Annotated in this window: 53 protein-coding genes and 1 tRNA gene (2 of these 54 running past the window's edge); 33 read left to right on the top strand and 21 right to left on the bottom strand. The window is 73.4% G+C overall.

What is annotated here, in order from left to right; all coding sequences use genetic code 11:
* The 3 genes from ACZZ97_RS10115 to ACZZ97_RS10105 all read left to right on the top strand — a co-directional run.
* Window positions 1-471 carry the 3' end of a S8 family serine peptidase gene (locus ACZZ97_RS10115; RefSeq protein ID WP_463473061.1) on the top strand. The gene continues 804 nt to the left of window position 1, outside the view, so the window shows 471 of its 1,275 coding nt (coding positions 805-1,275); its start codon lies off the left edge, out of view; its stop codon occupies window positions 469-471.
* Between the two features lie 40 nt (window positions 472-511).
* Window positions 512-2,068 carry an FAD-dependent oxidoreductase gene (locus tag ACZZ97_RS10110; protein ID WP_463473790.1) on the top strand — a complete coding sequence of 519 codons (1,557 nt, stop codon included), beginning with the start codon at window positions 512-514 and terminating at the stop codon, window positions 2,066-2,068.
* 86 nt (window positions 2,069-2,154) lie between these two features.
* Window positions 2,155-2,228, top strand: a tRNA-Leu gene (locus ACZZ97_RS10105).
* A gap of 37 nt (window positions 2,229-2,265) precedes the next feature.
* Here the strand turns inward: ACZZ97_RS10105 and ACZZ97_RS10100 are convergent.
* Window positions 2,266-4,512, bottom strand: coding sequence for a hypothetical protein (locus ACZZ97_RS10100; RefSeq protein ID WP_463473060.1), 2,247 nt, complete (start codon window positions 4,510-4,512; stop codon window positions 2,266-2,268).
* Window positions 4,513-4,750: 238 nt separating this feature from the next.
* On the opposite strand from ACZZ97_RS10100, the gene ACZZ97_RS10095 reads away from it, so the two are divergent.
* A complete protein-coding gene (locus tag ACZZ97_RS10095; RefSeq protein WP_463473059.1) occupies window positions 4,751-5,332 on the top strand; it encodes a LemA family protein in 582 nt (193 codons plus the stop codon).
* Window positions 5,333-5,359: 27 nt separating this feature from the next.
* Window positions 5,360-6,265 (top strand): M48 family metalloprotease, encoded by a 906-nt coding sequence (locus tag ACZZ97_RS10090; RefSeq protein ID WP_463473058.1) that lies wholly within the window; start codon window positions 5,360-5,362, stop codon window positions 6,263-6,265.
* On the opposite strand, the gene ACZZ97_RS10085 is transcribed toward ACZZ97_RS10090, so the two are convergent.
* Window positions 6,262-7,530, bottom strand: coding sequence for a winged helix-turn-helix domain-containing protein (locus ACZZ97_RS10085; protein ID WP_463473057.1), 1,269 nt, complete (start codon window positions 7,528-7,530; stop codon window positions 6,262-6,264). The genes ACZZ97_RS10090 and ACZZ97_RS10085 overlap by 4 nt on opposite strands.
* A 128-nt stretch (window positions 7,531-7,658) precedes the next feature.
* Between ACZZ97_RS10085 and ACZZ97_RS10080 the strand changes: the two genes are divergently transcribed.
* Both ACZZ97_RS10080 and ilvA read left to right on the top strand, forming a co-directional pair.
* Window positions 7,659-8,837: an AI-2E family transporter gene (locus ACZZ97_RS10080; RefSeq protein WP_314103136.1), complete on the top strand. Its 1,179-nt coding sequence runs from the start codon at window positions 7,659-7,661 to the stop codon at window positions 8,835-8,837.
* Window positions 8,830-10,068, top strand: a complete 1,239-nt coding sequence (ilvA, locus tag ACZZ97_RS10075) for a threonine ammonia-lyase (protein WP_123548066.1) — start codon at window positions 8,830-8,832, stop codon at window positions 10,066-10,068. The genes ACZZ97_RS10080 and ilvA overlap by 8 nt, the downstream gene beginning before the upstream one ends.
* Before the next feature lie 110 nt (window positions 10,069-10,178).
* On the opposite strand, the gene greA is transcribed toward ilvA, so the two are convergent.
* Together greA and ACZZ97_RS10065 are read right to left on the bottom strand one after the other, a co-directional pair.
* Window positions 10,179-10,673, bottom strand: coding sequence for a transcription elongation factor GreA (gene greA, locus ACZZ97_RS10070; RefSeq protein ID WP_463473056.1), 495 nt, complete (start codon window positions 10,671-10,673; stop codon window positions 10,179-10,181).
* Window positions 10,674-10,809: 136 nt separating this feature from the next.
* The gene (locus ACZZ97_RS10065) at window positions 10,810-11,280 is read right to left on the bottom strand and encodes a DUF4307 domain-containing protein (RefSeq protein WP_463473055.1); all 471 of its coding nucleotides are present in this window, start codon (window positions 11,278-11,280) and stop codon (window positions 10,810-10,812) included.
* A gap of 78 nt (window positions 11,281-11,358) precedes the next feature.
* Between ACZZ97_RS10065 and mca the strand changes: the two genes are divergently transcribed.
* Window positions 11,359-12,252 carry a mycothiol conjugate amidase Mca gene (gene mca, locus ACZZ97_RS10060; protein ID WP_314103142.1) on the top strand — a complete coding sequence of 298 codons (894 nt, stop codon included), beginning with the start codon at window positions 11,359-11,361 and terminating at the stop codon, window positions 12,250-12,252.
* Window positions 12,249-12,605, top strand: coding sequence for a hypothetical protein (locus ACZZ97_RS10055; protein WP_463473054.1), 357 nt, complete (start codon window positions 12,249-12,251; stop codon window positions 12,603-12,605). The genes mca and ACZZ97_RS10055 overlap by 4 nt, the downstream gene beginning before the upstream one ends.
* On the opposite strand, the gene ACZZ97_RS10050 is transcribed toward ACZZ97_RS10055, so the two are convergent.
* Window positions 12,602-13,345, bottom strand: a complete 744-nt coding sequence (locus tag ACZZ97_RS10050; protein ID WP_463473053.1) for a DUF1275 family protein — start codon at window positions 13,343-13,345, stop codon at window positions 12,602-12,604. The two genes, ACZZ97_RS10055 and ACZZ97_RS10050, sit on opposite strands and share 4 nt — an antisense overlap.
* A gap of 98 nt (window positions 13,346-13,443) precedes the next feature.
* Window positions 13,444-14,181: a PAQR family membrane homeostasis protein TrhA gene (trhA, locus tag ACZZ97_RS10045; protein WP_463473052.1), complete on the bottom strand. Its 738-nt coding sequence runs from the start codon at window positions 14,179-14,181 to the stop codon at window positions 13,444-13,446.
* Window positions 14,182-14,247: 66 nt separating this feature from the next.
* Here trhA and ACZZ97_RS10040 point away from each other — a divergent pair, with 66 nt between their 5' ends.
* From ACZZ97_RS10040 to ACZZ97_RS10025, 4 genes are all read left to right on the top strand, one after another.
* Complete coding sequence (locus ACZZ97_RS10040; protein WP_314102113.1) at window positions 14,248-15,036, top strand: isoprenyl transferase; 789 nt, start codon at window positions 14,248-14,250, stop codon at window positions 15,034-15,036.
* Window positions 15,037-15,158: 122 nt separating this feature from the next.
* Window positions 15,159-16,286 (top strand): aminotransferase class V-fold PLP-dependent enzyme, encoded by a 1,128-nt coding sequence (locus ACZZ97_RS10035; protein ID WP_463473051.1) that lies wholly within the window; start codon window positions 15,159-15,161, stop codon window positions 16,284-16,286.
* Between the two features lie 240 nt (window positions 16,287-16,526).
* Window positions 16,527-17,891: a PhoH family protein gene (locus tag ACZZ97_RS10030; RefSeq protein ID WP_314102115.1), complete on the top strand. Its 1,365-nt coding sequence runs from the start codon at window positions 16,527-16,529 to the stop codon at window positions 17,889-17,891.
* 314 nt (window positions 17,892-18,205) lie between these two features.
* Window positions 18,206-18,952, top strand: coding sequence for a prepilin peptidase (locus ACZZ97_RS10025; protein ID WP_463473050.1), 747 nt, complete (start codon window positions 18,206-18,208; stop codon window positions 18,950-18,952).
* A gap of 89 nt (window positions 18,953-19,041) precedes the next feature.
* Here the strand turns inward: ACZZ97_RS10025 and ACZZ97_RS10020 are convergent, their stop codons facing one another.
* The 5 genes from ACZZ97_RS10020 to xseA all read right to left on the bottom strand — a co-directional run bounded on the left by ACZZ97_RS10020 (window position 19,042) and on the right by xseA (window position 23,448).
* Window positions 19,042-20,436, bottom strand: a complete 1,395-nt coding sequence (locus tag ACZZ97_RS10020; RefSeq protein ID WP_463473049.1) for a class II fumarate hydratase — start codon at window positions 20,434-20,436, stop codon at window positions 19,042-19,044.
* A 65-nt stretch (window positions 20,437-20,501) separates the two neighbouring features.
* Window positions 20,502-21,092, bottom strand: a complete 591-nt coding sequence (locus tag ACZZ97_RS10015; protein ID WP_133738733.1) for a carbonic anhydrase — start codon at window positions 21,090-21,092, stop codon at window positions 20,502-20,504.
* 125 nt (window positions 21,093-21,217) lie between these two features.
* A complete protein-coding gene (locus ACZZ97_RS10010) occupies window positions 21,218-21,907 on the bottom strand; it encodes a DUF4245 domain-containing protein (protein WP_463473048.1) in 690 nt (229 codons plus the stop codon).
* Window positions 21,904-22,149, bottom strand: coding sequence for an exodeoxyribonuclease VII small subunit (locus tag ACZZ97_RS10005; protein WP_314102119.1), 246 nt, complete (start codon window positions 22,147-22,149; stop codon window positions 21,904-21,906). The genes ACZZ97_RS10010 and ACZZ97_RS10005 overlap by 4 nt, the downstream gene beginning before the upstream one ends.
* Before the next feature lie 9 nt (window positions 22,150-22,158).
* Window positions 22,159-23,448: an exodeoxyribonuclease VII large subunit gene (gene xseA, locus ACZZ97_RS10000; RefSeq protein ID WP_463473047.1), complete on the bottom strand. Its 1,290-nt coding sequence runs from the start codon at window positions 23,446-23,448 to the stop codon at window positions 22,159-22,161.
* Between the two features lie 129 nt (window positions 23,449-23,577).
* On the opposite strand from xseA, the gene ACZZ97_RS09995 reads away from it, so the two are divergent.
* A complete protein-coding gene (locus ACZZ97_RS09995) occupies window positions 23,578-24,654 on the top strand; it encodes a 4-hydroxy-3-methylbut-2-enyl diphosphate reductase (RefSeq protein WP_192041097.1) in 1,077 nt (358 codons plus the stop codon).
* Window positions 24,651-25,316, top strand: a complete 666-nt coding sequence (locus ACZZ97_RS09990; RefSeq protein ID WP_463473046.1) for a DUF6264 family protein — start codon at window positions 24,651-24,653, stop codon at window positions 25,314-25,316. Before ACZZ97_RS09995 ends, ACZZ97_RS09990 begins: the two co-directional genes overlap by 4 nt.
* A 79-nt stretch (window positions 25,317-25,395) precedes the next feature.
* Here ACZZ97_RS09990 and fbaA read toward each other — a convergent pair whose 3' ends face one another.
* Window positions 25,396-26,424: a class II fructose-bisphosphate aldolase gene (fbaA, locus tag ACZZ97_RS09985; protein ID WP_463473045.1), complete on the bottom strand. Its 1,029-nt coding sequence runs from the start codon at window positions 26,422-26,424 to the stop codon at window positions 25,396-25,398.
* Between the two features lie 157 nt (window positions 26,425-26,581).
* On the opposite strand from fbaA, the gene glpX reads away from it, so the two are divergent.
* A complete protein-coding gene (gene glpX, locus ACZZ97_RS09980) occupies window positions 26,582-27,574 on the top strand; it encodes a class II fructose-bisphosphatase (protein WP_314102123.1) in 993 nt (330 codons plus the stop codon).
* A 6-nt stretch (window positions 27,575-27,580) separates the two neighbouring features.
* Here the strand turns inward: glpX and ACZZ97_RS09975 are convergent, their stop codons facing one another.
* A complete protein-coding gene (locus ACZZ97_RS09975; RefSeq protein WP_463473044.1) occupies window positions 27,581-28,909 on the bottom strand; it encodes a DNA recombination protein RmuC in 1,329 nt (442 codons plus the stop codon).
* A gap of 262 nt (window positions 28,910-29,171) precedes the next feature.
* Window positions 29,172-29,798, bottom strand: a complete 627-nt coding sequence (locus ACZZ97_RS09970) for an exonuclease domain-containing protein (RefSeq protein ID WP_463473043.1) — start codon at window positions 29,796-29,798, stop codon at window positions 29,172-29,174.
* A 108-nt stretch (window positions 29,799-29,906) separates the two neighbouring features.
* Between ACZZ97_RS09970 and ychF the strand changes: the two genes are divergently transcribed.
* From ychF to ACZZ97_RS09950, 4 genes are all read left to right on the top strand, one after another.
* Window positions 29,907-30,980 carry a redox-regulated ATPase YchF gene (ychF, locus tag ACZZ97_RS09965; RefSeq protein WP_314103816.1) on the top strand — a complete coding sequence of 358 codons (1,074 nt, stop codon included), beginning with the start codon at window positions 29,907-29,909 and terminating at the stop codon, window positions 30,978-30,980.
* Window positions 30,981-31,036: 56 nt separating this feature from the next.
* A complete protein-coding gene (locus ACZZ97_RS09960; RefSeq protein WP_463473042.1) occupies window positions 31,037-31,933 on the top strand; it encodes a hypothetical protein in 897 nt (298 codons plus the stop codon).
* A gap of 155 nt (window positions 31,934-32,088) precedes the next feature.
* Entirely contained in the window at window positions 32,089-33,000 is a 912-nt protein-coding gene (locus ACZZ97_RS09955; protein ID WP_463473041.1) for a patatin-like phospholipase family protein, read from the top strand.
* A gap of 313 nt (window positions 33,001-33,313) precedes the next feature.
* Window positions 33,314-33,880 carry a hypothetical protein gene (locus tag ACZZ97_RS09950; protein ID WP_463473040.1) on the top strand — a complete coding sequence of 189 codons (567 nt, stop codon included), beginning with the start codon at window positions 33,314-33,316 and terminating at the stop codon, window positions 33,878-33,880.
* Window positions 33,881-33,998: 118 nt separating this feature from the next.
* Here the strand turns inward: ACZZ97_RS09950 and ACZZ97_RS09945 are convergent, their stop codons facing one another.
* The 4 genes from ACZZ97_RS09945 to msrA form a co-directional block, all read right to left on the bottom strand.
* Window positions 33,999-35,207 carry a cysteine desulfurase-like protein gene (locus ACZZ97_RS09945; protein ID WP_463473039.1) on the bottom strand — a complete coding sequence of 403 codons (1,209 nt, stop codon included), beginning with the start codon at window positions 35,205-35,207 and terminating at the stop codon, window positions 33,999-34,001.
* A gap of 62 nt (window positions 35,208-35,269) precedes the next feature.
* Window positions 35,270-38,542 (bottom strand): fibronectin type III domain-containing protein, encoded by a 3,273-nt coding sequence (locus tag ACZZ97_RS09940; protein WP_463473789.1) that lies wholly within the window; start codon window positions 38,540-38,542, stop codon window positions 35,270-35,272.
* Window positions 38,425-38,910 carry a putative Ig domain-containing protein gene (locus tag ACZZ97_RS09935; protein ID WP_463473820.1) on the bottom strand — a complete coding sequence of 162 codons (486 nt, stop codon included), beginning with the start codon at window positions 38,908-38,910 and terminating at the stop codon, window positions 38,425-38,427. Before ACZZ97_RS09935 ends, ACZZ97_RS09940 begins: the two co-directional genes overlap by 118 nt.
* A 233-nt stretch (window positions 38,911-39,143) precedes the next feature.
* Window positions 39,144-39,701: a peptide-methionine (S)-S-oxide reductase MsrA gene (gene msrA, locus ACZZ97_RS09930; RefSeq protein ID WP_463473038.1), complete on the bottom strand. Its 558-nt coding sequence runs from the start codon at window positions 39,699-39,701 to the stop codon at window positions 39,144-39,146.
* 123 nt (window positions 39,702-39,824) lie between these two features.
* Here msrA and ACZZ97_RS09925 point away from each other — a divergent pair, with 123 nt between their 5' ends.
* From ACZZ97_RS09925 to ACZZ97_RS09910, 4 genes are all read left to right on the top strand, one after another.
* Entirely contained in the window at window positions 39,825-39,998 is a 174-nt protein-coding gene (locus ACZZ97_RS09925) for a hypothetical protein (RefSeq protein WP_314103986.1), read from the top strand.
* 366 nt (window positions 39,999-40,364) lie between these two features.
* Entirely contained in the window at window positions 40,365-41,990 is a 1,626-nt protein-coding gene (locus tag ACZZ97_RS09920) for an ABC-F family ATP-binding cassette domain-containing protein (RefSeq protein WP_314103985.1), read from the top strand.
* 134 nt (window positions 41,991-42,124) lie between these two features.
* Window positions 42,125-42,718 (top strand): MarR family winged helix-turn-helix transcriptional regulator, encoded by a 594-nt coding sequence (locus tag ACZZ97_RS09915; RefSeq protein ID WP_314103982.1) that lies wholly within the window; start codon window positions 42,125-42,127, stop codon window positions 42,716-42,718.
* Between the two features lie 225 nt (window positions 42,719-42,943).
* The gene (locus ACZZ97_RS09910) at window positions 42,944-43,186 is read left to right on the top strand and encodes a hypothetical protein (RefSeq protein WP_314103980.1); all 243 of its coding nucleotides are present in this window, start codon (window positions 42,944-42,946) and stop codon (window positions 43,184-43,186) included.
* A 430-nt stretch (window positions 43,187-43,616) separates the two neighbouring features.
* Here ACZZ97_RS09910 and ACZZ97_RS09905 read toward each other — a convergent pair whose 3' ends face one another.
* Complete coding sequence (locus ACZZ97_RS09905) at window positions 43,617-44,507, bottom strand: siderophore-interacting protein (RefSeq protein ID WP_463473037.1); 891 nt, start codon at window positions 44,505-44,507, stop codon at window positions 43,617-43,619.
* 14 nt (window positions 44,508-44,521) lie between these two features.
* Complete coding sequence (locus tag ACZZ97_RS09900) at window positions 44,522-45,520, bottom strand: iron-siderophore ABC transporter substrate-binding protein (protein WP_463473036.1); 999 nt, start codon at window positions 45,518-45,520, stop codon at window positions 44,522-44,524.
* An 82-nt stretch (window positions 45,521-45,602) separates the two neighbouring features.
* Here ACZZ97_RS09900 and ACZZ97_RS09895 point away from each other — a divergent pair, with 82 nt between their 5' ends.
* From ACZZ97_RS09895 to ACZZ97_RS09880, 4 genes are all read left to right on the top strand, one after another.
* The gene (locus tag ACZZ97_RS09895; protein ID WP_463473035.1) at window positions 45,603-46,676 is read left to right on the top strand and encodes a FecCD family ABC transporter permease; all 1,074 of its coding nucleotides are present in this window, start codon (window positions 45,603-45,605) and stop codon (window positions 46,674-46,676) included.
* A complete protein-coding gene (locus ACZZ97_RS09890; protein ID WP_463473034.1) occupies window positions 46,673-47,683 on the top strand; it encodes a FecCD family ABC transporter permease in 1,011 nt (336 codons plus the stop codon). The genes ACZZ97_RS09895 and ACZZ97_RS09890 overlap by 4 nt, the downstream gene beginning before the upstream one ends.
* On the top strand, window positions 47,680-48,564 hold the full coding sequence (locus ACZZ97_RS09885) for an ABC transporter ATP-binding protein (protein WP_463473033.1): 885 nt from the start codon (window positions 47,680-47,682) through the stop codon (window positions 48,562-48,564). The genes ACZZ97_RS09890 and ACZZ97_RS09885 overlap by 4 nt, the downstream gene beginning before the upstream one ends.
* 195 nt (window positions 48,565-48,759) lie before the next feature.
* Window positions 48,760-49,440 carry an SDR family NAD(P)-dependent oxidoreductase gene (locus tag ACZZ97_RS09880; RefSeq protein ID WP_463473032.1) on the top strand — a complete coding sequence of 227 codons (681 nt, stop codon included), beginning with the start codon at window positions 48,760-48,762 and terminating at the stop codon, window positions 49,438-49,440.
* Window positions 49,441-49,818: 378 nt separating this feature from the next.
* Here ACZZ97_RS09880 and ACZZ97_RS09875 read toward each other — a convergent pair whose 3' ends face one another.
* A complete protein-coding gene (locus tag ACZZ97_RS09875; protein ID WP_123548099.1) occupies window positions 49,819-50,310 on the bottom strand; it encodes a MarR family winged helix-turn-helix transcriptional regulator in 492 nt (163 codons plus the stop codon).
* Window positions 50,311-50,557: 247 nt separating this feature from the next.
* Here ACZZ97_RS09875 and ACZZ97_RS09870 point away from each other — a divergent pair, with 247 nt between their 5' ends.
* The 5 genes in view from ACZZ97_RS09870 to ACZZ97_RS09850 are tightly spaced (at most 5 nt apart) and all read left to right on the top strand, a layout consistent with a single transcriptional unit that may run on beyond the window.
* Window positions 50,558-52,225, top strand: a complete 1,668-nt coding sequence (locus ACZZ97_RS09870) for an ABC transporter substrate-binding protein (protein WP_463473031.1) — start codon at window positions 50,558-50,560, stop codon at window positions 52,223-52,225.
* Between the two features lie 3 nt (window positions 52,226-52,228).
* Entirely contained in the window at window positions 52,229-53,182 is a 954-nt protein-coding gene (locus ACZZ97_RS09865) for an ABC transporter permease (protein WP_314103780.1), read from the top strand.
* Window positions 53,182-54,060, top strand: a complete 879-nt coding sequence (locus ACZZ97_RS09860) for an ABC transporter permease (RefSeq protein WP_314103778.1) — start codon at window positions 53,182-53,184, stop codon at window positions 54,058-54,060. The genes ACZZ97_RS09865 and ACZZ97_RS09860 overlap by 1 nt, the downstream gene beginning before the upstream one ends.
* 5 nt (window positions 54,061-54,065) lie before the next feature.
* Entirely contained in the window at window positions 54,066-56,030 is a 1,965-nt protein-coding gene (locus ACZZ97_RS09855; protein WP_463473030.1) for a gamma-glutamyltransferase family protein, read from the top strand.
* Window positions 56,014-56,159 carry the start of a dipeptide ABC transporter ATP-binding protein gene (locus ACZZ97_RS09850; protein ID WP_463473029.1) on the top strand. 1,561 nt of this gene lie beyond the right edge of the window, so only the first 146 of its 1,707 coding nucleotides appear in the window; the start codon lies at window positions 56,014-56,016; its stop codon lies off the right edge, out of view. The genes ACZZ97_RS09855 and ACZZ97_RS09850 overlap by 17 nt, the downstream gene beginning before the upstream one ends.

Genomic DNA, 56,159 nt, shown 5'->3' with positions numbered 1-56,159 from the left:
AGCGGCGCGACGCCCCTCGTCGCCGGCATGGTCGCCCTCGTGCGGAGCGCACACCCCGAGCTCGGGGCGGCCGACGTGATCAACAGGGTCGTCTCGACGGCCGACCCGAGAGGCGCCTCGCAGCCCGACCCGCTCTACGGGTACGGCCTCGTCGACGCGGCCGCCGCCGTCCAGCGCACCGTCGCGCCCGTCGCGGCCAACCCGATGGGCGACCTCGCCGAGTGGATCCGGGTGCACCGACGCGCCGACGCCCCCGCGCCGAGCGCCGGTGCGGTCGCTCCCGTCGAGCCCGCGCCCGTGCCGACGCCGCAGAGCGACGGCGACCACCCCCTCCGTGCGCTGCTCCCGACGGTCGAGTCGATGCGCTCGACCGGGCTGCCGCTGATCGTCTTCGCGGTCTTCGGCGCGGCGCTCGTCGCCGTGGGGGCAGGCGCGGCCCGCCAGTTCAGGCGACGACACGAGCAGGAGTAAAGTCGTCGTGCCACCCCACCACCTCGAGGAGTTCACCCCTGTGCCCAAGATCCTGATCGTCGGCGGCGGCTACGCCGGTTTCTACACAGCCTGGAAGCTCGAGAAGTGGCTGCGCGCCGGGGAGGCGGAGGTCACCATCGTCGACCCGCTGCCGTACATGACGTACCAGCCGTTCCTGCCGGAGGTGGCAGCCGGCTCCATCGAGCCGCGTCACGCGGTCGTCTCGCTGCGTCGTCACCTGAAGAAGACGAACGTCGTCACGGCCAAGGTCACCAAGGTCGACCACGCCACGAAGACGGCGACCATCACGCCCGAGGTCGGCGACCCGTGGACGGTCGACTACGACCAGGTCGTCATGACCGCCGGCGCCGTGTCGCGCACGTTCCCGATCCCGGGCGTCGCCGACGAGGCGATCGGCCTCAAGACCATCGAGGAGGCGGCGGCGATCCGCGACAAGCTCCTCACCAACTTCGCGGCGGCCGCGAACCTGCCCGCCGGTGCGGCACGCGACCGTCTGCTGACCGTCACGGTCGTCGGCGGCGGCTTCGCCGGCATCGAGGTGTTCGCCGAGCTGCGCAGCTTCGCCAGCGACCTGCTCAAGAAGTACCCGCAGCTGACCATCGACGACACGCACTTCCACCTCGTGGAGGCCATGGGCCGCATCATGCCCGAGGTGTCGCTCGAGACCAGCCACTGGGTGCTCAAGAACCTCGCCGAGCGCGCCGCCACGGTGCACCTCGACACGCAGCTGAAGTCCGCCGTGGGCGGCGTCATCGAACTCTCGACGGGCGAGTCGTTCGAGTCCGACCTGATCGTCTGGACGGCCGGCGTCATGGCCAACCCGATGGTGCGCAGCACCGACCTGCCCCTCGAGGAGAGAGGTCGGATCACCGTCAAGGCCGACCTCCGGGTCGTCGACGGCGAGACCATCGTCCCCGACGCCTGGGCCTGCGGCGACGTCGCGGCCACGCCCGACCTGACCGGCAAGGGCGTCGGCGGCTTCTGCGTGCCCAACGCGCAGCACGCCGTCCGCATGGGCAAGCACCTCGCCAAGAACATCACCGCGTCGCTGCGCGGCGAGGGCGTCGCCGACTACCGTCACGACAACCTCGGCGCGGTCGCCGGGCTCGGCGTCGGCGTCGGCGTGTTCCAGAGCGGCAAGTTCGTGCTCAAGGGCCTGCCGGCGTGGGCCGCGCACCGCGTCTACCACGGCCTCGCGATGCCCTCGTTCGAGCGCAAGTTCCGCGTCGCCACCGGCTGGTGGAACAACTTCTGGCTCGGCCGCGACATCGTCTCGCTCGACAACCGCGAGCGTCCCCGCGCCGCCTTCGAGGAGTTCGCCTCGCGTCCGAAGACCGAGGTCGCCGCCCCGGCCGCTCCCGCGACGCCCGAGCTCGGCAAGGTCGCCGGCGAGCCCGGCCCGGCCTACGCCAACCCGGCCGACGAGAAGGGCGCGCCCGCCGAGGGCGAGACCGAGAAGCCGGCCCGCAAGGCTCCCGCACGCAAGCCGGCGGCCAAGAAGCCGACCGCGAAGGCCGACGCCGATGCTCCGGTGCCTGCCGACGTCGGGCGCGGCTCGCTGTCGACGAGCGACTGACTCGACCAGCCCCCACGACGCCCGCCCGCTGACCCCAGCGCGGCGGGCGTCGTCGTGTCGTCGCCTGGATCGTAGGCTGGGGGCACGCCCTCGTAGCCCAACGGTCAGAGGCAGGCGACTTAAAATCGCTTCAGTCAGGGTTCGAATCCCTGCGGGGGCACTCTTTCGTTCGCGGCAGGGTGAGCCGACTCGAGCGTCTAGAGCGCGCGGCGGGCCGGCTCCACGTAGGTCGCCCACAGCCAGGCCGCGACCGCGAGCAGGGCTGCGACGAGGCTCGCGACCAGCAGCGCCGGCAGGGGGAACGACGAGGAGGGGGCGCCCACGAACACGGCGGCCGCGACGGACACCCCCACCACGGCCAGGGCCGTGTAGACGCCCGCGGACCACGCCCACACGTGCCGACCCGGCATCGAGCCGAGCGGCAGCAGCTGGACGACGAGGGAGCCGAGGCCGGCGAGGCAGACCGTGGCGAGGGCCTCCCGGCCGAGCTGCGGCCAGGCGCCCGGTGCGTCGACGAGGCCGTGCAGCACCCAGGCCGCCGCAGGGACGACGACGGTCGCGGCGAGCTGCACCGCCGCGGCGATGCCGCGGTCACGTCCGTCCGGGCTGCGCCCTGCACCGACGGCCTGTGCGCCGTGGTGGCGGACGGCGCCCAGGGTCCCCACGAGCAGCACGCCGAGCACGAGCGCGGGATCGAGCGAGAAGACCCGCGTGGCACCGCAGGCGACCACCGCGGCGAGCAGCAGGCCGGGCGACATCCGGACACGGACGGCGAGGCCGAGGCGCCGGGCGACGAGCACCGCGGGGATGACGACCACGAGGCCGTTCAGCACGACGAGTCCCAGCACGATCGCCGCGAGCAGGCGCGCGTACTGCACCTGTCCGTCGACGCCCGCGGCGACGGCGATGGCGGCGGCGCCCCCTGCCAGGGCGAGGCCGGCGGCGGCGCGGGGGTCGACGGTGCCCCGGTTGAACGAGGTGGGCAGCTCGGACGACCGGTTGCGACCGGTCAGACGGGCTGCGCGGGGGCGGAGCCGGCCGCGGGCGGCTGCCGCCGCGAGCCGTGACGGTCCCGCGACGAGGACGAGGAACAGCAGCGCCACCGCCGCGCCCAGGGGCCAGACCGGGCCGCCGAGCGTCTGGGCGAGCGTGGGGAGGCCCGCGCCGAACGTCGTCGCGGTCGCCCAGGTGCCGGTCTGCGTTGCCTGGCCGGCGCCGGGGGGCGTGCCGGCGCCTCCTTCGCCGCCGGGTCCCGTCGGAGGAGGCGCGGTCGTCGGCCCCCCGTCGGACTGTCCGGGTGGAGTCGCCGACGGCGGCACCGCACCGGGGGAGGGCGTCGCCGTTGCGCCGGGTCGCGGCGTCGGGGCGGAACCCGGCGCGGCCGGGGCGGCTGCAGCAGCGCCCACCGTGACCCGCACGGCGGTGCTCGGCGGCCCGAAGTTCCCGGCCGGGTCGACGAGGGCGGCCTGGACCAGCCGGTCACCGTCGGCGAGCTCGCTGCCCCCGGCGCTGCACGACCAGGTCCCTCCGCCGGAGACGGTCGCCTGACAGACCGGCGTGCTGTCGACGTAGACCGTCGCGAGGGCCCCGGCCTCGCCCGTGCCGGAGACGGCGAGGGGCAGGGCGGCGACGCGTTGGCCGGATCCGGGGCTCGTCACGACCGGTGCGGCGGGGGCGTCGCGGTCGACGGTGACGCTCGACGGCCGCGAGGAGGCGGAGACGGGGACGGCGGGCACGGCGGACGACGACTGCACGGCCCGCACGTCGTGGCGGCCGGAGGGGAAGCTCGCCGCGGGCAGCACGGCGACCCAGCCGCCGTCGGCCGAGGCGGTCGCCGTGGCGGTGGCCCCCGAGCCCGAGGTCACGGTGACCACGGCACCGGGGAAGGCGGTGCCGGCGAGCTTGGCACCGACGAGCAGACCCGAGCCGACGGTCGGCGCGGCGAGGACCGAGAAGGGGGAGGACGTCACTGGATCGACGTCGGTGTGGTCGAGGTCGGTGACGACGACGGTCCAGCCCGCGCCGTCCGGGACGGTCGCCGTGCAGGTCCAGGAGCCGCTCGAGGTCGTCACCACGGACGCACAGAGGTCGCGGTAGGTGCCGTTGCCCGTGAGCGCGACCTTGACCCGGGCCCCGGGAGTCGCCTCGCCGGACGCCGTGACGGAGCCCGTCGGGCTGTCGGCCACCGGCCCGACCGTCGGGGCGACGAGCGTCGGGCCGGGAGACGGGGTCGGCGATCCGAGCTGGGGCGACGGTGCCTGCGTGGGGGCCCCCGCCGCCTCCACGGGGCCGACCGGCCCGCCCGTCACGGCGAGCCCGGCCAGCACGGTCCCCAGGACGAGCAGCCACGCGAGGCGAGCCCGGCGGGTGCGTCGGCGCACGCCGACCGCGCGTCCGGCGACGGAGGCGGGACGCGGCGAGGGAGAGGTCGTGGTGTCGAGCACTGCTCCCCATTCAGCACGGTGCGTGAGCACCTGTCAATCGGTCGTCGCGGACCAGTTCGCGACGACGGTCCGGCATCCGACAGGTGATGTCGAGAGTTCCCCCGAAGACGCCCTGTTGACGGGGAGCCCCCATCCAGCGCATTTATAGTGGCCCACGCATCGACGTGACCCTCGACCGGCATCCCGAGGACGACCGCGACGCGTCCGCCCGAGCCGCATCCCCAAGGAGTCACCACCCATGCAACCGGCCCTCATCGCCACCCTGGTCGCCGTCGGGATCATCGTCCTGCTCGTCGTGATCGCCGGCATCTACCTCTGGTCGACCTACAACAGCCTGGTCACGCTCAAGGTCCGCGTCGACGAGGCGTGGAGCGACATCACGATCCAGCTCAAGCGCCGGGCCGACCTGATCCCGAACATCATCGAGTCGGTCAAGGGCTACGCGTCGCACGAGGCCAAGGTGTTCCAGAACGTCACGGAGGCGCGGGCCGAGACCCTGGGGGCGCAGACGCCCGCAGAGGCGTCCGCCGCCGAGGGCCACATGCAGACGGCGCTCAAGAGCATCTTCGCCGTGTCGGAGGCCTACCCGCAGCTGCAGGCGAGCCAGAACTTCCTGCAGCTCCAGTCCGAGCTGGTCGACACCGAGGACAAGATCCAGGCCGCGCGCCGGTTCTACAACGGCGGCGTCCGCGAGTTCAACACCAAGACGCGCACGTTCCCGAACACCCTCTTCGTGAAGCGCCTCGGCTTCTCCGAGCGCGACTTCTTCGAGGTGGCCGAGCCCTCGGCCATCGCCGAGCCGCCGCGCGTCCAGTTCTAGCGCCGCGCCTCCGCCAGGGCTCCTGCCATGTACTCGGCCATCGCGCGGAACAAGCGCAACACGGTCTTCATCGTCCTGATCTTCCTGCTCATCGTGGGGGCGCTGGGGTTCGCCGCGTCCGCCCTCTGGAACAGCCCCTCCATCGGGTTCGTCGTGCTCGTCGGCGCCGCCGTCTACGCGCTGATCCAGTACTTCGCGGCCGGTCGCCAGGCGCTCTCGATGAGCGGCGCGCAAGAGGTCGACGCGACGACGGCACCGCGCCTCTGGCGCACGGTCGAGAACCTGTCGATCACCATGGGCATGCCGATGCCGAAGGTGTACGTCGTCGTCGACCCTGCCCCCAACGCATTCGCGACCGGGCGTGATCCCGAGCACGCGGTCGTCGCGGCGACCACGGGTCTGCTCGGCCTGATGGACGACGCCGAGCTGCAGGGCGTCATGGCCCACGAGATGGGCCACGTCAAGAACTACGACATCCGGGTCTCGACCATGGTCTTCGGCCTGGTCGTGGCCGTCGGGTTCCTGGCCGACGTCCTCATGCGCATGTCCTTCCTCAGCGCGCTCACCGGGGGCCGCAACAACAACAACGGGAACGGCGGCGGGGGCTCGAACCCCGTGTTCCTCGTCCTCGGGCTCGTCGCGATGATCATCGCGCCGCTCGCCGCCGCGGGCGTCCAGGCGGCGGTGTCCCGTCAACGCGAGTACCTCGCCGACGCCACCGGGGCGCTCACGACCCGCCACCCCGAGGGGCTGGCCAGCGCGCTCGAGAAGCTCGGGGCCTACGGTCGCCCCATGCAGAAGCAGAGCACCTCGATGTCGCACCTGTGGATCAGCGACCCGATGAAGCCGGGCGTGATGGACCGCCTGTTCAGCACGCACCCGCCGCTCGCCGACCGGGTGGCCCGGCTGCGGGAGAACGCGACGCGCTTCTAGCCCGGGACAGAACCCGAGGCGGCGCCTGGGGTCGCGCCGGGGATCGAGGCCCTGACGGCGGCCCCGAGCGCGGCGGCGAGGTCGCCCCGTGGCACGACCTCGACCCCGTCGAGCCCCTGCCAGGCGGCGGCCCGGCCGAGCAGCGCCGCGAGGCGCTCGACGTCGACGGGCAGGTCACGTTCGCGCCACGACGCCTGCACGCGCAGGACGCCCGCCTTGCGGTCGCTCTTGAGGTCGACACGGGCGACGAGCTGGTCGTCCTGCAGCACGGGCAGCACGTAGTAGCCGTGCACCCGCTTCGCCTGGGGCGTGTAGATCTCGATGCGGTAGCGGAACCCGAAGAGGCGCTCGGCCCGGGGGCGGTGCCACACGACGGGGTCGAACGGCGACAACAGGGCGTCGGCGTCGAGGCGCCGGGGCAGCCGTGCCTCGGCGTGCAGCCATGCGGGGGACGTCCACCCGTCGACCGTCACCGGCCGGACGACGCCGGCGTCGTGCAGCTCGCGAAGAGCCGGCCCCACGTCGGCCGCCTTCAGGCGCCAGTAGTCGGCGAGGTCGGAGGCGGTCGCGACGCCGGAGGCGCGGGCCGCGTGGCCGACCAGCTGACGGTGGGCGTCGGCACGGTCGACCTCGACGCCCAGGACGGCGTCGGGCAGGACCTGGTCGGGAAGCGCGTAGACGCGCTCGAAGCGGCGACGGCCGGCGCTCACGAGCGAGCCCACGCGGAAGAGCGCCTCGAGTCCGCGCTTGACGTCGCCCCAGCCCCACCACGGGCCGGTGCGGGTCGGCGACGGGAAGAGGTCGGCGTCGTGCTCGACCAGGCTCGCGGGCAGCGGGCCCTTCTCGCGGATCTCGTCGAGCAGCCAGCGGGCCATCTCCGGCTTCGTGGCGAGCCAGGAACCCTCGTCGGCCCGCCAGCGGCCGTCGTAGTCGCGCATCCGCCAGCGCATGAGCGGCCAGGTCGCGACCGGCAGGATGGCCGCCTCGTGCGCCCAGTACTCGACGAACCGACCGCGAGGCGAGAACACCAGCCGGTCGAGCTCATCGCGGTCGTACTGGCCCAGCCGGGCGAAGACGGGGAGGTGGTGGCTGCGCTCGAAGACGTTCACCGAGTCGATCTGCAGCAGGCCGAGCCGATCGACGAGGCCGGTGAGCCGGCGCGTGCCCACGGTCGTCGAGCCAGGGGCCGCGGTCGGCCGGCCGAGCCCCTGCGCCGCCAGGGCTGCACGGCGAGCGAGGGCAGGGGAGAGGCGGTCGTGGGGCACGGTGCGAGGCTAGCCGTGACCTCCGACACGAGACCGGCCCGACGCCTCCTGCTCGCCCCTCCGACGCATGCCGAGCAGGGCATGCAGAGCCGGGCGGATCACCACCGCGCCCGCCCTACACTGAGCGCATGATGCGCCGCAGCAGGCTCCCGCGGGGAGCGGTCGAGAAGGTGACCGACCCGAGCGCGCCCTCGGGGTGGGAGCCCGACCCGTCGGTGCCGCGCGGCATGGTCATCGCCGGCGCGTGGTCCTGGCGCGTCCTGCTCGTGGTGGCGGTCGTGGCCGTGTTCGTCTGGCTCGTCATCCAGCTCCGCATCATCGTCATCCCGTTCCTGGTCGCCCTGCTCGTGTCGGCCCTGCTCGTCCCCTTCTCGGGGTGGCTGCAGCGTCACCGCTGGCCGAAGTGGGTCGCGGTCGTCGTGAGCCTCGTCGGCTTCCTGGTCGTCGTCGCGGGGCTCTTCGCCCTCGTCGTGCTCCAGATCGTGGACGGCTGGCCGATGCTGCGCGACCGGTCCGTCGCCTCCTACGGCGAGCTCAAGGACTTCCTGCTCGCGTCGCCCCTGCACCTCACCGAGGGGCAGCTGAACGGCTACGTGGGCGACGCGGTCGCGGCGCTGCAGCAGGACAGCCAGCCCCTGCTGCGGGGCGCCCTGTCGATCGGCTCGACGGCGGGCCACGTCGGCGCGGGGCTCGTGCTCATGCTCTTCACGACGATCTTCCTGCTCGTCGGCGGCGGCGAGATATGGCGCTGGGTGGTCAGGCTGTTCCCGCGCGCCGCGCGCGAGGCCGTCGACGGCGCGGGCCGGGCCGGCTGGCTGACGCTGACGAACTTCGTCAAGGTGCAGATCTTCGTGGCCTTCGTCGACGCCGTCGGCATCGGGCTCGGCGCGCTGCTGCTCGGGCTGCCCCTGGTCGCGCCCATCGCGATCGCCGTGTTCCTCGGGTCGTTCGTGCCCGTCGTCGGCGCCGTCGCCACCGGGGCGATCGCGGTCGTGATCGCGCTCGTCTACAACGGCTGGGTCGTCGCGCTGCTGATGCTCGCCGTCGTGATCCTCGTCCAGCAGATCGAGGGGCACCTCCTGCAGCCCTTCGTCATGGGCAGCGCCGTCAAGGTGCACCCCCTCGCCGTCGTCTTCGCCGTGGCGGCCGGCGCCCTCCTCGCCGGCATCCCCGGAGCTCTCTTCGCGGTGCCCGTCATCGCCGTCCTCAACGTCATGATCGGCTACGTCGCGAGGGGCTCGTGGCGCACGACCCCCCGACCGACGTCCGCCGACGTCACCTCGCCCGGAAAGGCCACCGATGTCTGACCTCACGATCGCCGGTCCCACGCTGCTCGAGATCGAGGAGGCGCGCGAGCGCGTCTCGCGCGTCGCCCGCGTCACGCCGATGGAGAGCTCGCGGTTCCTGGCCGAGCTGCTCGGGTCGCCGGTGCACCTCAAGTGCGAGAACCTGCAGCGCACCGGCTCGTACAAGATCCGGGGCGCCTACAACCGCCTGACGCAGCTGACGGACGAGGAGAAGTCGCGGGGCGTCGTCGCGGCGTCGGCCGGCAACCACGCCCAGGGCGTCGCCTTCGCCGCCCGCGAGCTGGGCATCGCCGCGACGATCTTCATGCCCGTCGGGGTCGCCCTGCCCAAGCTGCAGGCGACGAGGGAGTACGGCGCCGACGTCGTGCTCAGCGGCCACGACGTCGAGCAGGCGCTTCGCGCGGCCGCCGAGTTCGCCGCGAGCACCGGTGCCGCCCTCATCCCGCCGTTCGACCACCCCGACGTCGTCGCGGGCCAGGGCACCCTCGGCCTCGAGATCCTCGAGCAGGTCCCCGACGTCGACACGATCATCGTCCCCATCGGCGGCGGCGGCCTGATCGCCGGCGTCGCGAGCGCGGTGGCGCAGCAGACGGCACGGACCGGCCGCTCGGTCCGCGTCATCGGCGTGCAGGCGGCCAACGCGGCTCCCTACGCCGTGTCGATGGCGAGCGGCGTCCGCACCGACATCACGGCCCTGCCGACCATCGCCGACGGCATCGCGGTCGCCCGTCCCGGAGTGCTCAACTTCGAGATCGTGCGCCAGACCGTCGACCAGGTCGTCACGGTCGGCGACGACGACACGGCCCGGGCGATGCTGGTGCTGCTCGAGCGGGCCAAGCTCGTCGTCGAGGCGGCCGGCGCCGTGGGCGTCGCCGCGGTGATGACCGAGCAGGTGCGCGACCTCGGCACGACCGTCATCGTCCTCAGCGGGGGCAACATCGACCCCCTCATGATGGAGCGGGTCATCAGCCGCGGGCTCGCCGCCGCCGAGCGCTACCTCAAGCTGCGCGTCGGGCTGCCCGACCGGCCCGGGCAGCTGACCCGGGTCTCGCAGATCCTGTCCGACGCCAACGCGAACGTCGTCGAGGTGCTGCACACGCGCCACCAGCGGGGCCTGCAGATCAGCGAGGTCGAGCTCGAGCTGAGCGTCGAGACCCGCGGACCGGACCACGTCGAGGACGTCCTGCGCCGCCTCCGCGAGGCCGGCTTCACGCCGAACGTCGACTTCTAGGCGGCTGCACGCCGCCCCGACGACGACGGAGGCCCCTGCTCGGATGAGCAGGGGCCTCCGTCGTGGTCGGTCCCGAGGTCAGGGACCGTGTCGCTCAGGGACCGCGTCGATCAGGGGACGTAGGTCTCGACCGCGGTGACCGAGACCGTGATCTCCTTGCCGTTCGGGGCGGTGTAGCTGGTCGTCGTGCCGACCTTGACCCCGTTGATGGCCTGGCCGAGCGGGCTCGTCTCGCTGTAGACCGAGAGGTCGCTGCCGGGCGCGATGATCTCGCGGTTGCCGAGCAGGAACGTGCTGGGGTCGCCGGCGATCGTCGCGGTCACGACGGTGCCGGGGCCGACGATTCCGTCGGCGGCGGTGGACTCGCCGACCGTCGCGTGCTTGAGCAGGTTGACGAGGGTGCGGATGCGCGCCTCGATCTTGCCCTGCTCGTCCTTCGCGGCGTGGTAGCCGCCGTTCTCCTTGAGGTCGCCCTCCTCACGGGCGGCCTCGATGCGGCCCACGATCTCGGCTCGGCCCTCGCCGCTCAGCGTCTCGAGCTCGGCCTGGAGGCGGTCGCGGGCGTCGGGCGTCAGCCAGGTGGTGGCGTCGTTGTCTTGGCTCATGGTGTCTCCGTCCGTGCGGCGGCCTGCCGGTGCGGCGGCCCTGTCCGCGGGAGCGGGAGCCGCGCGCCCGGGCGGGGCACGCCCACCGAAAAAAGGAGACCGGCCGAGTGGCCGGTCTCGTGGGTGTCCGCGCAGTCTACGGAAGCCAGCACTCGTAGATCAAGCCTGTCACGGCGCGTTCGCTGGTCGCGAGGGAGGTCGTGTAGGTGGTGGAGTACGTGCTCGAGGCCGGCAGGTGCACGACCTTCCAGCCCACGATGCTGAACTTCTGGTTCTGCGCCTGGACGGCGCAGCTGACCTCGGCACCCGGCGGCGTGCTGATCGTGTACTGCACGTCGACCGCCCGGTCGTCGAGCACGGTGTAGCCCACGTCGGTGCTCTCGAGCTTCGCGCCGTCGCCGTCGAACGCGGCGAAGACGACCCACGCGGCGAAGACCACGACGAAGGAGGCGGCGACCGCGACCGCGATCCAGCGCCCGCGACGACGGGTGCCGCTGCTGCGCCCGTAGCGGGCGTCGAGCCTGGCCGTCTCGCCGTCGGGCAGGCCGTCGGAGGCGCTGTCGACGGGCTGCTCGGGCGCAGCGGCCGGCGATGGTGCGGGGGGCATGGACGCCACGGGGACTCCGTCCGATTATCCTTGTCCCGAGGGTAGCAACGTCTGCCCTGCACGAATTGCGAGGAACCCGTGACCCTGCGCCTCTTGGCCGTCCACGCCCATCCCGACGACGAGTCCAGCAAGGGCTCGGCGACCTACGCCTACTACCGCAGCCTCGGCGCCGAGGTGCTCGTCGTCAGCTGCACCGGGGGCGAGCAGGGCTCGATCCTCAACGAGCAGCTCGAGGCGCGGGCCCACGCCGAACGCGACATCGCGGGCCTCCGGGTGCACGAGATGCGAGCCGCCCAGGAGGCGATGGGCATCGACCACGTCTGGCTCGGCTACGCCGACTCCGGGCTGCCCGCCGAGGGCGAGCCCGTCGCGGTCAACTCGTTCGCGACCATCCCGCTCGAGATCAGCGCCGAGCCCCTCGTCTCCGTCATCCGGCGCTTCCGGCCGCAGGTGCTCGTCACGTACGACGAGATCGGCGGCTACCCGCACCCGGACCACATCCGCACCCACGAGATCTCGATGGAGGCGTTCCGAGCCGCCTCCGACGCCTCGCGCTACCCGGCCGCGGGCGAGCCCTGGCAGATCGACAAGGTCTACTACGACCGCATGTTCAGCGCCGGCCGCGTCGGCGCGATGATCACGCACCTGAAGGCGGAAGATCCCGAGTCGCCGCTGATCGAGCGCCTCACCGAGATGCTCGAGCGCTTCAGCGACCGGCCCGACCTCGCCACGACTCACGTGCCGGTGTCGGACTTCTTCCCCGTCCGCGACGCGGCCCTCCGCGCGCACGCCAGCCAGGTGCCCCTCGACAGCGCCTTCTTCTTCTGGCCGCACGACCTCCAGGTCGCCGCCTGGCCCACCGAGGACTTCCAGCTGGTCGAGTCCCGCGTCGACTCGCCGGTGCCCGAGACCGACCTCTTCGCCGGCGTCGCCGACCCGGACACCGGCCTCGTGGGGGTGCAGGCCCGATGAGCGCCGCAGGTGACCTCGTGCTGACGGCTGCCGTGCGCCTCCTCGCGCAGCCGTCGACCCCGGACGCGACGCTGCCGCCGTCGACGGTGCCCGACGTCGACGTCACGCCCGGCGTCTGGGGCTTCGTCGCCATCGCGTTCGTGGCGATCGCGACGGTGCTGATCATCGTCGACATGACCAGGCGCGTGCGCCGCACCCGCTACCGCGGCGAGGTCCGCGAGCAGATCGAGGCCGAGCGCGCCGAGGCGGACGCCGCGGCTGCGGGGCTCGACGACGAGCCGCGTCCGCAGCTCGGCGACGACCCGCGTGGCGGTCTCGACGACGACGGCCGCGACGTCCCCGGGCGGCGCTAGGCGCCTGCGCCGGCCGTGGCGCCGGCGGCAGCTGTCGCGGCGGCCTCGCGAGCCTCGAGCTCGTGACGGCGCTCGCGCAGCAGGTGACCGGCCAGCGCGACGAGCAGCGTCAGCCCGCCCGCGGTGCCCATGCCGACGCCGATGTGCACCTGCAGCAGCAGGGCACCGACGCCCGCCCCCGCGAGGATGAGCAGGACGGCGAGCACGCGGCGCGGGAAGTTCTTGCCCGTGCCGCCCGCGAGCTTCGACTCGGACGCCATCCCGACGATCGTCGACGTGACGACCACGGTCGTGACGTCGGCCACGGCGATCTTGCGGGCGGCCGCGGCCTGGAGTCCCATCGCGGCGCCGAGCAGGCCGGTGATCGTGAACGCCCACGGGGTGTTCTCCTCCGGCACGACGGCGAAGGTCGAGATGCCGAGACCGAGCAGCACGCCGCCCGTCACGCCGAACGAGACGGTGCTGCGGCCCGACCAGCCGGCCCGGCCGCCGCGCAGCACCCGGCCGCCGATCGCGGCGCCGAGCAGGAAGGCGGCGAGGGCGACGATCGGCCCGACGATCGGCAGGCCGTCGGCCTGCGCGATCGCCATGCCGAGGATCACGACGTTGCCGGTCATGTTGGCCGTGAAGACGCGGTCGAGGCCCAGGTAGCCGACGGCGTCGATGATGCCCGTGGTGAACGTCAGGGTCAGCATCATCACGAGGTGCATGCGGGCCTGGTTGCGGCGGAATCGCTTCACGGGTGTCCTCCGGGGCGTCGCGCCGGGCGTGGCCGGGCGGGCGATCGCGGCGTCGTCGGCGCGGTGGTCTGCCGTCGATCGTATCGAGGCGGCGGCGCCTAGCGGAACGCCGGGGCGTTCAGCGCGAGGACCAGGATGCCCGTCCAGTGGCAGAGGTACGCGAGCACGGTGCAGGCGTGGAACAGTTCGTGGAACCCGAAGCGGCCGGGTGCCGGGTTCGGGCGCTTCAGCGCGTAGAAGACCGCGCCGACGATGTAGAGCAGACCGCCGACGAGCACGAGGACCGTCATCGGCACGGACGCCGCGAACAGGTCGGGCAGGAACCCGAGCGCGCCGACCCCCATGAGGATGTACAGCGGCACGTAGAGCCAGCGGGGCGCGTGGATGAAGAACACCCGGAACGCGATGCCGAAGGCAGCCGCCGTCCAGACGAGCGTCAGCAGCAGGGCCGACTTGCCGGGCGGGAGGGCGATCGCCGCGATCGGCGTGTACGTGCCGGCGATCAGCAGGAAGATGTTCGAGTGGTCCAGCCGCTTGAGGAACACCTTCGCACGCGGGCTCCACGGGAACCGGTGGTATGTCGCCGAGATGCCGAAGAGCAGCAGCGACGTCGTCATGAACACCGCGCAGGCCCAGGTCGCGGCGGCACCGTCGGCGAGCACGACCAGGACGATCCCCGTCGCGATCGCGACCGGGAACGTCCCCGCGTGGATCCAGCCGCGCCAGGTGGGCTTGCGCTCGATCGACGAGTAGTCGAGGGCGTCGTCGAGCAGGGGGACGTTCGGCAGCTCCGCACCGCCGTCGTCGGCGACCGGAGAGGGCGAGGAGGTGCTCATGAGGGCGAGCGTAGGGGAGGCGGCCCGGCGACCGCTGGGACCGCGCGGGTGGGTTAACCTGGGCACGTGAAGAGTCCCGGACGGCCTCCCGTGGCCGGCGGCCTGCTGTACGGCCTGTACCAGCGGCGTCTGCGTCGTGAGCTCGACGGGGCCGAGCTGCCCCACCACGTCGCCATGATCGTCGACGGCAACCGCCGCTGGGCCAAGGCCCGCATGCTCGAGACCGCCGCGCACGGGCACCGCGCCGGCGCCGCGAAGATCAGCGAGTTCCTCACCTGGTGCGACGACCTCGGCATCCGCGTCGTCACCCTCTACCTCCTGTCGGCCGACAACCTCGGCAACCGCGCCTCCGACGAGCTGACCGAGCTGTTCGGCATCATCGGGGACGTCGCCGACGAGCTCTCGCACCAGCGCGACTGGAAGGTGCAGCACGTCGGCGCGACCGACGACCTGCCCGCCGGTCTCTGCGCCTCCCTCACCGCCGCCGAGGAGCGCACGCGCGACCACGGCGGCCTGCACGTCAACCTCGCCGTCGGGTACGGCGGCCGCCGCGAGATCGCGGACGCCATGCGCAGCATCGTCCGGGCCCACGACGCGGCGGGCGGCACCCTCGACGCGCTCGCCGAGGTCCTCACCCCCGAGCTGATCGCCGAGCACCTCTACACCGGCGGCCAGCCCGACCCCGACCTCGTCATCCGCACGTCGGGCGAGCAGCGGCTCAGCGACTTCATGCTGTGGCAGAGCGCCCACAGCGAGTTCTACTTCGTCGAGGCGCTCTACCCCGACCTCCGCGAGGTCGACTTCCTCCGCGCCGTCCGCGACTTCGCCCTGCGGCACCGCCGCTTCGGCAGCTGACGTCGGCGGCTGTCGCCTCGGCGCCCGGCCCCGGCGCCCCATGCCCGGCGCCCGTCGGCCGCTCGGTCCCTCGACGCCTGAGGCCGGGTACGGTGGAGGACCCTGATCCGAGGAGCACCACCGTGACCACCATCGACGACTTCGCCGCCGGCTTCGCCGACGAGGCGGGCTGGTTCGACTTCGCCTCCTTCGGCCCGATGGGCACGGGCGTCGTGCAGGAGGCGCGGGCCCTGACCGAGCTCCAGTCGCGCTCACGGCACGGCTCGGTCGTCGCCCTCGACGAGCAGGCAGGGCGCGCGCGCCGGGCCGTCGCCGCGCTCACCGGGTTCCCGACCGACCACGTCGTGTTCCAGCCGAGCACGAGCCAGGGCATGCTGCACACGCTGTTCGGGCTGACGGGCGCCCTCGCGATGTCGCCGCGGGAGTACCCGACCACTCCGCTGACCGCGACCCGCGCCTCCTCGGCCCTGCGCGTGCTCGACACGGTCTGGCTCGACGTGCCGGACGACGCGGTCACTCCCGCGGTGCTCCGCGAGCACCTGACGCCGTCGGTGACCGCGGTCGCCGTCAGCGTCGTCGACTACCGCACGGGCTACCTGGCCGACCTCGAGGGCATCCGCCAGGTGATCGGCGACCGGCTGCTGATCGTCGACGGCATCCAGGGCTTCGGCGTCGTCGACGCGCCCTGGGCCGTCGCGGACGTGCTCGTCACCGGCGGGCAGAAGTGGCTGCGGGCGGGCTGGGGAACCGGCTTCATGGCGCTCAGCGACCGCGCGCTGACCGATCTCACGCCCGTGTTCAGCGGCGTGCACGGCTCAGAGATCACCCTCGGCGAATCGTACGAGCGCGGCGCCGAGCCGGCCCCGGGCGCCGCCGCGTTCCAGCTCTCCCGCCCCGACCCCATCGCGGAGGCGCGCCTCGCGACCTCGCTGGAGGAGATCGCGGCCGTCGGCATCCGTCCCGTCGCCGGGGCCGTCGCCGAGCGGGCGACCCGGCTCATCGACCTCGCCGACGAGTTCGCCGTGCCGGTGGCCTCGTCGCGCGTCGAGTCGGAGCGGGCCGGCATCGTCGTGCTCGAGCCGGAGCCGCAGCACCTGACGGCTCTGACCGCCTCGCTGCTGAACCACGGGGTCAGCGCGACGGTGCGGAGCACCAGCGTCCGTCTCAGCACCCACGTGTCGAACGGCGAGGACTCCTTCGGCCTGCTCCGCGAGGCGCTGATGTCGTACGGGAGCGCGATCTCGTACTGAGGGCCCGACTCGGCCTGGCCTGAGCCGGCCCGCAGACCCTCCATCAGCACCTGAGAGTCGTTCACCTGATCGTCACACGACACGGCGTGCCGTGCTGGACCCGTGTCGGAGGCACGACGTAGGTTCGGCTCATCGGGCAAGTAGCCCGGTCGAGACGGCCACGAAAGTTCGCCTCGCGATTGCTCCGCGGCCGTCCTGCCGAAGGTACCGAGTGCCTCGTCGCTCGGAGATGGAGTCGTCGTGACCGTCAACACCCGGGCCGACCAGCAGAGCACCTCAGCAGACCGTCGGGCGGGCTCGCCCCGCACCGCGGTCGACCAGCGCACCTACGTGCTCGACACGTCCGTGCTGCTGAGCGATCCGCAGGCGATCTTCCGGTTCGCCGAGCACGACGTGGTGCTGCCCGTCGTCGTCGTCAGCGAGCTCGAGGGCAAGCGCCACGATCCGGAGCTGGGCTACTTCGCGCGACAGGCGCTGCGCCTCCTCGACGGACTGCGCGTGGCGCACGACCGCCTCGACTTCCCGGTCGAGGTCGGGTCGGGCGGCTCGTTCCGGGTCGAGCTCAACCACTCGAACATGTCGGTGCTGCCCTCGGGCCTCCAGCTCGGCGACAACGACTCGCGCATCCTCGCGGTCGCGTCGAACCTGGCGAACGACGGGCTGGCCGTGACGGTCGTCTCGAAGGACCTCCCGCTGCGCGTCAAGGCGGCCTCCATCGGACTCGCGGCGGAGGAGTACCGCGCCGAGCAGGTCGTCGACAGCGGCTACACCGGCCTGAGCGAGCTCGACGTCTCGAGCGACCAGATGGCGTCGTTCTGGGAGAAGGAGACGATCAGCTCGCGGGCGCTCGCCGACGTCCCGGTGAACACCGGGCTCGTCGTGCACTCGGACCGTGGCTCGGCCCTCGGTCGGGTCACCGCCCGAGGCGAGGCCCGGCTGGTGCGCGGCGACCGCGACGTGTTCGGGCTGCACGGCCGCTCGGCGGAGCAGCGGCTCGCCATCGACCTGCTGCTCGACCCCGAGGTCGGCATCGTCTCGCTCGGCGGCAGCGCGGGCACGGGCAAGTCGGCGCTCGCCCTCTGCGCCGGGCTCGAGGCGGTGCTCGAGAAGCAGCAGCACAAGAAGATCATGGTGTTCCGGCCGCTGTACGCGGTCGGCGGGCAAGACCTGGGCTTCCTGCCCGGCGACGCCGCCGAGAAGATGAACCCCTGGGGCCAGGCCGTCTTCGACACCCTGGGCGCCATCGTGTCGCAGAACGTGCTCGACGAGGTCGTCGAGCGCGGTCTGCTCGAGGTCCTGCCGCTGACGCACATCCGCGGCCGGTCGCTGCACGACGCGTTCGTGATCGTCGACGAGGCGCAGTCGCTCGAGCGCAACGTGCTGCTCACGGTGCTCAGCCGCATCGGGCAGAACAGCCGGGTCGTCCTCACCCACGACGTGGCCCAGCGCGACAACCTGCGGGTCGGGCGCCACGACGGCGTCGCGTCCGTGATCGAGACGCTCAAGGGGCACCCGCTCTTCGGACACGTGACCCTGACACGCTCGGAGCGCTCGGCCATCGCGGCGCTCGTCACCGAGCTGCTCGAGTCGAACGAGCTCGCCTAGGGCTCGCCACGCACGGCGAGCCCTGCCGACTGCGGGCTCGCAGCGCTCGGCGGACGAGTCGCCCCGGGAGGTTCCCTCGGCATGACTGGGGCAGCATCCCGGGGCGACTCGCCACCGGTCCGGCGCCTGCTCTGACGAGGGGACGGCATGCGACGACGTGACACCCCTAGGGAGCGTCGCAGCGTCGAGCGATCGCGATCGCGATCGTGACGGACGTGGGGGTGCCTCCTGCACGGGCGCGGCCCAGGCGGGATCGTCCACAGGGGCGGGCCGTCTCGAGGAGGCGGCGCGGACTCGGTCTTCATGGTCGAGACATGACGACGACGGGACACGAGGGCGGCCGGGACGAGCGCAGCCGACACGAGGGCGGCCGGGACGGACTCGGCGCGGCCGAGCGCGAGCGGGACGAGCGCGGCCGAGAGGGAGACGAGGCCGGCGAGCCCGGCGAGTCCCGCGCCCGGGACGAGGACGAGCGCGGCGAGCAACACTCCGCCCTGCGCTCGTCACGGAGCAGCAGGCCGACGCGGATCGACGTCGTCGTGGGTCTCGCGCTGGTGGGCCTCGTGGCCGTGCTGGACCTGTCCTCGCCCGGGACGGTCGCGGCGTCGGCACTCGCCGTCGTGACCGGCGCACTCGTCCGAGTCGACATCGCGGAGCGGCGGCTCCCGAACGTGCTGGTCCTGGTGGTGCTGGTCGGCGCGGCTGCGGGTGTGGCGCTCGCCGTCGGCACCGGTGGCGGGGTCTCGGCGGCGTGGGCGTGCCTCCTCGGCCTGGTCGTGCTCGTCGCGTGCGTCCCGCTCGTGCACACCGGGGGGCTCGGCGCCGGCGACGCCAAGCTCGCGAGCGTCGGCGTCGTGGCTGCGGCGCTGGCATCACCGTCGGCACCGCTCGCTTGGCTCCTGGCCGTGGCGCTGCTCGGGGGGGTGCACGGCACCGCCGCGGTCGCCGTCCGACGACGGGACACCTCGCCGGCCAGGGTGGCCATCCCGTTCGGACCGGTGCTGCTCGCCGGCTGGTGGCTCGCGGTCGTCGCCACGTCGACGGTCCTCGGCTCGTCGTAGGCCGCACGACGCCGAGACGCCCCGTCCGCGGTGGATGCGGACGGGGCGTCGTCGGGATCGGCGGCGGCCGACGGTGCGGGAGGGGTCGCTCAGCCGGGGCGGGTCATGCTCAGCACGTCGAGCGCCGAGTCGAGCTGCTCCTCGGTGACCTCGCCGCGCTCGACGAAGCCGAGATCGACGACGGCCTCGCGCACGGTGATCTTCTGCGCCACGGCGTGCTTCGCGACCTTCGCCGCCGCCTCGTAGCCGATCACGCGGTTCAGCGGCGTGACGATGGACGGCGAGGACTCGGCCATGGCGCGGGCACGCTCGACGTCGGCCTCGAGGCCGTCGACGGTCTTGTCGGCGAGCACCCGGGTCGCGTTCGAGAGGAGGCGGATCGACTCGAGCAGCGCGGTGCCCATCACCGGGATGGCGACGTTGAGCTCGAACGAGCCGGAGGCTCCGGCCCAGGCGATCGTGGCGTCGTTGCCGATCACCCGTGCCGAGACCATCAGCACGGCCTCGGGCACGACGGGGTTGACCTTGCCGGGCATGATCGACGACCCGGGCTGCAGGTCGGGGACGTGCAGCTCGCCGAGGCCGGCGTTCGGGCCCGAGCCCATCCAGCGGATGTCGTTGTTGATCTTCGTCAGGCTGACCGCGAGCACGCGGAGCGCGCCCGACGCCTCGACGAGTCCGTCGCGGGCGCCCTGCGCCTCGAAGTGGTCGAGCGCCTCGGTCACGGGCAGGCCGCTGTCGTCGGCGAGCACGGAGATGACCTCCTGCGGGAAGCCGACGGGGGTGTTGATGCCCGTGCCCGTCGCGGTGCCTCCGAGCGGCACCTCGGCGACGCGGGGGAGGGTCGCCTGGACCCGCTCGACACCGAGACGGATCTGGCGGGCGTAGCCGCCGAACTCCTGGCCGAGCGTCACCGGGGTCGCGTCCATCAGGTGGGTGCGGCCCGCCTTGACGACGCCGGCCCACTCGGCGGCCTTGCGCTCGAGCGACTCGGCGAGGTGCCCGAGGGCCGGCACGAGGTCGTGCAGCAGGGCTCCGGTCACGGCGACGTGCACGGAGGTCGGGAACACGTCGTTCGAGGACTGCGACGCGTTGACGTGGTCGTTGGGGTGCACGTCGACCCCGTCGACGGTGCCGGCCAGGCTGGCCAGCACCTCGTTCATGTTCATGTTCGACGAGGTCCCGCTGCCGGTCTGGTAGACGTCGACGGGGAACTGGTCGTGGTGCTGGCCGCCGATGATCGTGTCGGCGGCGGCGACGATCGCGTCGGCCACGCCCGCGGGGACGATGCCCCGTCGGCCGTTCACGACGGCGGCCGCCCGCTTGATGCGTGCCAGGGCCACGATCTGCGCAGCCTCGAGGCCGGCTCCCGAGATGGGGAAGTTCTCGACGGCCCGCTGGGTCTGCGCCCGCCACAGGGCCGACGCGGGGACCCGCACCTCGCCCATCGTGTCGTGCTCGATGCGGTACTCGGTAGTGGTCACGACGTCATCGTCCTTCCTTCGGCCCTCGTGGGGCGGTGTCACGGGGGCCGGTCGCCCCCGCGGCGTCAGAGTCGACCGATGATGATCGACGGGTCGACGCGGCCGTCGGCGAGCGCGTAGTTCGCCCCGACCACGGTCAACCTACCCTCGGCCACGGCGGCCGAGATGAGCGCGCTCCGGCCCACCAGGGCCTCGACGGAGGCCTGGATGTGCAGCGCCCCGACCGCGCGCGGGTCGAGCACGGCGCCCGGCTCGAGAGCGATCGTCGCCCGCCGGACGCTGGGCACGATCATGTCGACGAGGTCGCCGAGGAACCGCGACCCGGGAGGCGCGTCGCTCGTGAGCGAGTCGATGGCGGTCGCGACCGCACCGCAGCTGTCGTGGCCGAGCACGACGATGAGCGGCACGCCGAGCACCGAGACCGCGTACTCGAGCGAGGCGATGACGGTGTCGCCGACGACCTGGCCGGCGTTGCGGACGACGAAGAGGTCGCCGAGGCCGACGTCGAAGATGATCTCGGCGGCGAGACGGGAGTCGGCGCAGCCGAACAGGGCCGCCACGGGCTCCTGCCCGCCGGCCAGCAGGGCACGCCGGTCGCTGTCCTGGTGGGGGTGCTGAGGAGCCCCGGTCACGAAGCGCTCGTTGCCGGCCTTCATGCGCTCCCACGCGCGCCCCGGGGTCAGCGGGTCGGCGGGAGGCGAGGGCACCGCCAGGTCGGCGACGGGCACGGCGGTCGTGCCGGGGACGCCGCCCTCGGTCGCGGTGTCGGTGCGGGGGTCGGTCACGACGCGTCTCCTGTCTGGTCGGCCAGCTGCTCGGCCAGCGCGGTCGCGAGCTGCTCGAACTCGACGTCGTCAGCCGTGCCGTGCAGCACGTACGAGCTGCGGTCGACCGTGGTCGTCATCGAGTAGGCGTAGTTGCCGGGGCTCTCGCCGTCCCGGCGGTCGTAGACCTGCCAGTCGAGGCCGGCGATCGTCGTCGCGCCCGTCGCCGGTCGCGCCTGCACCGCGTTGGCGACCCACGTCGCGTTGGCGTCGACGCCCTGCTCGAGCGCGATGAACTGCTCGGTCGGAGTGATGAGCCCGACGTACCAGGTGGCGACGCCGTCGGCGGAGCCCGTCGAGATGTCGGCACGGTTCGAGGTCCAGCCGTCGGGCAGGACGGGGGCGGCGAGCGGCACGTCGACGTTGCTCTCGGCGCTCTGCGCCACCGACCGGTAGTCGATCTCCTGGCGGTTGACCGTGCCGCCCGGGCGGACGACGACCAGCACCAGGAACAGGACGACGGCGAGCGACGCCACGATCGACAACGTGAGGTTGACGGCCGTCTGGTTGGCGTAGTGCTTGCGGGTGTTCTCGGCCTTGCGACGCGCGGTCTCGTCCGGCGTCTCGGGTCGGCCGAGCTCGGCGACGACGCGCGGCGGCTTCTGGCGGGGGCCGCGGCCGTTCCCGCGGGGGCCGGGGTCGGTCATTCGGCGGGCACCTGTCGTCGGGCGGCCTCGAGGCGCTCACGCGCGCCGAGCAACCACTCTTCGCAGCGGCGGGCGAGGGCCTCGCCTCGCTCCCACAGGGCGAGCGACCGCTCGAGGGTCGACGCCCCCTGCTCGAGCTCGGACACGACCGTCACGAGCTCGTCGCGTGCCTCTTCGTAGCTGAGCGACGCCACGTCGGCCGGGGCGGACGGGGAGGGTGCGGGGGAGGAGGACTGTGCCACGGGTCGATCCTAACGAGAGGTGCTGGCAGGGGAAGCGGCGTCGCTCGACGACGAGGAGGACGGGGAGGAGGCGGGACCTGGGGAGGAGGCGCCGGTGCTGACGGCCTGCAGCGCGCCTCCCTCGACGGTGAGCACGAGCGGCGTGGACTCGGGGGCGTCGGCAGGGTCGCGGAGCACCCCGCCGCCCGGCAGCTGGACGATCGAGTAGCCGCGCCGCAGTGTGCCCTGGGGCGAGAGCGCACGCAGCTGGGCGGTCAGCTCGGAGACCCGCGTGTGCGCCCGCTCGACGGCCCGGGCCACCAGCTCTTCGCCGCGCGCGACGGCCCGCACGACCTCGTCGGCGCGCACGTCGACGAGCGTCTGCGGCGAGGCCAGCACGGGGCGGCTGCGCACCTGCTCGAGCCGGTCGATCTCGGTCGAGACGATCTGGTTCAGCCGCACCCCGATGCGCGACCGGGCCTGCTGCACGCGCGACAGCTCTTCGTTGACGTCGGGCACCACGCGCTTGGCGGCGTCGGTCGGGGTCGAGGCCCGCAGGTCGGCGACGTCGTCGAGCAGGGGGCGGTCGGCCTCGTGCCCGATGGCGCTGACCACGGGCGTCGTGCACGCGGCCACCGCACGCACCAGCGACTCGTCGCTGAAGCCGAGCAGGTTCTGGAAGTCGCCGCCGCCCCGGGCCACGATGATGACGTCGACCTCGGGGTCGGCGTCGAGCTGCTGCACGGCGGCGGTGACCTCGCCCACCGAGCGGTCGCCCTGCACCGCCGCGTGCACGACGCGGAACGTGACCGACGGCCACCGCAGCTGCGCGTTGCGCAGCACGTCCTTCTCGGCGTCGCTGTCGCGACCCGTCACGAGACCGATGCACTGCGGCAGGAACGGGAGGCGCTTCTTGCGGTCGGGGGAGAAGAGGCCCTCGGCGGCGAGCTGGCCCCGCAGGCGCTCGAGGCGCTCGAGCAGGTCGCCCAGCCCGACGTGCCGCATCTCGAAGACCTGCATGGTCAGCGAGCCGCCCTTGACCCAGTAGTTCGGCTTGACGGCCGCGATCACGCGGTCGCCCTGCTTGAGGTCGGCGGGGACCCTCGACCGGACGCTCGACCAGATCGAGAACGACACCGTGACGTCCTGCTCGAGGTCGCGCAGCTTGCCGTAGACGTTGCCGCCCGAGACGTTCCATTGAGTGATCTGCCCCTCGACCCAGGCCGTGCCGAGCCGGTCGATCCAGTCGCGCACCTTGCCCGCGAGCAGGCCGACCGGCCAGGGCGCATCGGCGGTGGACGGCGGGGTGACGATCGTCATGCAGGGGTGTCCTCTGGGTCGGAGCGGACGGGGGAGCGGTCAGGGCAGGAGGCGTGGCAGGGGCGCGGGCGGGGCACGGAGGGCAGGGCCTCCCAGAACGCGACCAGTCGTCACGCCTATCATCGACGGGTGGCACACATCACGAACGGCGCCATCGCCGTCGACCTCCCGACCCCGCGCGTCCCTGCGCTGCGCAACAGGCTACGGGACACCCCCGTCAACGGGACGAAGCGGGTGTTGCTCGCTGCTCCCCGCGGTTACTGCGCCGGCGTCGACCGGGCGGTCATCGCCGTCGAGAAGGCCCTCGAGCACTACGGCTCGCCCGTCTACGTCCGCAAGCAGATCGTCCACAACGTCCACGTCGTGTCGACGCTCGAGCGTCAGGGCGCGATCTTCGTCGACGAGGTCGAGGAGGTCCCCGAGGGCTCGCACGTCGTCTTCAGCGCCCACGGAGTCTCGCCGGCCGTCGTGCAGGGCGCCGCCGACCGCGGCCTCCAGGCGATCGACGCGACCTGCCCCCTCGTGACGAAGGTGCACCGCGAGGCCGTGCGCTTCGGGTCGCAGGGCCGCCACATCATCCTCATCGGCCACGCCGGCCACGAAGAGGTCGAGGGGACGATGGGCCACGCCGCCGACCGCACCACCCTCGTGCAGAACCCGGCCGAGGTCGACGACCTCGTCATCGACGACCCCGACAACCTCGTCTGGCTGTCGCAGACGACGCTGAGCGTCGACGAGACCATGGAGACGGTCCGCCGCCTCCGCGAGCGCTTCCCGACCATCCAGAACCCCCCGAGCGACGACATCTGCTACGCCACGCAGAACCGTCAGGTGGCCATCAAGAAGGTCGCCGTCGACTCCGACCTCGTCATCGTCGTGGGCTCGGCCAACAGCTCGAACAGCGTGCGCCTCGTGGAGGTCGCCCTCGAGCACGGAGCCAAGGCCGCCTACCGCGTCGACTACTCGAGCGAGATCAAGCAGGAGTGGCTCGACGGCGTCGAGACCGTCGGCGTCACGTCCGGCGCCTCCGTGCCCGAGGTCCTCGTGAAGGAGGTCCTCGACGACCTCGCCGACGCCGGCTACGGCGACGTGTCCGAGGTCGTCACGGCCGAGGAGGACCTGATGTTCTCCCTCCCCAAGGAGCTCCGCAAGGACGCCCAGGGCCAGACCGACACCCGCGCGCTCGGCGGACGCACCGCCCGATGAGCGACGACCGCGACCAGCGCGACGGCCGCGACGGCGACTCGTCGGCAGGACGCGATCTGCGCCCTCGTCCCCGGTACGGCGAGTACGCGCCCGAGGGCTGGGTCAGCCCGGTCGCACCTGCCGAGTCCGCGCCTCCTGCGGGCCAGGGCGAGGCGCCGCCGGTCGGGCAGCTGCCCGGGCCACAGCCCACGTCGTGGTCGCAGCGCGGCCAGGGCCAGGGCGAAGGAGGCGCGCAGCCGTATCCGGGACCACCTCCGACGCCAGCCGCGCTGAGCACCGGACGCCGTGTCGACCGTGTCGCCACGTTCGTCCTGCTCGGCCTCGCGGGCTACAACGTCATCTCGAACCTCGTCCTCGTGTCGAGCTTCTCGCGGTCCGCGCTCGCGACGCTCGCCGCCGCGGGGTACCCGGTCGACGACTTCTCGCGTCGGGCCGAGCTGCAGCAGGCGGGCGGGGCGATCGCCATCGTGTCGCTCGTCGTCTTCGTGCCGATGCTCGTGTGGACCGTCCGGCGCCTCCGGGCGGGCGCGATCACCTTCTGGGTTCCCCTCACGGCCGGGATCGTCGTGACGATCGTGCAGATGCTGATCGTGCTGCCCGTGTTCCTGGGCGACCCGGCGTTCGTCCAGTCCGTCCTCGACATGTCGGGCTCCGCCTCCTAGGCCCTCTGCCCGTCGTCGTGACGAGAGGCCCCGCAGCTCGTCGCTGCGGGGCCTCTCGCGTCGGACCAGGAGGTGCGGACTAGCTGCCCGACTGGCCGAACGAGCCGAGCTGCTTGGTCGCCTCGACCACGCGGGCGGCCATCGCCGACTCGGCGACCTTGCCCCAGGCGCGGGGGTCGTACTGCTTCTTGTTGCCGACCTCGCCGTCGGCCTTGATGAAGCCGTCGTAGTTCTTCAGCACCGTGTCGGCGATCGACCGGCTGAAGGCGTACTGCGTGTCGGTGTCGAGGTTCATCTTCACGACGCCGTTCGAGACGGCCTCGCGGATCTCGGCGTCGGACGAGCCCGACCCGCCGTGGAACACGAGCTCGAGGGGCTTCTCGGCCGTGCCGAAGCGCTCCTGGATCCCCTGCTGGATCTCGCCGAGCAGCTCGGGGCGGAGCTTGACGTTGCCGGGCTTGTAGACGCCGTGGACGTTGCCGAAGGTGAGGGCGGCGATGTAGCGGCCGTTCTCGCCGAGGCCGAGCGTCTCGACGGCGCGGGTCACGTCGCCGACGGTCGTGTAGAGCGCCTCGTTGGAGCCCTCGTGCTGGACGCCGTCCTCCTCGCCGCCGACGACGCCGATCTCGACCTCGAGGATGGCGTTGATCGCGGCGGTGCGCTTGAGCATCTGCTGCGCGATCTCGAGGTTCTCGTCGAGGGGGACGGCCGAGCCGTCCCACATGTGCGACTGGAAGAGCGGGTTGCGACCGGCCTTGACCTCTTCCTCGCTGGCGGCGATGAGGGGCAGGACGAACCCGTCGAGGGCGTCCTTGGGGCAGTGGTCGGTGTGCAGCGCGACCGTGACGGGATAGTTCTTGGCGACCTCGGTGGCGAACTTCGCGAACGCGATGGCACCCGCGGCACGGTTCTTGACCGTCTGGCCCGCGAAGTAGTCGGCGCCGCCCGTCGTGACCTGGATGATGCCGTCGCTGCCGGCCTCGGTGAGGCCCTGGAGCACGGCGTTGATCGTCTGCGACGACGACACGTTGACGGCGGGGTAGGCGAACCCCTTGTTCTTCGCCTTGTCCAGCATCTCGGCGTACTGCTCGGGGGTTGCGACGGGCATCGGATCTCCTTCGATGATGGCGTGTGGGGTGCTCCTCCACCCTAGTCAGGGGCCCCAGGCGCGGACCGGGCAGCGACGGGTGAGGAGGGGTCGGGGACGGGCGTGCACGTCTGTGCAACGGCCGTCGGGGAGGCGCCTCCCGGGTAGGCTCCGGAGCATGGCTGACTCCGGAACCCTCTACTCGCACCCCGACCGCAACCTGGGCATGGAGCTGGTGAGGGCGACCGAGGCCGCCGCGATCCGCAGCGCCCCGTTCATCGGCAAGGGCGACAAGAACGCCGCCGACGGCGCCGCGGTCGACGCGATGCGCAAGTTCCTCGGCACCGTCGCCTTCGACGGCGTCGTCGTGATCGGCGAGGGCGAGAAGGACGAGGCGCCGATGCTCTTCAACGGCGAGCACGTGGGCAACGGCTTCGGCCCCGCCTGCGACATCGCCGTGGACCCGATCGACGGCACGAGCCTCACCGCCGCGGGCCGCATGAACGCCCTCTCCGTCATCGCGGTCAGCGACCGCGGCAGCATGTTCGACCCCAGCGCCGTCTTCTACATGGACAAGATCGTCACGGGCCCCGAGGGCATCGGCGTGATCGACCTCGACAAGCCGGTCGGCGAGAACATCCGCGCCCTGGCCGACGCCAAGGGGCTCGCCGTCGAGGACATCCAGGTCGCCGTGCTCGACCGTCCTCGTCACGCCGACCTGATCCAGCAGATCCACGCCGCGGGCGCGGGCACCCGCCTGCTGCTCGACGGCGACGTCGCCGGCGGCATCAACGCGGCCCGTCCCGACTCGCGCATCGACATGTGCGTCGGCATCGGCGGCACCCCCGAGGGCATCATCACGGCCTGCGCCGTGAAGGCGCTCGGCGGCCTCATCCTCACGCGCCTCGCCCCGAAGGACGACGCGGAGCGCCAGAAGGCGATCGACGCCGGCCACGACCTCGACCGCGTGCTCGACCAGGACGACCTCGTCAAGGGCGACAACGCCTACTTCGTCGCCACCGGCGTCACCGACGGCGCCCTCGTCGCGGGCGTCAAGCGCAAGCAGGGCATGATCCGCACGTCGAGCATCGTGCTCCGCTCGCACTCGGGCACCATCCGTCGCGTCGAGGCCGACCACCTCGTCTCGAAGTGGTACGGCGAGACCGCCTAGCTCGCGCTAGCTCGCCCGGCCGGTCCAGCTCGCCGGGCTCGCCTCACGCTCGTCAGCCGCCGCCCTCGACGCCTCGACCTCGCGGTCGGCGTCGAGGGCGGTCGTCAGTTCTGCCGCCGTGAGGTCTCGGGGCAGTTCTTCCACGACCGTCGGCGAGGTGAGGGTCTTCGTCTCGTCGAGCATGCTCAGGCGACGTGCCGACGGCAGCACCGTGCGCTCGAGGGAGCCCACGAAGCGGTTGTAGTCGTTCACCGAGCCGCGCAGCGACCGGCCCAGCTTGTCGACGTGGCCGGCCATGGTCGCGAGCCTGCCGTAGAGCTCGCGGCTGAGGTCGAAGAGGACCTTCGCCTCGTTGGTGACCACGTCCTGCTGCCAGCTGAAGGCGACGGTCTTGAGCACCGACCAGAGGGTGACGGGGGAGGCGAGGGCGACGCGCTTCTGGAACGCGTAGTCCATCAGCGAGGGGTCGGCCTCGAGAGCGCTCGACACGAGCGACTCGCTGGGGATGAACGCGATGACGAGCTCGGGCGACGACTCGAGCCCGGCCCAGTAGGTCTTGGCCGAGAGCGCGTCGACGTGGGCCCGCAGCGCCCTGACGTGCTGCCGAACGAGCACCTCTCGACGAGCCGCCTCTTCTCCGACGGCCGTCGCGGGGATGGCGCTCGCCTCGAGGAACGCCGCGAACGGCACCTTCGCGTCGACGGCGATGTTCTTGCCGCCGGGCAGGTGCACCACCATGTCGGGCCGGCCGGCGCCGGCGTCGCTCGAGATGCTGCTCTGCAGGTCGAAGTCGACCCGCTCGACGAGCCCCGCGGCCTGGACGACGTTGCGCAGCTGCGTCTCGCCCCAGACCCCGCGGGTGCTGTTCGAGCGGAGGGCGGAGGCCAGCGACTCGGCCGTGCTGCGCAGCCGTTCTTCCGACGCGACGGCGCTGCGCAGCTGCTCGCTGAGCGTGCCGTACTGGTGCGCGCGTTGTTCTTCCAGCTCGGCGACCTTCGCCTGGACCGCGGCGAGGCTCTGGGCCACCGGGCTGAGGGCCGTCATGACCTGGCCCTCGGAGCGGACCCGCTCGGCCTCGGCGATGCGGGAGTCGCGCAGCCTGTCCTGGAACTCGCGCAGCCGCTCCTCTTGCCCGGCGACCTCGCGCCGGTGCTGCTCGTCGAGGTCGATCAGTCGCTCGCGGTAGCCCTCGACGGTCGCGCGGGCGGCGGCGGCGTCGGCCGAGAGCCGTGCCGTGGCCTCGGCGGCCCGGGACCGGGACAGCAGCACGCCGAGGGTCGTGCCGACCCCGAGCGCGACGACGACGAGGGCCACGAGGAGGAGCGGTGAGGTCATGCAGGGAGTGTCGCAGCAGCCGCCGACACCGGCCGCGAGCGCGCGCCGCGAGCGGCGCGCCCGGCGGTCGCGGCGCGCGCGGCGAGCACTGCGCGCTGCGCGCTGCGCGCTGCGCGCCTGCAGCCGCAGTCGCAGCCGCGGCGGCCGCCCCGGCGAGGTCCCGACGCGAAAGCGACAAAGCGACGCGGGGCCCCGAGTCGTTTCGTCGCTTTCGCGTCGGTTCGTCGCCTTGAGCCCGGCCGGGCGGCCGGGTGAAAGGCCCCTAGCGGAAGACGACGCGGTGACGCGGGGCCGGGGCCGCCGCGTCGGCGGGCGGTGCCGCGGGCGTGAGCCGCTTCATGCCGACGCGCGCGGTGTCGGCGAGCTGCCGCAGGTCGTCGGCCCCGTGGAACTGCGCCGCGTGGACGACGATGGCGGCGCAGGCCTCGGCGTCGGCCAGGGCGTCGTGGTGCGAGAAGCCGGTGAACCCCGCGGCGGCGGCGGCGAGCGGCAGCCGGTACGAGTCGAGGGCGTAGGTCTTACGGGCGACCTGGAGGCTGCAGAGGTAGGCCCACGACGGGGGAGTGACCCCGGTCGCCGCGCACGCGCCCTTGATGACGCCCATGTCGAAGCCGGCGTTGTGGGCGACGAAGACGTCGATGCCCGCGAACTCGGCGATGAGGTCGAACTGCTCGTGCCACTCGAAGGCGTCGACGACGTCGTCGGCCCGGATGCCGTGGATGCGGGTGTTCCACTCGAGGAACGTGTCGTGCCCCGCCGGCGGCTTGATCAGCCAGCCGACCTTGTCGACGACGACGCCGTCGCGGACCTTGACGAGGCCGACGGAGCAGGCGGAGGCGCTGCTCGAGTTCGCGGTCTCGAAGTCGATCGCGGTGAAGTCGATGGGCATCGCACCATGGTGTCACGCGCCGCGGACACTGCCGGGTCGACCCGCGCCTCCTGCGCTCGAGGGCCGTCCGGAGGCCGCCCCCGTCGCGCGCCGGTACGATGGCTGACCGTGGCTCTCACTATCGCGATCGTCGGACTGCCCAACGTCGGCAAGTCCACCCTGTTCAACGCCCTGACCAAGAACCAGGTGCTGGCGGCGAACTACCCGTTCGCGACCATCGAGCCGAACGTCGGCATCGTCAACCTGCCCGACCCCCGCCTCGACGTGCTCGCGGGCCTGTTCGGCTCGGAGAAGACCCTGCCCGCGCCGGTGTCGTTCGTCGACATCGCCGGCATCGTCAAGGGCGCGAGCGAGGGCGAGGGCCTCGGCAACAAGTTCCTCGCGAACATCCGCGAGGCCGACGCCATCGCCGAGGTCGTCCGCGGCTTCGTCGACCCCGACGTGGTGCACGTCGACGGCAAGGTCGACCCCGAGGGCGACATGGGCACGATCAACACCGAGCTGATCCTCGCCGACCTCGAGACCGTCGAGAAGGCGCTGGTCCGCTACGAGAAAGAACTTCGCCTCAAGCGCGTCGAGCCGCTCACCCACGAGACGGCCGTGGCCGCCAAGGAGGCGCTGCAGCGCGGCGAGGCCCTCTCGGCCTCCGGCATCGACCTCGAGCCCATCCGCGAGCTCGGGCTGCTCACCGCCAAGCCCTTCATCTACGTCTTCAACGTCGACGAGTCGATCCTCACCGACGACGCGAAGAAGGCCGAGTTGTCGGCCCTCGTCGCCCCGGCCGAGGCCGTGTTCCTCGACGCGAAGATCGAGTCCGAGCTGATCGACCTCGACCCCGAGGACGCCGCCGAGCTGCTCTCGTCGACCGGCCAGGACGAGTCCGGCCTCGACCAGCTCGCCCGCATCGGCTTCGAGACCCTCGGCCTGCAGACCTACCTCACGGCAGGCCCGAAGGAGACCCGGGCCTGGACCATCGGCAAGGGCTGGAAGGCCCCGCAGGCCGCCGGCGTCATCCACACCGACTTCGAGAAGGGCTTCATCAAGGCCGAGGTCATCTCGTACGCCGACCTCGTCGAGACCGGCTCCATCGCCGAGGCGCGCTCGGCCGGCAAGGCCCGCATCGAGGGCAAGGAGTACGTCATGCAGGACGGCGACGTGGTGGAGTTCCGCTTCAACAACTAGTCGGTCGGGCGGGGGTGCCCTATGTTCCTCCTATGGAACGAACGAGGACATCCCGGGTGACCACGTCGAGACGTCGACCAGCTCTCCTGGGCGCCAGCGCGGCACTGGCCCTGGCGGCGGCGTTCTTGGTGTCTCCCGCCCTCGGGGGCGTCGTCCCGGAGACAGCGACGGCCGTGGTGAAGCCGGTCCCCGCGGCGGTGGGCTACGACTACAGCCCCGGTGAGCCGTCCATCTGGGAGGTCGCCCCGTTCGCGAACGAGCCCGACGCCCTCGACAAGGTCTGCACCGGCGGGTACGCCATCGCCGGCGACTCGGGGTTCTTCCTGACGGCGTCGAAATTGTGCACCCGTGGTTTCGAACTCAGCCCCGAAGAGGTGCGCGGCGACGCGGGCGTCTACGGGACCTGGTTCTGGAAGAACTTCTCCGACCCGTCGGTGCTGGTCCGGATGACCGCCGGGAACGACGCACACCAGATGGTCGTCGACCCCATCACGGAAGCCATGCCGGGCGACGGGCGGATCATGGGCTGGATGCCGACGGCGCAGCAGCGCTACGGGATGCTCGTCGGCAAGATGGGCGCCGGGACGGGATGGACGGAGGGTCGCATCCTCGGGGCCTACTACGCGTCGTACCCGTACGTGCTGCTCTGCACGGACGTCCCGGCCTCGGCTGCCGACATCGGGGGCCCCGTCTGGCGGAGCGACGAGGCAGGGCTGAGGGCCCTGGGCACGGTCGCGGCCATCTCCGACACGGGTTCGGCGTGCTACCGCCCGATCCAGGAGACGTTGTTCGAGTACGGCGCGTCGCTGCCCACTTTCGGCGCGGACCAGGGGCGACCCAGCTGGGGCACCGTGGCGCCGGGGCTCTTCCCGTATCGGGGCTCAGCCAGCGAGAACACGTTCCAGTTGCGGACCGTCATCGACCGCGGCGACGACTGGCGGCCCGGGTCCTGACCGCGGGGCCTCGTCGCCGCGAGCGGAGCGGGTCCGCACGGCACCGCGACGACGCGCTCGTGAGTCGCTCGCCCCGGCGAGGCGGCACCTGAGAGGACCGGCCGGCCCCGGGTCGTAGCGTGGGCCGGTTCCCACGACGCTCACCAGGAGGTCCCATGACCGACACCGCCCCCACCACCTCCCCGGCCCCGGCCGGACCCCGCACCGCCGTCGTCCTCGGCGGCGGCGGCATCACCGGCATCGCGTGGGAGCTCGGCGTGCTCGCCCGCCTGCTCGAGGCGGGCATCCCCCTCGGCGACGCCGACCTCGTGGTCGGCACCTCCGCGGGCTCGGTCGTCGGCACCACCCTGCGGCTCGGCGCGAGCGGCATCGCCGACGCGTACGCCGAGCAGCTCGTGCCCGCGACGGCGACCCCCGAGGCCGCGCTCGACGGCGAGGACTTCATGCAGCGCATCGGCCAGGCGATCCAGGGCGCGACGAACGCCGAGGAGGCGCGGGCCCGCCTGGGCGCGCTCGCCCGGCAGGTGCCCGTCACCGGCAGCGAGCCCGAGCTCGTCACCGCGATGCGCGAGCGCTTCGGCGCGGAGGCCACCTGGCCCGAGGGGCAGCTCGCGATCTGCACCGTCGACGCGACCGACGGCGAGTTCCGGGTGCTGACCGCCGCCTCCGGCGTGCCCCTGCACGTGGCCGTCGCGGCCAGCTGCTCTGTCCCGCTCATCTGGCCGACCGTCGAGGTCGACGGACGCCCGACCATGGACGGCGGCATCCGCTCGGGCACCAACGCCGACGTGGCCGACGCGGCCGAGCGCGTGCTCGTCCTCTCGTGCGGGCCGGAGCTCGCGCAGTCCCCGCTCGGACCGACCCTGCCCGGCGTCGTCTCGACGCGGATGGGCGCCGACCGGCCCGTCTTCGTCATCGAGGCGGACGCCGAGAGCCTCGCCGCGTTCGGCGCGAACTCGCTCTCGAGCGCGAACCGCGGCCCGGCTGCCGAGGCTGGCCGTCGTCAGGCCGAGGGCGTCGTCGAGGCCGTCCGCGAGTTCTGGGCCGGCACAGGCACCGGCGCCTGAGCATCGGGCGTCGAACCGAGACAGATACGTGTCCGCCGTGCCGCCTCTGGCCGGTGCGGCGATCGGGTCGGCAGGATCCCTCTCAAATTACGGGCAGGGCAGGGCAGGGCAGGGCAGGGCAGGGCAGGGCGGGTCGCGCGGCGCGGCAGCAGCCCCGAACAGCCCGCAGTGGACCATGCACCCCGTCGTTCCGAGGTGTCCGGTCCACTCCGGGGTGCGTCGCGCTGACTGGGAGACGCCTCCGAGCGGGCTGCTGCCCGCCTGGACCAGTGCCAGGCTGAGGGCGACCCCGCACCCGATCCGAGGAGGCCCCGTGGCCAGCACGAAGAAGCTCCAGAAGGCCGCGACCGCGGCGCTCGACTCCGCCCTCGACTCCGTCGTCGACGCACGCAAGGGCGTCAAGGCGCTCGCCAAGGCCGACGGCGCCAAGAAGACCAAGAAGGCCCGCGGCTCGGCCGAGGACGCCCTCGACACCGCGGCGAAGAAGATCAAGGACGCCGAGAAGGCGACGAAGAAGGCCGTGAAGAGCGCGACGAAGAGCGTGTCGGGGGGCTCCTCGAAGGAGGCGCCGACCGCCTCCCCGGAGACGCCTGCCGTCCCCGCACCCCAGCCCACGAAGTCGCACGAGCAGGTCGAGGCCGAGGTCGCGCAGAAGTCCGTCGTCCCCACGACGAGCGCCCCCAAGGGCCCCGGCGCTGCCTACACGCCCCCGCTGCCGCACGCCGACGAGACGACGGTCACGGCGCACGACGGCTCCGAGGCGCACGTCGACCTGCACGCGCAGACCCTCGTCTCGCTGCGTCAGCTCGCCACCGACAAGGGCGTCACCGGCGTCTCGCGCCTGACCAAGGCCCAGCTGATCGAGAAGCTCCAGGCCTAGCCGACGCGAATCACGTCACGTCCTGTTCCGAGCATCCCGTCGCACCGCGACGAGACGGGACGCTCGGAACAGGACGGGACGGTCGTCGGAGCCTGGCGGCCGGCAGCGACGAGGCGGCTCAGCCGGCGACGAACTCCTCGATGCCGGCGACGAGACGGTCGACGTCGGCGTCGTCCGTGTACGGCGCGAGGCCGATGCGGAGCCCGGTCGTGGCGTCGTCGAGGCCCATCGCCTGCCACGCCTCGATCGCGTAGAAGTGGCCCGCCGGCGCGAGCACGTCCCGCGTCGCGAGGTGCGCGGCGAGTTCGCGCATGCTCCGCCCCTCGACCGTCACGTAGAGCGTCGGCGTCCGCCGGGCCGCCCGCGAGCGGACCGTCAGGCCGGGCACCCGCGCGAGCCGCTCCTCCAGCGCGACGCGCAGGGCCGTCTCGTGTTCGTGGACGGCGGCGAAGGAGGCGACCAGCGCCTCCCTGCGGCCGGTCGCGTCGCCGGGGGCGATCGCGGCGAGGAAGTCGACGGCGGCCGTCGCCCCCGCGAGCTGCTCGTAGGGGAGCGTGCCGAACTCGAAGCGCTCGGGCACCACGTCGGTCGAGGGCAGCAGCTTCGCCGGCCGGATGCTCTCGAGCAGCTCGGGGTCGGCACCCAGCACGCCGCAGTGCGGTCCGGCGAACTTGTAGGGCGAGCAGACGACGAAGTCGGCTCCGAGCGCGACCCGGTCGACGAGCTCGTGCGCGGCGAAGTGGACCGCGTCGACCCAGACCAGGGCGCCGACGGCGTGTGCCCGGTCGGCGATCGCGGCCACGGGCGGCTGCGTGCCGAGCAGGTTGGAGGCGGCGGTCACGGCGACGAGACGGGTGCGGCCGGTGATCGCCGCGGCGACCGACTCGAGGTCGATCTCACCCGTCGCGGGTTCGAGCTCGATCCAGCGAACGGTCGCGCCGACGGCCTCGGCCGCCTGGACCCACGGCCGGATGTTCGCGTCGTGGTCGAGCCGGCTGACGACGACCTCGTCGCCGGGGCCCCAGGACGCCGACAGGTGGCGCGCGAAGTCGTACGTGAGCTGGGTGGCGCTCCGGCCGTGGACGACGCCCTCGGGCGGGACGCCGAGGAAGTCCGCGTAGGCGGCCCGGAAGGCCTGCACGGTCGCCTCGCTGTTGCGCTCGGAGGCGGTGCTCGTCCCGCGGATCGACGTGGGGCCCGTCATCGCGGCGAGGATCGCCTCGCCGACGACGCGCGGCGTCTGGGTGCCGCCCGGTCCGTCGAAGTGGGCGATGCCCGAGGAGAGGGACGGGTAGGCAGAGCGGAGGGCGGCGACGTCGAGGGGCATGCACCCTGCTTACCAGGTGCCGGTGCCCTCGCCGTCGCCGCCCTCCCGCGCGGCGACGCGGCCTAGCCCCGCGGGCGGCCCCGCCTCGACGAGCGGACACGCAGCAGCGTGCCCAGCGCGCCGAGCAGCACCCCGCCGGCCACGGCGGCCAGTGCGCCGTCGTCGCCGGTCGTCGCGAGGGCTCGACGCGACGCGGTCGGCACGGGTGCGAGCCCGGCACGAGCCGGCACGACGGCCGTGTGGCCGGCGACCGTCACGGGGAGTCCGCCAGCGGCAGGCAGCCCGCCGAGGCCGGGCCGACCTGCGCCAGGGTCCACGACGGGGTCGATGCGGACGGAGACGCTCACCGGCGCGATGGTGGTGCCTGCCCCGTCGAGCACCGCGACCAGGTGGTGCTCGCCGGCCTCCGCCTCCTCGGGGATGCGCCCCTCGAGACGGATCGTCCCGTCGGTGCCGACGATGCCGGCGGCGAGCACGCGGACCACCGAGTGCAGCTCGAGCGAGACCGCGGCACCGACCGGGAGGTGGTCGGCCGTGAACACGATCGGGTCGCCCGCCGAGACGGTGCGCCCCTCGAGGCTGGTGCCGTCGGGCCGAGCGATGGTCGGGGCGAAGACGAAGGGCGTGGAGCTGACGACGGTGCTCCAGGCGCCGGCGCCGGCCGCGTTGACGGCGCGGACGCGGACGTCGACCGGCGTGCCGTTGCGGAGACCGTCCAGCACGGCGGCGAGGCGCGTCGAGCCGGCCGCCACGAGGGTGCCGTCCGGCGCCGCGGCCTCGACCTCGTACCGGGCGACGGCGGCGCCGCCGTCCCACGCCGGGGCGGACCAGGTCGCGCCGAGCGTGCCGTCCCCGGGCGAGAGCGCGAGGCCGGCGGGGGCCTCCGGCACCGTCCGGGGCGTCGCCGCAGCGACGGTCGACGCGGCTCCCGGGCCCGCCGCGTTCACGGCCCGCACGCGGAGCTCCTGCTCGGTGCCGTTGCGCAGCCCCGTGAGGGTCGTCGCCGTCGTCTCCGCGTCCGTGCCGCGAACGGTCGCCCAGCCGCCGTCGACGCGCTGTTCGACGAGGTAGCCCGTGACGGCGTCGCCGCCGTCGTCGACCGGGGCGCTCCACGTCAGCGTGACGACCTGGACGCCGGCGGTCGCCGCCGCGCTCGCAGGTGCGCCGGGCGTCGTCCGGGGAGTGGCCGACACGACGTCCGAGGCGCTGCCCGGTCCGGCCTCGGTGACCGCGGTGACCCTGAAGGAGGCGGCCGTGCCGTTGACGAGACCCGAGACCGTCCGCCTGGTGCCCGTCCCCGAGATCTCCGCCGGGGCCCAGTCGCCGTTGCCCGTCGAGGTCTCGACGAGCCACGACGTGACGGGCGAGCCGCCGTCGTCGACCGGGGCGGCCCAGCTCAGCAGCGCGCCGCGATCCTGCGGGAGGGCCGTCAGGGCCAGCGGGGCGGAGGGCGCCGATCGCGGCGTGGCCACGACGGTCTCGCTGACCTCGGAGTCGCCGGCGGCGTTCACCGCGGTCACGCGGAAGGAGGTGCGCACGCCGTCGACGAGGTCGTGGACGACGGTGCCGGGCACGAGCGACGTGCCGACGCGGGCCCAGCTCGGGCCGGTGGACGCCTCGACCACCCATTCCTGGACGGGGGAGCCGCCGTCGGAGGGGACGGTCCACGTGAGGGCGACCGAGTGCGGGCCGGGCTCCGCCGTCAGGTCGGCGGGTGCCGACGGGACGGTGCGGGGGGTCGTCGGGACGGAGGCGGACGCGGCCGACCGGCCGCGCTCGTTCAGCGCGGCGACCGTGACGTCGTAGGTCGTGCCGTTGGACAGGCCGGTGATCGTCGTCCGGGTCGACGACGCCGGGAAGACCGACAGGGTCCCGTCCGTGCCGGTCACGACGACCTCGTAGCCGAGCAGGGCCGACCCGCCGTCGGCCGGCGCGCTCCAGCGGAGGGCGACGCTCCGGTCGAGGGGCGCGGCGACCACGTCGTCGGGCGCCGCGGGCACGCCGAACGGCACGACGGCCACGGTCGCGCTCGTGGCCCCGTCGCCCGCGGCGTTGCGGGCCGTGACCCGCACCAGGGTCTGCTCGCCGTTGGCGAGTCCGGTGAGGACCGACGTCGTGACGGAGGCGCCGAGCTGCTGCTGCGTCCAGCTCGTGCCGCCGTCGGTGCTGTGCTCGAGCAGCCAGCCGGTCAGCGGTGAGCCGCCGTCGAGTTCCGGGGCCGTCCACGAGGCCGTCGCCGTGCCGTCGCCGGCCGTCGCGACGACCGACCGCGGCGCGTCCGGGGCGCGTCGGGGAGTCCCGGTCGCCGCGGACCGCGGGCCCTCGCCCGCGAGGTTCTGGGCGGAGACCCCGAGCCGGTACGGACTGCCGTTGCGCAGCCCGTCGAGCACGACGGAGGTGCCGGTCACGACGACCGTCCGCTCCGGTCCGCCGTCGGACCACGACACGACGTAGCGGGTCACGGCCGAGCCGTTGTCCGCCGCCGGCGCCCAGGAGAGGGAGAGGGACCCGTCGCCGGGGACGACGACGGGCGAGCCGGGGGCTGAGGGGAGGGTGTACGGGACCGCCGTGGCGGTGCCCGGCGCGCTCAGGCCGAGGGCGTTGCGCGCCTGGACCAGGAACGAGTACGAGGTGCCCGGCCGGAGCCCGGCGACGGTGCTCGTCGTGCCCTCGACGGCCTCCTGGTGCTGGACGACCGCGCCGGACGTCGTCTCGGACACCACGAGCTGCCACGAGACCACGGGCGAGCCGCCGTCGGAGGCGGGGGCCGCCCACTCCACGACGACGTCCGACGTGGGCCGAGGGGTCGCCGTCACCGTCGGGGCACCGGGCACCGAGACGGGCCGGGCGGCGGCGGTGCCGCTCGCCGGGCTCGTGCCGGCCGCGGAGGTCGCCGAGACGCGGAACGCGTACGTCGTGCCGTTGGTCAGCCCCGTCACGGCTGCCGTCGTGCCCGTGACGCGGGCGGGCGCCGCGGGTCCCCAGGCGCCTCCTGCGGGCTGCTGCTCGACGAGGTAGCCGGTGACGGGCGTGCCGTTCGTGGTCGACGGTGCCCACGAGAGCGAGGCGGACGACGCGGCGGCAGAGGCCGTGAGGCCCGTCGGGGCGGCCGGGGGAGCGGCGGGCGTCGTCGGCGCGGACGAGGCCGACGGGCCGGTGCCGGCCGCGCTGAGGGCAGCGACGGTGACGACGTAGCTGCGGCCCGTGGTCAGGCCCGTCACGTCGAGCTGGGTTCCCGGTGCGGCGACGTCGGCGCTGCCGCCGTCCCAGGTGACCCGGTAGGAGGTGAGCGCCGGGCCGCCGAGGTCGGCCGGCGGCGACCACGTGACGCCGATGCTCCCGGCGCCGGTGGCCGTCGCGACGACGGACCGGGGGCGCTCGCGGGGCGAGCGGCGAAGTCGAACGAGATGAGGTACTGGATGACCTGGCCGTAGGTCGGGTCCGTGGCGGCGGCGGAGAACTGCGCGTAGCCCACGTTCTGCGGGACGCCCGTGATGCGGCCCGTCGACGAGAGGCTCAGGCCCGGCGGCGGGGCGTCCACGGCGGCCCAGGCGGAGTTCGAGCTGCTGGCCGAGGCCGGGATCTGGTGATCGTAGGGCTGTCCCACCGTGCCGGGCGCGGCCGTCAGGTAGCCGTAGTTGGCGCCGCCGCCACCACCGCCGCCGCCGCACGCGCAACTCGGATCGGAGATGCCGAGGGCCACGCTCGGCACCACGAGACCGCTGAAGACCGTCAGAGCAACGAGCGCGAGGGCCAGACGATGCAGTCGTCCGCGTCGGCGACCGTGACCCGAGGTGCTCAGGGGGCAGGCGTGGTCAGATCGTTCATCCGTCGGTCTCCGTCGTGAGGGTGCCCGCCGCTCAGGGAGGCGGCGGGCACGCTCACGATAGATCGCTGGATACCACTGGGTATGCACCCCGTTCGGGGCTGCGGCGACTAGCTCGCGACGGACTCCTGCTCGCGCTTCGGCAGGACCCAGCCCGGGCGCACGAAGTGGCAGGTGTAGCCGTTGGGGAGCTTCTCCAGGTAGTCCTGGTGCTCCTCCTCCGCCTCCCAGAAGTCGCCGACGGCCTCGACCTCGGTGACGACCTTGCCCGGCCACAGGCCGGAGGCGTCGACGTCGGAGATGGTGTCGAGCGCGGTCGCGCGCTGCTCGTCGGACGTGTAGAAGATCGCCGAGCGGTAGCTGTCGCCGACGTCGTTGCCCTGGCGGTCCTTCGTCGACGGGTCGTGGATCTGGAAGAAGAACTCGAGCAGCTCGCGGTAGCTGATCACCGAGGGGTCGAAGACGACCTCGACGGCCTCGGCGTGGCCGGCGTGGTTGCGGTAGGTGGCGTTCGGGGTGTGGCCGCCCGAGTAGCCGACACGGCTCGAGACGATGCCGGGTCGACGACGGAGCAGCTGCTGCGCGCCCCAGAAGCAGCCGCCGGCGAGGACCGCTCGCTCGGTCGTGGTGCCGGTGGAGGGGGAGGCGTCGGGTGCGATGTCGTTCATGCTGGGGAATCTACGCCCGACGTCCGACAGTGCCGTGTGGCCGGGCCGAGTGCCGGCTGTGCGCGCCGTGCACCTTGTGCCCCGGAGGTTGCGTCTCCGTGGCCGCCCCGCGAGGATCGACGCATGGAGACCTTCATCATCGCCCTCATCGTCCTCGGCGCCGTCGTGGTGATCGTGGGGATCCTCATCGCCCTCGTCACGCCCGTGCTGTCGGCCGCGCTCGAGCGCCGCGCCGCGTCGAAGGGCCGCCTCGCGGCCGAGTCGCCGTACCGCACGCCCCGCGCACCTCGCCGCTGAGGGCCGCGCGGCCGCACGCGTCGCCTGCGCCGCCGCCGTCGACCGGGTGGACGCGGGAGTGGTGCCTCGGGAGCGCAGCCCTGCCGTGAAGCTCATCGACGCTCCGCGAGGCACCTGACCGGGGGTTCACGACGTCCCGGCCTGGGATCACGGTACGACGGCCCCCGCGAGATCACCAATCGCAAAACCCCTGGTCAGAGCCCTGGAAATCCCTAGACGTCCTAGCGACGCGTCGCGACCAGGCATTTCCCGCCGACACGCCCGGGCCGGGCTCTGTCCGTTTCGCGCAGTCCTGAGGCGTCCTCGTCGACGCGACGGCCGCCTCCTCGGCTCGTTGGTCCTGTCCCGCCCTGGGATGATCGTCGGATGAGCCTCATCCGACTGCACGACGTGTCCGTCCGCTTCGAGAACGCCCCCGTGCTGCGCGAGGCCTTCTTCCGGCTCGAGCAGGGCGACCGGGTCGGCCTGATCGGCCGCAACGGCTCCGGCAAGTCGACGCTGCTCAAGCTCGTGCTCGAGCAGGTGCAGCCCGACGCCGGCACGGTGACGGTCGAGCCGGGCACGCGCATCGGGTACTTCTCGCAGTTCAGCGAGCTGGACGGCACGTCCACCGTCACCGAGGTGCTGCAGGGCCTCTTCGAGGGCGTGCGTGCCATGGAGGCCGAGCTGGCCGAGATCGACTCCGCCATCGCGGTGGCGGCCACGGACCCCGACCAGGGCGACGAGCTGACCCGGCTGATCGACCGCCAGGCCGAGCTCTTCGCCGAGATGGACCGCCAGGACGGCTGGGACTACCCGCGCCACATCGACACGGCCCTCACGACGCTCGGCTTCACCGAGGAGCACCGCTCGCTGCCCATCGACGACCTGTCGGGAGGCTGGCGCAACCGGGCGGCGCTCGCGAAGATCCTGCTCGAGCAGCCCGACGTGCTCCTGCTCGACGAGCCCACGAACTTCCTCGACGTGGCCGGCGTCGAGTGGCTCGAGCAGTGGTTCCGCGACTTCCGCGGCGCCGCCGTCGTCGTCTCGCACGACCGGCAGTTCCTCGACGCGGTCGTCACCCGCATCGTCGAGGTCGAGGCGTTCCACCTGCACGAGTACCCCGGCGACTTCGGCGAGTACGTGGTGCAGAAGCAGTTCCGGCTGAAGACCATCGAGCAGCAGTTCGCGCACGAGTCCGAGCTCCTCGCCTTCGAGTCCGAGGGCATCGCCGACCGGCGCGAGGCGGTCAAGGTCGCCAAGGCCGCGAAGGCGGGAGGTGCGGGCGGCCTCACGAAGGAGCTCGCGAAGATCAAGAAACAGCGCGCCCCTCGCCCGGTCGACCAGATCATCACCGAGATCTACGGCGGGCTGCACGTCAAGGACGTGCTCTGCCGCGTCGAGGGGCTCGGCAAGTCGTACGGCGACCGCGTGCTCTTCGACGACGTCTCGTTCGAGCTCCGTCGCCGCGACCGGATGGTCGTCTCGGGCTCGAACGGCAGCGGCAAGAGCACGCTGCTCCGCGTGCTGGCGGGGGAGGAGCGGGCCGACCGGGGGCGCGTCGACTGGGCCGGCGGCGCGCGGGTCGTCTCGTACGACCAGGTGCTCGCCGACCTCGACGACCAGGACACGGTGACCCACGCGGTCAACGCCATGCCGGACAGCCTCGCCCTCACGGCGACGCGCAAGTCGGTCGGCCGGTTCCTCACGATGTTCCAGTTCTCCGAGGCCGACGTGAAGCAGCGGATCGGCGCGCTCAGCGGCGGCCAGCGGGCTCGGGTGGCGATGGCCCAGTGCCTGCTGTCGGGCGCCTCCGTCCTGTTGCTCGACGAGCCGACGAACCACCTCGACCTCGCGAGCACGCAGGTGATGGAGCGGGCGCTCGTGCACTTCCCGGGCGCGGTCGTCGTCGTCAGCCACGACCGCTTCTTCAGCGAGAAGGTCGGCAACCGCCGCGTCGTCTTCGGGGCGGAGGGCGCGGCGGTCGGCGAGCTCGAGGTCGGCGCGGCCTGAGCCAGGCGCGGTGCGCGTGGCCGGTGCTGTCCGCGCCCGCAGCCCCGGGGGTGTTGACTGGGGACGCTGCGCCAGTCAGGTCTGTCGTGGAGACTCCTCTCCCGCGAGCACCGACACCCAGAAGCGAGGCCGTCATGGCCACCCCTGCACCGCACGCACCCGACACCCTCCACCCCGAGGACCCTGCCTCGCAGGAGGGGCCGGTCGACTCCCAGCCCGCCCTGCGGAACGCCCAGGTGGTCGGCACCGGCATGCCCCTGCTCGAGGAGCGGGCGCCCTCCGACGCCGCGAGCGAGATCCTGGCGCGGATGCGTCGGGTCCGCGACGCGGACATCGCGTTCGCGCTCCAGCTCCGTCAGCAGCTCGACCTGAGCGGCAACGACCTCGCGGCCGTGACGCTCATCCAGCACTGCGAGGCCCGGGGCACGAACGCGCACGCGAAGGACATCGCCCACCAGCTCGGGGTGACGAGCGCGGCGGCGACGATCATCGTCGACCGGCTCGTGGCGCTCGGCCACGTGCTTCGCACGGACGACCCGAACGACGGGCGTCAGCGCATCCTCAGCCTCACGCCCAGTACGTGCGAGCTCCTCGAGAACGCCACCCGGGATGCGGACCGGGCGCTGGCCGAGCTGGCCGCGACCCTCTCGACCAGGGAGCGGACGCGGCTGACGACGCTGCTCGACGCGGTCGCGGAGATCCTCGACGCCGGGCCCGCCGCCTCCTAGGGGCGCTCTGCGGGCCGTTCACGACCTATCCGCTTTGCGAAGTCCCTCGAACGGTTAGCTTCGTGCATTAGGTAGACCCCGTGCCGGGGCATAGCTTCGGGGTACCGGATCTTCCCCTCCGGCGCCCTCCGCCGATACGCCGCCAACATCCTGGTGGTCCTTCGCCGGGCGCTGTGCACCCGGTTGACGCGAGGCCAGCTACGCCTCAGATCACGGCCGTGTCCCATGACGACGATCGATCCTGTCCGAACTGCCGCCCGCCCGCTCCTCCACGTCCGTGAGGTGCCCGCGCCGGCCACCCGCCCCCCGCTCGCACCCCGTGGCGCGAGCAGCTACACCACCGCTCCCGGCGCCGTGCCCGTGCGCATCGGCTCCTACCGTCGCGGCGCTCGTGCGTCGCGCTCCGCAGCCCCGGTCGTCTCGGCCGAGCTGACCTACGGCGACTTCTTCGCCACGCCCGGCGCCTAGCGCCGCGGCGTCGCCCTCCCGCGACGCCACCTCCTCCGGCACCGTCCGGCAGTCGGCACCCCGACGCACCCGATCCGTCCCGTCCCGCACCCCGGGACAGGTCGTCCCCTCAGCTCCCCTCACCCGAGAGGCACCACCGTGACCCAGACCCCGTTCACCCCCGCCCCCGCCGTCGACCACCTGTCCGTCGCGACCGAGGCCATCGACGTCATCTCGCTGATCTCCGCCCAGGACGCCGCGTGACCGCCGCCGAGCTGGCGGCGCTGCCGCCCGAGGCGCTCGTCGACCTCGTCCGTCGCGTGCTGCGCGAGCCCACCGCGCGCTAGGGCCCTGCCCCGCGGGCGGCCGTCAGGTCGAGACCCCGAGAACCGCCGAGACCCTCCTGCGCGCAGGAGGGTCTCGGCGGTTCCGCGCGGTGTCGACGCCGACGTCAGTCGGCGAAGAGCGCCCCGACGGGCTCGCGCTTCTCGGCCTGGAACGCGTCCTCGACGCGACCGAGCGCCCAGTAGGCGCTGAGCGACAGCGACGACCGCTCGAGGCCCCAGGTGTCGTGCAGGACGACCCGCGCCTCCTTCATGGCACCTCGCTCGCCGTGGGCGAAGACGCGCACCGGCGACGTGGGCGGCTCGAGGCCGCGGAGCGCCGTCAGCAGCGCGCTGCCCGGACGCGCCCCGGCACGGTGCAGCCAGCGGAGCTCGACCCCGTCGGGCCGTGCCAGCACGAGCTCGTCGTCGGGCCCCTCGACCTCGATCAGGGCCAGCCCGCGGGCATCGGGCGCCATCGACTCGAGCGCGGAGGCGATGGCCGGCACCGCCGAGTCGTCGCCGAGCAGCAGGTCGGGCACGGCGGGGTCGTCGGACGGCGACCAGAGTCCGCCGGGGCTCGACATCTGCAGCCGGTCGCCCGGCCGGGCCGCCAGCGCCCACGGCCCCGCGACGCCCTCGTCGCCGTGCACGACGAAGTCGACGGCGATCGTCCGCGCGGCGGCGTCCACCGAGCGGATCGTGTAGGTCCGTCGCACCGGCAGCTCGTCCGGCCCGAGGCGGCCGCGCAGCTCGTCGAGGTCGAACGGCGGCTGCAGCCCTCGATCGGGGCGCGGGGGCAGCAGCAGCTTGACGTAGCGGTCGGTGGCCGCCAGCTGCTCGGCCCCGGCCTCGACGAACCCGTCGAACGCCTCGCCGCCGAGGTGCACCCGGACGAGGTGCGGCGACAGGCGCTCGGTCCGCTCGACCACGAAGACGTGCTGGGCACGCACCGGCCGGGCGGTCCAGGCGAGAGGCGCGACGGCGGCGGGTGCCGAGGAGGCGGCGGCGTCGGTCACGAGGGACTCCCCGGTCAGTCCTGGGTCGCCGTCTCGAGCAGCGGCACGAGCTGGTCGAGGGCGTACTGACGCGAGAGCGCGCTGCTCAGCGAGTACGCGGCCGAGACGTCGCCGTCGATCACGAGGTCGTGACCGGCCTGCACGGCGGGCACGGCCTTCCACTGCGGGTCGTCGGTGATCTCGGTCGTGTCGATGTAGATCGGGAACGCGACGACCACGTCCGCGTCGATCACGTCGAGCTGCTCGGACGAGATCGTCACCGAGAACCCGCCCGAGTTCGGCGTGAGGGCCGCGATCGCGGGGTTCTGCTCGAAGCCGAGCTCCTCGAGCAGGTCGACGCGCTCGCTGCCCTCGACGTAGGCGCCCCAGCCCTCGCTGGTCTTCGTGGCGGCGGTCACGGTGAGGCCGTCCCACTCGGGGTGCGCCTGGGCGATGGCCTCGACGGCCGACTCGCTCTCGTCGACGAGGCGGTCGCCCTCGTCCTCGAGGCCGAGGGCGGTCGAGACGAGGTCCAGCTGGTCCTCGAAGTCGGTCAGGTAGTTGTCGCCGCCCTCGGGCACGCCCACGGTCGGCGCGATGCTCGAGAGGCGGTCGTACCGGTCCTGGTCGCCGGAGCCCTTGGTGTCGAGGATGAGGTCGGGCTCGAGTGCCGCGATGGCCTCGTAGGAGGGCTCGAGGGTGCCGATGATCTCGGGCGACTGGTCGTAGAGGCCCTGGGCCCAGGGGCCGACGCCGTCGGCCTCGTCGCCGAACGCGAGCCAGTCGGAGGCGCCGACCGGCTGCACGCCGAGGGCGAGCGCCGTCTCGGCGTCGCCCCAGCCGAGGGCGACGACCCGCTTCGGCTGCTGGTCGATCGTGACCTCGCCGAACTTGGTGTCGACGCTCGCCGGGAACGTGCCCGCGGCGACGCTCGGGCCGCTGGTGGCCGCGTCGTCGGAGGCGCCGGCGGAGCAGCCGACGAGGGCGAGGGAGGAGGCGGCCAGGACGGCGACGAGGGTGACGGGGGAGCGCATGGGGGTGTCCTCGGGATTCGGGGGCGGGGTGCTGGCTCGCATCAGGGCGAGACCCAGGTGAGGTTAGCCTAAGCTCATCTGCATGGCGACCACCACCACGCCCGGATCCGTCCGGGCCCCGAGGGCCGCCGCCCGGACCCGCCGGAGGGTCGCGTGCCTCGTCGTCGCGGTCGTCCTGCTCGCGGTCGCCCTCCTCCTCAGCCTCGCGGTCGGGGCCCGGCCCGTCGCGCTCGTCGACGTCGTCCAGGTCCTGCGCGGGCTGCTGCCCGGTGCCGCCGCCCCGGCAGGCGTCGAGCCCGCCGACGTCGCCGCCGTGCTCGACCTCCGACTGCCGCGCACCGCCGCCGCGCTCGTGGCCGGGGCCGGCCTCGGGGTCGCGGGCGCCGTCGTGCAGGCCGTCACCCGCAACCCCCTCGCCGACCCCGGCATCCTCGGCGTCACGGCGGGCAGCGCGTTCGCGGTGTCGATCGCCGTCGGCTTCGCCGGGGTCACGGCCGCGAGCGGCTGGATCTGGTTCTCCTTCGTCGGCGCGGCCCTCGCCGCGGTCACGGTCTCGCTGGTCGGGGGAGCCGGCAGGTCCGGCGGCAGCCCCGCGCGGCTGACGCTCTCGGGCATCGCCCTGGGGGCCGTGCTGAGCGGGATCACCTCCTCCATCGTCCTCGCCGACCCGCGTCGCTTCGACGCCGTCCGCGCCTGGGAGGTCGGCTCGCTGGCCGACCGCGGCTGGGGGCCGGTCGCGACCGTCGCCCCCTTCGTCGTGGTCGGCGTCGTCCTCGCGCTGCTGGTCTCGCGTCCGCTCGACGCGGTGGCCCTCGGCGACGACCACGCCTCGTCCGTGGGCGTCTCGGTGCCCCTCGTGCGCGTGGCCGCCCTCGTCGTCGTGACCCTCCTGGCAGGAGGCGCGACGGCCGTGGTCGGGCCGATCGCGTTCCTGGGGCTGATGGTCGCGCACGCCGCCCGCGGCGTCGTCGGCGCCAGCCAGCCGTGGACGATCGGGCTCAGCGCCCTGCTGGGGCCCGTGCTGCTGCTGCTCGCCGACGTGCTGGGGCGGGTCGTCGCGCCTCCCGGCGAGCTCGCCGCCGGCCTCGTGACCGCGGCTATCGGCGCACCCGTGCTGATCGTCGTCGCCCGCCGCCTCACGGGCGGTGCGCGATGAGCGGCCTCCGTCGCCTCCGCACCCGTACCCGGAGCCGCCGCGCTGTCGCCACCGCCTCCCTCGCCGTGGTCGCGGTCGTCGTCGCCGTGGTCGCACTCGGCCTCGGCGACTACCCGCTCAGCCCGCCGGAGGTGCTGCGCGCCCTGCTCGGCGGCGACGGCTTCGCGTCGTCGATCGTGCTGCAGTGGCGGCTGCCCCGCGTGCTGGCCGCGCTCGTGTTCGGGGCCGCGCTGGGCGCCTCCGGGGCCGTGTTCCAGTCGCTGACCCGCAACCCCCTCGGGTCGCCCGACGTGATCGGCTTCTCGACCGGGGCCTACACGGGCGCGATCGTCGTGATCGTCTCGGGTGCCGCCTCCGCGGTCGGCACCGCGCTCGGCGCGCTCGTCGGCGGCCTCGCCACGGCGCTCGTCGTGTACCTGCTCGCCTGGCGCAGGGGGGTGCACGGGCGGCGGCTGATCATCGTCGGCATCGCGGTCACGGCCCTGCTGCACTCCGTCAACAGCTGGCTGCTTCTGCGGGCCCAGGCCGAGGTGGCCCTGTCCGCGTCGTTCTGGGGAGCCGGGTCGCTGGCCCTCGTCGGCTGGTCGGAGCTGCTGCCGGCCGGCGTGCTGATCGCGGTGCTCGCGGTGCTCGTCGCGGGCCTGGCGCGGCCCCTCCGCCAGCTCGAGCTCGGCGACGACGCGGCCCGTGCCCACGGCCTCTGCGCCGAGGGCACGCGCCTGGCCCTCGTGGTGGTCGCAGTCGCGCTCACCGCGGTCGTCACCGCCAGCACGGGGCCGATCATCTTCGTGGCGCTCGCCGCGCCCCAGCTCGCCCGTCGGGTGGTGCGCTCGGCCGGGGTCCCCCTGCTCGGCTCCGCCCTCGTCGGGGGCCTGCTGCTGCTCGTCGCCGACGTCGTCGCCCAGCACGTCACCACCACGCCCGTGCCCGTCGGCCTCGTCACGCTCGTGATCGGCGGCGCCTACCTGATCAGCCTGCTCGTCGCAGAATCCCGGAGGACCCGGTGACCGACCCCGTCACGCCCGACCCGCTCGTGCCCGGCCCCGTCCCGCGCGGCGGCGTCACGCCCGCCGCCGCCCCGCCCGCCGGCGCCGCACCTGCCAGCGCCACGCCGAGGCTCGCCGCCCGGGCCGCGCACCTCGCGTACGACCGCCGCACCGTCTCGGCGTCGATCGACGCCGAGGTCCGCGACGGCTCGTTCACGGTGATCGTCGGGCCGAACGCCTGCGGCAAGTCGACGCTCCTGCGGGCGTTCTCGCGCCTCCTCGCCCCTCGCTCCGGAGCCGTGCTGCTCGACGGACGCGACCTCGCGAAGGTGCCCGCGAAGGAGGCGGCGCGCACGGTCGGCCTGCTGCCCCAGTCGTCGACCGCCCCCGAGGGGATCACCGTGGGCGAGCTCGTGTCCCGCGGCCGGTACCCGCACCAGGGCATGTTCCGGCAGTGGTCGGACGCCGACCGGGCCGCCGTCGCGACCGCGCTCGCCGAGACCGACCTCGTCGACCTGGCCGAGGTGCCGGTCGACGAGCTCTCGGGCGGGCAGCGGCAGCGCGTCTGGGTCGCGATGGCGCTCGCGCAGCAGACCTCGGTGCTGCTGCTCGACGAGCCGACCACGTACCTCGACATGGCGCACCAGTACGACCTGCTCGACCTCTTCGCACGGCTGCACGAACAGGGCACGACCGTCGTGGCCGTGCTCCACGACCTCGCGCAGGCCGCGCGCTACGCGACGGACCTCATCGTCATGAACGACGGCGAGGTGGTCGCGACCGGCGCCCCGGCCGACGTGCTCACGGCCGAGCTCGTCGAGGACGTCTTCGACCTGCCGTGCCTGGTGGTGCCCGATCCCGTGACGGGGACGCCCCTCGTCGTGCCGCGCCGGCGGCGCTGAGGCGGCAGGCGGGGAGCGAGCCGGCGTCGGGCCGAGAACCAGCGCGAGAGCGACGAAACGACGCGGCGTCCGGCGTCGTCTTGTCGCTGTCGCGTCGCTCGACGGCCGGACGGGGCCGCCGGGCGGGGCCGCCGGGCGACGCCGCCCGGCGAGGGCGCCGGGCACGTGCTCGGGCGCCGCGCGTACGCTCCGGGCATGACCGATCTGCAGGGAGCCGTCGTGCTCGTCGCCGGGGCGTCGGGCGGCCTCGGCTCCCGGATCGCCGCGCAGCTGTCCGACCAGGGGGCCGTCGTCGTGCGGGCCGGACGCGCCGGGGGAGCCCTGACCGGGCCCGACGCCTACGTCGCCGACCTCCGCGAGCCGGGCGGCGGCGCGTCGCTCGTCGCCGCGGCGCTCCAGGCCCACGGCCGTCTCGACGGCGTCGTCGTCGCGGCGGGCGTCGTCGGGTTCGGACCTGCCGACGCCGTCACCGACGAGGCTCTCGACGAGTTGGTCCAGACGAACCTGCTGGCGCCCGTCCGCCTGCTGCGCGACGCGTCGGAGGCGCTGGCCGCGTCCGCCGCCGCGGGTCGCGACCCGTTCGCCGTGACGATCAGCGGGGTCGTCGCCGAGTCGCCGACCGCGGGCATGGCCGCGTACTCCGCGGCCAAGGCGGGCCTGGCCGCCTGGGTGAGCGCCGCCTCCCGCGAGTTCCGGAGGCGCGGCGTCCGCCTGGTGGACGCACGGCCCGGGCACACGGAGACCGGCCTCGCGACGCGGCCGATCACCGGCGAGGCGCCGAGCTTCCCGACGGGGCTCGACCCCGACGTGGTCGCGGCCCGCATCGTCCGGGCGATCGTCGACGGAGAGAAGGACCTGCCCAGCGCCAGCTTCTGACCGTGCCGCGTGCCGTGCCCCGCGCGTCGGGCTTGGCCCTGCGCGGCCAGTAATTTGCGCGTGATCCGTGTGGCTGGGGCCGGGGTGGCCGGTTGCCAGCAGCCGCTTCGCGCGGATCTGTCTCGGTTTGCGACCTGACGCCTCGGGGAGGTGGTGCGGCGTAGCCGCGGCCCTCTCTGGCTCTCGCGTCGGGCGCGTAATTTGCGCGTGATCCGTGTGGCTGGGGCCGGGGTGGCCGGTTGCCAGCAGCCGCTTCGCGCGGATCTGTCTCGGTTTGCGGCCTGACGCCTCGGGGAAGTGGTGCGGCGCAGCCGCGGCCCCTCTCGCTCGCGCGCCGAGGAACAGGCCCCGCAGGAGGCGCGGCGCCGGCACCGGGGATCAGGCGAAGCCGGTGCCGAGCTCGCGCAGCAGGTCGGCCAGCTGGTCGCGCTGCTGACGGGTCAGCGACCCGAGCGGGGAGTGCTCGGCCTCGAGCAGGTCGAGCATGGCCCGGTCGACGAGGTCGACGCCCTCCTCGGTGATGCGGATGAGGGCGGCGCGGCCGTCGCGCGGGTCGGCCCGGCGCTCGACGAGGCTGCGCTCGACGAGCCGGTCGAGCCGGTTCGTCATGGTGCCGCTCGTGACCATGGTGGCCGTGACGAGGTCCTTGGGGCTGAGCTCGAAGGGGTCGCCGGCCCGGCGCAGGGTCGACAGCACGTCGAACTCCCAGATCTCGAGGCCCGAGCGCCGGAACGCCTCGGCGCGCACCCGGTCGAGCCGTCGGGAGATGCGGCGCAGCCGCGAGAAGACGTCGAGCGCTGCGAAGTCGATGTCGGGCCGCACGCGCGCCCAGGCGTCGATGATCAGGTCGACCTCGTCGTTGGTGTTCACGCAGCAGTCCTCTCGGGCGGGGGGCACCCCCGATCATGCCCCTCGAAGGTGCGGGTCGCCTCGACGCCGCCCCGCGCGCGCCCTGGCGGCGTGCGCTGCCTGCCCCGTGAGCTCCCACTCGACCCTCGTCGCCCACCCTCGTCCGGGGCACGTTTTACACGTCCGTAACAATTTGTATACAAGATCGCGTCATCGGGACTGATTGCATTCAATCCACTCCTTCCCGCACCCGAGCATCGGACCACACATGCCTCTGACCTCGCTCTCCTCGCGATCTGCCGCCCGGCGTCGCGCGCTCACGCTGCCGGCCGCAGCCCTCGGCATCGTCCTCGTGGCGACCGGGTGCCAGCAGGTCCAGACGGCCGACACCGCCGCCACGAGCAGCAGGGAGGACATCTCGACCGCCCCGATCGGCGACGCGACGATCGTCGAGGGCGGCGACCTCGTCATGGCGCTCTCGGCGGAGCCCGACCGGCTCGACCCGACCACCTCCTCGTCCCTCTACACGCGCTACGTGATGGAGACGATGTGCCAGAAGCTGTACGACATCGACGCCGAGGGCGCCATCGTGCCGATGCTCGCCACCGAGCTGCCCGACGTCAGCGACGACGGCCTCACCGTCACGTTCCCCGTGCGCACCGACGCCGTCTTCGCCGACGGCACCCCGCTCGACGCGGAGGCGGTCGTCACCACCCTGCAGCGCGGCCTCGACAAGGACGACTCCTCACGCCGCAGCGAGCTCGGACCGATCACCGGGATCTCGGCGGTCGACGACGAGACCGTCGAGGTCACCTACTCCGAGCCGTTCGCCCCGCTGACGGCGGCACTGGCCGACCGTGCGGGCATGGTCATGTCGCCCACGGCGCTCGCCTCGGCAGGCGACGCGTTCGGCGACGCGCCCGTCTGCGTCGGCCCGTACAAGTTCGTCGAGCGCGTGCCGCAGACCTCGATCACCGTCGAGCGCGACCCGCTCTACTACGACGCCGAGTCGGCCCACTTCGACACGATCACGTACCGCATCATCACCGACGCGAGCATCCGCGCGGCGAACCTGCAGTCGGGAGACGTGCAGGTCGCCGACTCGATGTCGACGCAGGACGTCGGCACGCTGAAGGAGGACGACTCGCTCACCGTGCTCGAGGTCGGCTCCCTCGGCTACCAGGGCCTGACGGTCAACATCGGCAACCAGGACGGCATCGGCACCGACCCCGTCCAGCTCGACGGCCCGCTCGCGAGCAACGCCGCGGTGCGCCAGGCGCTGTCGATGTCGATCGACCGCGAGGCGCTCGTGAAGACCGTCTTCGGCGGCCTCTACGACCCTGCCTGCTCCCCGATCTCGCCGAGCAGCCCGTTCGCCACCGACGCGAGCGACGCCTGCCCCGACTACGACCCGGAGGCGGCGGTGCAGATGCTCGAGGACGAGGGAGTGGAGACCCCCCTCGCCATCGACATGCAGGTGAGCAACAACCCGGACACCGTGCGCTTCGCCCAGGCGCTGCAGGCCCAGGTCGCCGAGGGCGGCTTCGAGCTGACCATCACCCCCGTCGAGTACTCGACGCTGCTCGACGTGCAGACCGAGGGCGACTTCGAGGCGCTGCAGCTCGGCTGGTCGGGCCGCATCGACCCGAACGGCAACATGTTCAACTTCCTGTCGACCGGTGCCGGCAACAACTACAGCGGCTACAGCGACGACGAGGTGGACGAGCTGCTCAGCGACGCCGCCTCGACGACCGACGTCGACGAGCGGGCCGAGCTCTACGGCCAGGTCGTCGAGAAGGTGCAGGAGGACTCGCCGATCATCTACCTGTACCGCGTGCGCAGCCTCACCGCGCTGTCGAACGACATCGCCGGGGTCTCCACCTTCGCCGACGGCGTCGTGCGCCTCAGCACCGCCGCCTTCGTCGAGGCCGACTGAGCCATGGCGCGCTACCTCCTCACCCGCCTGTGGCAGTCGGCGGTGACGCTCGTGCTCGCCTCCGTCGTGGTCTTCGTCGGCGTCCGGCAGCTGCCGGGCGACCCTGCCCTCGCCCTGGCGGGTGAGGAGGCCAGCCCGCAGCAGGTCGCGGCGATCCGCGCCGACCTCGGGCTCGACGACCCGCTCGTCGTGCAGTACCTCCGCTTCGTCGGGGCCTTCCTCCGGGGCGACCTCGGCCAGTCGACCCGGACCGGCACCCCCGTCGCCGACCTGATCGGCGCGACCCTGCCGGTCACCCTGTGGCTCTCGCTGTACGCCATCGTCGTGGCCGTGCTCGTCGGCGTCGCCCTGGGCGTCGTCGCCGAGCGCTGGCGCGGACGCTGGCCCGAGTGGATGGCCAACGCGGCCGCCCTCGTCGGACTGAGCGTGCCGAACTTCTGGCTCGGCATCCTCGCCATCCTGTGGCTGGCCGTCGGGCTGGGGATCTTTCCTGCCTCCGGGTACGTCCCCGTCACCGAGGACCCGTGGCAGGCGCTCGTGCACCTGACCCTGCCGGCCCTCATCCTCGGCACCTCCCTCGCCGCCGTGATCATGCGGCAGACGCGGGCCTCGATGATCGAGACGATGACGACGGACTACGTCCGCACCGCCCGCGCCAAGGGCCTCGGGCGGGGCCGCGTGCTGCTCCGCTACGGGCTCCGCAACTCGATGATCGTCGTCGTCACCATCGTCGGGCTCCAGCTCGGCGGGCTCATCTCGGGCGCCGTCGTGACCGAGCGCATCTTCGCCCTGCCGGGCTTCGGCAAGCTCACCCTCGACGCGGTCTTCACGCGCGACTACCCGGTCGTGCAGGCGGTCGTGCTGGTCATCACGCTCGGCTACATCCTGATCAACCTCGTCGTCGACGTGCTCTACAGCGTCCTCAACCCGCGCATCCGAGTCGGAGGAGCCTCCTGATGACCGTCCTCGTGCCCACCTCCCACGAGCTCGGCTCCGACCGGGGCCGTGTCTGGGGCCAGCTGCGCCGCAACAAGCTCGGAGTGACCGGCGGCGTGATGCTGCTCGTCGTGCTCGTCGCGGGGATCGCCGCCCCGCTCATCGCGCCGTACGGCCCCGCCGAGGTGCACTTCGACGCCCCGTTCCAGCTGCCCGGCACGATCGGGTACCTGCTCGGCACCGACGACCTCGGCCGCGACATCCTCTCGCGCACGGTCTACGGCATCCGCGTCTCGCTCGTCGTCGGCGTGCTCAGCGTCGTGCTGGCCGTCGTCGTCGGCACCCCGCTCGGGCTGGTCGCGGGCTACTGGCGCTGGCTCGACGCGATCGTGTCGCGCCTGACCGACGTGATGCTCGCGTTCCCGTTCCTCATCATCGCCGTGGCGCTCGCCGCGATCAGCGGGCCGAGCCTCGGCAACGCGGTGGTCGCCCTCGGCATCGCGCAGATCCCCACGATGATCCGGGTGGTGCGCGGCGAGACGATGCGCATCCGCTCGACCGACTTCGTCCTGAGCGCCCGCACCATGGACGCGACCGGGCTGCGGGTGATCTTCGCCCACGTGCTGCCGAACTGCGTCTCGGCGATCATCGTCCAGGCGACGGTCATCATGCCGGTCGCGGTCATCGGGGAGGCGCTGCTGTCGTTCCTGGGGCTCGGCATCCAGCCGCCGACGGCCAGTCTGGGCATCATGCTCTCCGACGCGCAGCAGTACCTCGCGAACGCCCCGTTCGCCGCCGTCGTCCCGGGCCTCGCCATCGCCGTCATCTGCCTCGGCTTCAACCTCGTCGGCGACGCGCTGCGCGACGCCCTCGACCCGACCTCCCGCGAACGGACCTGATCCTCGTGACCTACACCGCACCTCCTGCGTTCACCACCCGCCCCGACCTCCGCGGCACCTTCGGCATGACCGCCTCGACGCACTGGCTCGCGACGGCCTCGGCCCAGTCGGTGCTCGAGCGCGGCGGCAACGCCTTCGACGCCGCGGTCGCCGGCGCGTTCGTGCTGCACGTCGTCGAGCCGCACCTGAACGGGCCGGGCGGCGACATGACCGCGGTGTTCGCGACGGCCGACGAGCCGGGCCGACCCGTCGTCCTGATGGGGCAGGGGCCGGCGCCCGCCGGCGCGACGGTCGAGCACTACCGCGCCGAGGGACTCGACCTCGTGCCCGGCTCGGGCGCCCTCGCCGCTGCCGTGCCCGGCGCGGTCGACGCGTGGCTCCTCCTGCTCCGCGACCACGGCACGTGGGAGCTCGCCGACGTGCTCGCCTTCGCGATCGGCTACGCCCGCGACGGGCACCCGATCACCGCGCGGGTGACCGAGACGATCGGCGCGGTCGCCGAGCTGTTCGCCGAGCACTGGCCCACCTCGGCCGACCGGTGGCTCGTCGACGGCGCCCCGCCGGCCCCCGGCGAGATGGTCGTGAACGAGGCGTACGCCCGGGTGCTCGACGGGCTCGTGTCCGCAGGAGGCGCGCTGCCGGCCGCCGACGCCGGTCGCGCACCGCGGACGCCCGGCACCGACGGGCCTGACGGCCCCGGCTCCTCGCGCGCCGAGGCTGCCCGCCGTGCCCGCGTCGACGCCGCGCGCACCGAGTGGGCCGAGGGCCTCGTCGCGACCTCGATCGACGCCTTCGTGCGCACGCCGCACCGGCACTCGACGGGGGGCGACCACGCCGGCGTGGTCCGCGCCTCCGACCTGGCGGCCTTCCGCGCCTCGACCGAGGAGGCGACGACCGTCGAGTTCCGCGGCCACGTCGTCGCGAAGACCGGCGCCTGGGGGCAGGGCCCGGCCCTGCTGCAGGTGCTGGCGATGCTCGACCCGCTGCCCGACGAGCTGCTCGACCCCTCGACCGTCGAGGGCGCGCACACGATCGTCGAGGCGCTCAAGCTCGCGATGGCCGACCGCGAGGCCTGGTACGGCGACCGCGACGTGCCGCTCGGCCGCCTGCTGTCGGCGGAGTACGCCGCCGAGCGCCGCGCGCTCATCGGGTCGACCGCGTCGCACGAGCTGCGTCCGGGCGACGCCGGGGTCGCAGGAGGCGCGGGCCGCCTCCCGACGCTCCGCACCGACCACGAGGTGGCCGGCCCCGGCGCCGGCGTGGGCGAGCCCACCGTCGGCTCGTTCTCCGCCGCGGCCCCCGGCGCCGTCCCGCCCGCGGTGCCCGCCGACGACGCCCGTCAGCCGGGCGCCGAGCCCGACGTCGCCTCGACCGGCGAGACCCGCGGCGACACCTGCCACATCGACGTGGTCGACCGCTGGGGCAACGTCGTCTCGGCGACGCCCTCCGGCGGCTGGCTGCAGTCGTCGCCGACGATCCCCGAGCTCGGCTTCTGCCTCGGCAGCCGACTCCAGATGAGCTGGCTCGAGGAGGGCACCGCCTCGACGCTCGAGCCCGGTCGTCGCCCCCGCACCACCCTGACGCCGACGCTGGTGCTGCGCGACGGCCGGCCGCTGGTCGCCCTCGGCTCGCCCGGCGGTGACCAGCAGGACCAGTGGCAGCTCCTCTACCTGCTGCGCACGATCGTCGGCGGCTGGACCCCGCAGCAGGCGATCGACGCCCCGGCCCTGCACACGACGTCGTTCCCCGGCTCGTTCTGGCCGCGCACCTGGACGCCCGGCGGCGTCGTCGTCGAGGACCGCCTCGGCGACGAGCTGATCGCGGGCCTCGAGGCCCGCGGCCACGTCGTCACCCGCTCGGGAGACTGGTCGCTCGGCCGGCTGTCGAGCGTCACCCGAGACCCCGAGACCGGCGTGCTGGGCGCCGCCGCCAACCCCCGAGGAGCACAGGCCTATGCCGCAGGACGCTGAGACGCCGACCACGAACGCGACGACGGACGTGAGCACCGGCACCGGCACCAGCTCGAGCCCGGCCCCCGCGCCCCTGCTCGCCGTCCGCGGCCTGCGGGTCGCGTTCGGCGACCGCGACGTCGTGCACGG

The sequence above is a fragment of the Frigoribacterium sp. AC512 genome (assembly GCF_979258295.1).
The sequence above is the reverse complement of the archived record's forward strand: the minus strand, read 5'-3'. Positions and strand labels throughout refer to the sequence as shown.

Excerpts from the sequence above, each read along its gene's own strand:
- ACZZ97_RS10095 (WP_463473059.1), top strand. The coding sequence starts at position 4,751 with ATGCAACCGGCCCTCATCGCCACCCTGGTCGCCGTCGGGATCATCGTC.
- ACZZ97_RS10090 (WP_463473058.1), top strand. The coding sequence starts at position 5,360 with ATGTACTCGGCCATCGCGCGGAACAAGCGCAACACGGTCTTCATCGTC.
- ACZZ97_RS10080 (WP_314103136.1), top strand. The coding sequence starts at position 7,659 with ATGATGCGCCGCAGCAGGCTCCCGCGGGGAGCGGTCGAGAAGGTGACC.
- ilvA (WP_123548066.1), top strand. The coding sequence starts at position 8,830 with ATGTCTGACCTCACGATCGCCGGTCCCACGCTGCTCGAGATCGAGGAG.
- greA (WP_463473056.1), bottom strand. The coding sequence starts at position 10,673 with ATGAGCCAAGACAACGACGCCACCACCTGGCTGACGCCCGACGCCCGC.
- ACZZ97_RS10065 (WP_463473055.1), bottom strand. The coding sequence starts at position 11,280 with ATGCCCCCCGCACCATCGCCGGCCGCTGCGCCCGAGCAGCCCGTCGAC.
- ACZZ97_RS10055 (WP_463473054.1), top strand. The coding sequence starts at position 12,249 with ATGAGCGCCGCAGGTGACCTCGTGCTGACGGCTGCCGTGCGCCTCCTC.
- trhA (WP_463473052.1), bottom strand. The coding sequence starts at position 14,181 with ATGAGCACCTCCTCGCCCTCTCCGGTCGCCGACGACGGCGGTGCGGAG.
- ACZZ97_RS10025 (WP_463473050.1), top strand. The coding sequence starts at position 18,206 with ATGACGACGACGGGACACGAGGGCGGCCGGGACGAGCGCAGCCGACAC.
- ACZZ97_RS10015 (WP_133738733.1), bottom strand. The coding sequence starts at position 21,092 with ATGAAGGCCGGCAACGAGCGCTTCGTGACCGGGGCTCCTCAGCACCCC.
- ACZZ97_RS10010 (WP_463473048.1), bottom strand. The coding sequence starts at position 21,907 with ATGACCGACCCCGGCCCCCGCGGGAACGGCCGCGGCCCCCGCCAGAAG.
- xseA (WP_463473047.1), bottom strand. The coding sequence starts at position 23,448 with ATGACGATCGTCACCCCGCCGTCCACCGCCGATGCGCCCTGGCCGGTC.
- ACZZ97_RS09990 (WP_463473046.1), top strand. The coding sequence starts at position 24,651 with ATGAGCGACGACCGCGACCAGCGCGACGGCCGCGACGGCGACTCGTCG.
- fbaA (WP_463473045.1), bottom strand. The coding sequence starts at position 26,424 with ATGCCCGTCGCAACCCCCGAGCAGTACGCCGAGATGCTGGACAAGGCG.
- glpX (WP_314102123.1), top strand. The coding sequence starts at position 26,582 with ATGGCTGACTCCGGAACCCTCTACTCGCACCCCGACCGCAACCTGGGC.
- ACZZ97_RS09975 (WP_463473044.1), bottom strand. The coding sequence starts at position 28,909 with ATGACCTCACCGCTCCTCCTCGTGGCCCTCGTCGTCGTCGCGCTCGGG.
- ACZZ97_RS09970 (WP_463473043.1), bottom strand. The coding sequence starts at position 29,798 with ATGCCCATCGACTTCACCGCGATCGACTTCGAGACCGCGAACTCGAGC.
- ACZZ97_RS09955 (WP_463473041.1), top strand. The coding sequence starts at position 32,089 with ATGACCGACACCGCCCCCACCACCTCCCCGGCCCCGGCCGGACCCCGC.
- ACZZ97_RS09945 (WP_463473039.1), bottom strand. The coding sequence starts at position 35,207 with ATGCCCCTCGACGTCGCCGCCCTCCGCTCTGCCTACCCGTCCCTCTCC.
- msrA (WP_463473038.1), bottom strand. The coding sequence starts at position 39,701 with ATGAACGACATCGCACCCGACGCCTCCCCCTCCACCGGCACCACGACC.
- ACZZ97_RS09925 (WP_314103986.1), top strand. The coding sequence starts at position 39,825 with ATGGAGACCTTCATCATCGCCCTCATCGTCCTCGGCGCCGTCGTGGTG.
- ACZZ97_RS09920 (WP_314103985.1), top strand. The coding sequence starts at position 40,365 with ATGAGCCTCATCCGACTGCACGACGTGTCCGTCCGCTTCGAGAACGCC.
- ACZZ97_RS09915 (WP_314103982.1), top strand. The coding sequence starts at position 42,125 with ATGGCCACCCCTGCACCGCACGCACCCGACACCCTCCACCCCGAGGAC.
- ACZZ97_RS09910 (WP_314103980.1), top strand. The coding sequence starts at position 42,944 with ATGACGACGATCGATCCTGTCCGAACTGCCGCCCGCCCGCTCCTCCAC.
- ACZZ97_RS09900 (WP_463473036.1), bottom strand. The coding sequence starts at position 45,520 with ATGCGCTCCCCCGTCACCCTCGTCGCCGTCCTGGCCGCCTCCTCCCTC.
- ACZZ97_RS09895 (WP_463473035.1), top strand. The coding sequence starts at position 45,603 with ATGGCGACCACCACCACGCCCGGATCCGTCCGGGCCCCGAGGGCCGCC.
- ACZZ97_RS09890 (WP_463473034.1), top strand. The coding sequence starts at position 46,673 with ATGAGCGGCCTCCGTCGCCTCCGCACCCGTACCCGGAGCCGCCGCGCT.
- ACZZ97_RS09880 (WP_463473032.1), top strand. The coding sequence starts at position 48,760 with ATGACCGATCTGCAGGGAGCCGTCGTGCTCGTCGCCGGGGCGTCGGGC.
- ACZZ97_RS09870 (WP_463473031.1), top strand. The coding sequence starts at position 50,558 with ATGCCTCTGACCTCGCTCTCCTCGCGATCTGCCGCCCGGCGTCGCGCG.
- ACZZ97_RS09865 (WP_314103780.1), top strand. The coding sequence starts at position 52,229 with ATGGCGCGCTACCTCCTCACCCGCCTGTGGCAGTCGGCGGTGACGCTC.
- ACZZ97_RS09860 (WP_314103778.1), top strand. The coding sequence starts at position 53,182 with ATGACCGTCCTCGTGCCCACCTCCCACGAGCTCGGCTCCGACCGGGGC.